Here is a 57671-nt window from a genome sequence, read left to right as displayed (position 1 = left end):
TGAATGTCGCTCAGCAGGATTATGTGCCTCAAGGTGCAAGTGTGACGATGCTGGTCTCGGAAGGTCCCATCGTGGAGATCCCCGAGGAATCATTGGATGAATCTCCTGGCCCTTTGCCCGATAATGTGGTCATGCAACTCGACAAAAGCCATATTACTGTGCACACCTATCCTGAATTTCACCCCAGTGAAGGCATCAGTACCTTCCGTGCGGACATCGATGTCTCCACCTGCGGTGAGATCTCTCCGCTCAAGGCACTGAATTATCTGATCCACTCGTTCGATACGGACATTATGACGATGGATTACCGGGTACGTGGATTCACGCGGGATACGAGCGGACGCAAGCTGTTCATTGACCATGAGATCGGCTCGATTCAGAATTATATTCCGGATGAGATCAAGAGCAGCTTCGACATGATTGACGTCAACGTCTATCAAGAGAACATTTTCCATACCAAATGTAAACTGAGGGAATTTGATCTGGATAATTATCTGTTCGGATACACCAAGGATAAGCTGAGCAAGAAGGAACAACAGGAGATCACCGAATGGTTGAAGCTGGAGATGGATGAGATCTATTACGGCAAAAACATCAATCGTCCCTCTTAAGAGGTTGTTCAACGATGTATTCATAAGGCAAGATTTAAGACAAGCTATCATGAAGGTAAGGTCCTTCTTTTCAGAGGAACCTGCGTCATGTGCTTGTCTTTTTCTTTGATAACGTTGACAGTGTGCAACTTTATTTTTTATTATAGGAGTAACTGTATCATTTTGCAGTGAAGGAGACTGAGCCCGTGATCGAAACAAATACGACAAGACGTAACGAATCACTGTTACAGGCGCTGACTGCTCAGCACAATGCAATCACCAACAACATCGCCAATGCAGACACGCCTAACTACAAAAAGAAAACGGTAGAGTTTCAGGAAGAGCTTAGACGGATCGTGGAGAATGGCAAAACAGATCAGCTCTCCATGAAGCGGACTCATGAAAAACACTTCCCTATCAGTGATCCCCATTCTTCCATCGTACAGTACCGAATTGTCGAGAACAACGAAACAGCCATGAACAATAACAACAATAACGTTGACATTGACAAGGAAATGGCGAACCTCTCGGAGAATCAGCTTATGTATAACTACATGGTTGATCGGGTTAGTGGACACTACAAAAAAATGAAAAATTTACTGAATGATTTGAAATAAAGTATGTACAGCAGCCCGCGATGGCTGCTTTTTTTTATCTCTTTTTCCCTGAGCCCCCCTTGTTTGATACCATTTTTCGGTATCCTCTGCTGTTCGTAGTATAATGGGGAGAAGCGAATGATTTCATCATGAACAAAAGAGGTGCAACATGGCTCCACGTCATTTAAATGGTTTTCAAGGTTCCAAAGTGAGGCTCGCGGCACCATGCCCGGAAGATTGCATGCGTCTCTCCCGCTTCACAGACGATTACGAATATTTGCGCAATATGGATACCGATATCGCTATTCCGTTAACGCCGGATGAGACAGGTTCCTCCTCTGTCCGCCGAGACAACGGTTTTGAATTTGCGTTACGTACACTGGAGGGTAACCGTTTCATTGGCTTCACCGCGCTCTACCGGATTGAATGGAACAATCGGTCGGCTCGTCTGGCGATTGGCATCGGCGAAGAAAATGATCGAGGTAAGGGATACGGCAGCGATGCTCTGGCTCTGATTCTTCGGTATGGCTTCCACGAATTGAATCTGAACCGGATTGCGCTGGAAGTCATCGAATACAACGAAGCCGCTCGGCGCGCGTACCAGAAGGCTGGATTTAAGGAAGAGGGTCGCCAGCGTTCTGCAGTTCTGCGAGATGGCAGGCATTATGACCTGATCTCCATGAGCATCCTTGCGGAAGAATGGTCGGCCCAAACACATCTTCCATTGTCGTTCCAATCAACTCGTTCTGTTGAATCAGGGAAAATGGCAGTGGATGGTCTCTTGCAGCGTCATGCGAACGAACAAGCTGCGTTGTCCATATCGGGGTTAAGTTCAGATCCAGTAGGCGAATCTGAAATTTCGCCCCGCATCGGCGTAGGCGCGGTCATCCTGAATGAACGGGGCGAAGTGCTTCTGGCCTGGCGGAATCGTCAGCCCGAACAGCACACCTGGAGTATTCCTGGCGGGAAAGTCGACCCCTATGAATCATTGGAAGCCGCTGTTATCCGTGAAATTAAGGAAGAAGTGGATCTGGATATCGCCATCGACAGTCTGCTCTGCACGGCGGAGACGATCCAGCCGCAGCAGAAGGAACACTGGATATCCGTTCTCTATTCCACCAAGGTGATTGGCGGCCATGCTCGTAATCTGGAAGAAGACGGAGCCATTGGTGAGATCGGATGGTTCCCGCTCTATGATCTGCCCTCTCCACTCGCCGTTTTTGCCGTACCTGGCCTGGAAGCTGTGAAGAAACTATATAAGGACTCCCTGTAATTCAAATATTCCATCCGATGGAGGTATTCGCTATGAATCACGCAGAACAGATGAATCATCTATTCCAGGCTGCACAGGAAGGCCACGTTGAGAAACTGAAGTCACTGCTTGATACTCACCCGGAACTCGCTAATTCTGAAAATCAGGATGGGTTGACTCCGTTGGGATATGCCTCTCATTTTGGACAAGCAGGAGCAGTACGTGTTCTTCTTGAGCATGGAGCCGATGTTAACGCCCTTTCTCATTCCAAGATTTCCTTTATCCCGTCCAATACTGCACTGCATGCCGCACTTGCCGGAGAACGTTCACCAGAAGTTATCCAACTTTTACTCGAACATGGGGCGTCCACAAGTATTTTGGACAGTGATGGACAATATGCACTGCACTCGGCAGCATTTCATACGGATCACATCGAACTTATCGAGATGTTACTTCAGAATGGAGCTGATCCAAACGTGCTAAACTCAGCGGGCCAAACCGCACTGGACATTGCACTAAAACGTGGTAACACGTCTACAGCTTCCTGCCTGCGATCAGCCGTTTCAGCTCAGTAGCAATAATGATCAGATAAGCATGGGCAATAGATGAATAACCGCCAGAACTCTTTTTGGAGTACAAAAAGAAGGTCTGACGGTTATTTGTTGTTCGTTTACATCGCAATATATCTTTTTTTCAGAATATAAGAACCGTTTGACGCTTTACACGGTCTAATACTCAACATATCCATGAAAGGAGGAGCCATGTGACCCCTACCCAGCTCACCATCGCCGCACAAAAAGGGGATGTCGAGGCTTTTGCAGCCTTAATGGAATTGCATCAGAGCCGGCTGTACCGTATCGCCTATGCCTATTTGCACAATGAAGGTGATGCGCTCGAAGCGATTCAGGAATCAACCTTCAGGGCATTCCGTAAACTCAAAAAATTAAAAGAGCCCTCCTACTTCGGCACTTGGCTCATCCGCATTCTGCTCAACTACTGTGCGGACGAACGCAAGCGAAAGAGTCGGTTCAGTCCCGTCACCAAGATTAAAGAATCCAGCAGTTGGGATCGTCCTGCAGACCCCGATCTTGCTGCCGCCGTATCCACCCTTGACCGGGATTGCAAACAGATTATTATTCTGAGTTATTTCGAAGGTTTTTCTTTAACTGAAGTTGCCGATATTCTCGACATCCCGACCGGAACCGTAAAATCCCGATTACATCGGGCACTCGGACAACTCCGTGATCAACTTGAAACGAAAGGAGATGCATCCTCATGACGGATGAACAAAAATCATTCGATGCATTGGAAGAACGGCTGAATGGTCGCAAGACGGAATACGAAACAATGCCTATACCGGATGCTGCGACATCTCAGGCTGTGCAAGCTGGAATTCGTCAGGCGACCCGCAAGCGCAAGTCCCGGCTGCGCTGGTATATGAGTTCCATCTCGGCAGCTGCCCTCATCCTGCTATTTACCGGATGTATCCGCGTCTCTCCCGCCTTTGCATCCTTCGTGGAGCAATTGCCTGGTATGGAGGGGGTTGTAAGCATGATTCGTCAGGACAAAGGATTGATGATGGCAATCGATCAGTCTCTCTTACAGAAGGTCGGTGTCACCGATGAGCATGATGGTGCTTCCGTGACCGTTGAAGGCATTATCACAGACGAGTCACGTATGGTCATTTTTTACACGATGAAAGGCATGAAAGATCTGGAGAAGGGTAGATATGATATCGATTTGCTTGATAGAGATGGAAAACAACTGCCTGTTGCGTTTAGCTATTCCTCTCCTAATCCGGATTCAGAAAGTGGCGTTTACGAGGACAAAATCGATGTCTCATTCACAGAATCTTTACCGCCACAAGAGCTGACCGTTGTATTTAAGAAACGAGGTAAGGAGCCGAATAATAAGTGGAAGGTTACCTTCCCCGTGGATCACAGCTTAACAAAAGGCATGAAAAAAAACATTCCTGTAAACCAAACTATGACCGTGGACGGGCAGCGTATTTATGTAAAACAGGCCGTTCTGCATCCCACTCGCCTTGTACTTGATATCGAATATGATCGGAACAACACCAAAAAAATCTTCGGCATTCGTGATCTGCACTTGGTAGATGAGCAAGGCCGAGCATGGCGAACAGATTCATCTTCTATCTCAGGCTCTGGAAGTTCTGTCTTTTTCGAAAGCATGTACTTTTCCACTCCGAAAAAACTGACGCTCCAAGGGTCTGGCCTTTCAACAGTGGATAAGGATGAACTGGTTATCAGCATCGATCCCTCTTCAGGTGAAATACAAGGCGGCCCATCGAGTTTGAAATTGCTGCAAAGCACGGTCCAGGGCAAAAATCTGATCCTCGAGTTTTCAATTGCAGATGCTCAAAATGCTACTTCAGGGCTATCATTTACCAATATTGAGGACAGTAAAGGAAACCCTTTCGACATTAATGAAGTAAGCTGGAGCCCTTCCGTCTTTGAAGCAAGAGTTGTCATTAAAAATGGAGCCGCAGCCAAAGGAAATCTGACAATGGAAATATTCTCTTACCCTGATCAAATTCATGCACCGTTCTCTATTGAAATTCCTGTGACTCCCTAAAGAAAATGTAACAGCCATAATTGCAAGCCACACGACGTAGTCATGCACTATAATGAAAATATTAAACAACTACATTAAATCGATATGTTCACAGGAAAGGGTGTTTCCACAATGAATAATCGTTCTATCCGTTATCCACAGCCACTCTCGCAAGGGGGTATTGTCGGTGTGGCAGCACCATCCAGCGGTGTAGGCGAATCCCTGCACCATTATCTTGAAGAGAGTAAACGAAACATGGAGCGCCTGGGCTTTGTCGTACAAGAAAGCCCTTCGCTCCGTCACAACACCAAATGTGTGAGTGCCTCCAAAGAGGATCGCGCCGAAGAGTTGAATGCTTTTTTCCGTGACCCTAGTATTCAGGCCATCATTCCTCCTTGGGGTGGGGAGTTCCTCATGGATATCCTCCCCCTGCTGGATTGGGAAGCTTTGAAAACATTGCCGCCCAAATGGGTCATGGGATATTCGGATATCAGCACCTTCCTGTTCGCCTATACCCTGCTCACTGGAACAGCATCAGCACATGGCACCAATTATGTGGATCTAAGATCAAACGCCCTCGATCCCGTGACTGCGCGCTGGATTGATGTGTTACAGACCAAATACGGCGGACAGATCACACAATCATCTTCCACACATTACCAATCTGAATGGAAACCGGATCTACCTGGATTCAATTTGGATACACCTTCGCGCTGGAAACAGCTCGGGCAACCGGAGGATATAGACACCTCGGTATCGTTCTCCGGTCGGCTGATCGGCGGCTGCATGGATACGATCTCCAGTCTGATTGGCACGCCGTATGCACCTGTTTCATCCTATCTGGAGCAATACTGTGCAGTCGAAGGTACCATCTGGTATCTGGAGAGCTGTGAGATGAACGCGGGGGATATCTACCGTCATCTGTGGCAGATGAAACAGGCTGGCTGGTTTGCAGGTGTGAAAGGTTTCATGTTCGGCCGACCTGCCGGTTATTCTGATACAGCGGATTTCAATTTCACCGATGCCCTATCCTCTGCGCTTGGGGATCTGGATGTCCCTGTACTGTACGATGTGGATCTTGGTCATCTTCCGCCTCAGTTAACCTTTGTGAATGGAGCACTGGGCAAAGTGGCTTATGAAAATGGACGCGGGAGCCTTGAGATGGCGTTCGTGTAATCACCTTTTGTAGGCAGATGCATACCTTGAAGTAAGAACTTATTTTGAGGAAGGGTTGTGCATCATGTCTGAATCCACATCCACGCCGTCCACGCGTGTCGTGTATCAAGCCAATCAACCGATGCTTCAATCCGTGCAAAGTGTTCGGAATATGCTTCATCATACAGCCCGGCAGCATGTAGGCAAGAAGGTACAAGTGCAGAATATCGATGGGCAGGTATGGGAAGGCGTCATTATAAGTGCAGACCGGGGAATTCTGTATCTCCAGGTTACCCCGATGCATGGATACCCTGAGCCACGTGCCTTGTTTGGACCGACGATTTTGCCGCTTGTGCTGTATGAATTGTTGGTTATTACACTGTTGATGTAGCTGGTAACATGCCATGATATCCGAACCCGCTTCAAGAAGCTTCGCTCCTGTGACCTTCAGGTCTTAGGAACGAAGCTTTTTTAATCGTTTGGTGATAGTGCGGTATGATTCCTTGCGAGCGTGTGAAATATGATACAATAGTGTCGGCACCACGCCTTATCTCATATGAAACGGAGCTTGATCCGGTTGGAATACATACGTCATGATTCATCACCTGTATCGCAGACCGAGACGGGTATGATTGGCAACACCCCTACTGAACAATCCCGCGTGATTGCAATCTGTCTGCTCGCAGGCAAAATCATGCTGCAAAGCGGTGGTGAGACCTACCGTGTGGAAGATACGATGAAACGTATGGCCGCAGCGCTAGGTTTACCCCATTCGCACAGTTATGTTGTGCCAACAGGTATCTTCTTCTCTGTCGATGCAACTGAACCCGCCAAGCTGATTCGCATCTCTGAGCGTACGACAGATCTGGACAAGGTGTCCGAAGTGAACGCGGTCTCCCGACGCATCGGACAAGGGGAACTATCCGTTCAGGAAGCCCATGACCTGTTGGTACAGATTGAAGGCAAGCCCTCCTCCTATTCAACAGTTGTGCAGCTTGGAGCTGCTGCGTTATCCAGTGGTTGTTTTACTATTATGTTCGGTGGGGGTTGGAGCGACTTTCTTCCGGCGTTAATCTGCGGTGGCATAGGTTATGCAGCCGTTATTGCCTTTCACCGGTTGGTACGGGTCAAATTCTTTGCCGAGCTTACGGCGTCCTTCGTTATTGGCTTGCTCGCTTTTTTCCTGGTCTACATGGGAGCAGGACATGAACGGGACAAAATCATTATTGGTTCGGTTATGCCACTCGTACCGGGATTGTTAATTACCAATGCAGTACGCGATCTGATGGCCGGGCATCTGGTGTCCGGATTATCCAAGGGAGCCGAGGCCTTTCTGACTGCCTTTGCCATAGGTACCGGTATTGCGGTTGTATTTTCACTTTTTATGTAAGACGGAGGAATGCAGGATATGCTCCATTTTATTGAACAAGCCTTGACCAGCTTTGTCGCTTCAGCCGCCTTCGGGATCATCTTCAACGCACCACGGCGCATGCTGCTCCACGGTGGATTTGTCGGCATGATCGGCTGGATTATCTATGTCGTGCTCGAATATGCAGCAGATGCGGTTCCTGCTACACTTGCAGCGACTATAGCCGTAGGGGTCATCAGCCAGTTATTCTCTCGCATGTTTCGTGCCCCTGTCATCATCTTCAGCGTCGCAGGCATCATTCCTCTGGTTCCTGGTGGACTGGCGTATAATGCGATGCGAAGTTTTGTGCAAAATGACTACAGTGCAGCCATGGAGATGGCCGCCAAAGCACTCATGTTATCCGGCGCCATTGCCGTAGGCCTGGTGTTATCCGAGGTATTAAACCAGATGATACGCCGAATTCCCGCCTCAATTCGGGAAAAACCATCGAAATAATCGTTCTTTTCACATATTCAGCACACGTAAGGCCCGTTAGTATACAGGATGAGCTCTTGTATACTAACGGGCCTTACGTATCACTATCCTATAGAGCACTATAGTTCAGTGAGACAATCAAAGCAGTCTATTTACTTCACAAACGTATTCTTCACACGTACCGACTTTAGGAAATACGGGATAAAGATACAACATGTCAGAAGTGATCGTACGATCAACTGAAAAGCCGGAGTTGCATCAAGCGCATGCTGTTCTCTTGGGATTTCATTTCGCGCAATCAGAATCCACGTCACGATGCTTATGATAACATTCATCAGATACATCACCATCATCATGCGTGGAAACTGTCTCTTCCGTTTATATAAAAGAATGAGATTCACGATAACGATCATCAATAGAATGGTACTGCTTATGAAACCAAACCACAGGAGTGGACGGATCATCTCCGTGTAAATCTGAGGATCGACACCACGGCCTACTTCCCACCTGGCAGGGTCCATGATGACATTCACCTGCGATACATCCGAGATGAGAAACACCAGCGCAAGCCAAAGACTGATCTGGATTAAAATGAGCCAGCCGCCTAATCCGGAGATGCCAGGCAGCTCTCCATCCGAATTCATGTGTCTCATGTGTCGTCTATTGTTCATTTCATCCTCCTCATACCGAATGTTAAACTTCTCCAGTAATAACCGCTTGTGCCTAAGTTCCACTTCGTTGCCTGGCCTCAAATAAATTCTGATCCGGGTATACCTTAGCATAATCTGCTGGCTATGCATTTCCTTCCCCAATTCCTTACCTGTTCAAAGTATACCACCGAGGGATGAAACTGCGAAAATCATCATGATCTTCACGTACACGTTCGATCTTGGTCATCATCTCATGTGTCTGTTCCGGCTTGACCTGCTGAATCCACACCACAGAAGACACCAGCGCCATAGCCGTATACAGTGAATACAATCTCCAGAATAACTCATCCGGTTCATTGCCATCGAAATAGCCCTGAATCTGACCCATGGAATACGGAATACTGATCTCTGAAGCAAACAAACCCAACTTCAAAAATTCATGAATGGAATCACCTTGATCATAGCGATTAAAATCAATCACTCCTGCGAGCTTATCCTGATTCACGATCAGATTGCTCGGGTGAAAGTCATCATGCTGAAATCCATCTGGACGATTTTTCATCCAACCGAGATGGTCTTCAATAAACGTTAGAATAGCATGATCCTTGTTCATCACGATTGGGCACTGTTTATACCGCTCAACATAACGTTGATGCTTCGTGCTCTTGCGTATGTACCATGATTCGATCTGTTCCTCCATCGGCAACTGGTGAATCAGCTTTAACTGCGCTCCTGCTTCCAAGCCAACCACCCACTGCTGCTGTTCATTCAACTGAGGCAGTCTCTCAGAAGCATCTTCGCCTTCAATGTAGCTAAGAATCATATAACCGTGCTTCTCATCCAATCTACCAGTGCCCAACGTTGCTGGACACAGTACGCCTAATTGTTGCATGCTCTGCAAACATCGATATTCCCTTTGCTTCATCCATTCCTCAGCAACATCATACACCCTCACCAGCACATGCCCTTGGCCAGGGACAAACATTTTGAATTTAACATCTGCTGAATACCCCTTCATAACAGGTTCAATCCGCGTGGCCTGACCAAGTTCAGGAATCTGTTTTAACCTGTCAATCAACGTATTGTCCATCGATGCATTCCATGTATCGTGTTGTTCCACGTCCCGAATCCTCCGTTGTGTCACGTGTAGCGTGTAGTTTCGTCGTTCTATTCTCACTTTAGTGCTCAGTATATCCTGTAACACTCTTATATGTATTCTATCCATACCTATCATTACCATATGTCCCGTAGTGAATAAAATCTTCCTATTTAAAAAGCACGGATTTGGGTTCTTTGCCTGTCAGGCTTAACATCGTATACAATTGTCCCCTGTGATGATACACATGGCCCATAATCTCAAGCAACCACTCCAGCCGACTATAGGAAGCCCCCCAGTATGAATCCGTCACATGCAGCAATTCTTCGGTATTAAACTGCCTGTAGCGTTGGTACAGATACATCTGGTTATCAATCAGAGCCTGCTTGATCTGACTGAGTGAATGAACCTGATTTTCTGCATAGAATAGAGCCATCTCTTCTTCCGATGCACCTTCCGAAATATAAACATCCGCTCTACAGATCACAGACAGATGGGATAGCAGTTCCCCAACAGGCCGTTTGCCCTCAATTGGAGTCAAAGCCAAATCTTCTTCTGACAGCTGATCACATATATCAATTAATGATGTTACTGCCACATCAATATGTTTGAACGCAGATTGAATCAACAAGTACACTTCCTTTTTATCCCATTATACAGAACACATGATCGGTTATCAACCAAAATATCCCTCCCTAATATATAAACAAGCTACATACCAAATCTAACAATCTACGAACAAAAAAGTCCTTCCTCCTTCTTACAGACGGGATTCAGGACATTTTGTTGCTTATTTGATTTCAAATCTTCGCTCAACTGGAGTATAACGAACAATACGTTTGCTTGAATCGTCCAGCCTCCAGGTCAGACTTGCGAATGAAAAATTGCAATTCCCCGCAATCCCACCATTGGAAACCGATGGCGTCATGTGTATCTATCTTCAACAGCAGCAACGTATCGGATAGTTCCTGCCATGTCCGATCCTCATCACCGCCGTAATGCGAGGTGAGCTTCTTCTCACATTCCTGCTCGTTATAACCATACTCTTCTCCCAGCACGATCTGTAACAAGGCCCGGTGCTCGGCATCCGGATGCTGCCCATCAGGGTATCCAAACATCCCACCCCAATTCAGTGTACTTGGATGATTCCAGTTCGACTCGAATTCAAGGTATCGGTCATACAGATCTATTTCCGCCTCGGTCTCATCGGTCTCAGGCTGCGAAGGCGAGAGCTCGTTCAGCGCGTTGGCGTCTATATAAGCATATGTAGGAAACTCAAGATTAGGCAGCACAGTCACCGAATGTGCAACAAAAGGAGCTCCATCCAGCGCGGTATTACCTTCTGGCTCTCGCCTTATCAGGTTATGAGAACTCGGCTCAAAGATCACACGATGCTCAATGGGACAAGCAGATTCATCCTTACCAACGAAAAAGTATAACATGCCCCGTTCAGGCAAAGTCCCGCGTCCATCATTCGGCGTGTATGGTGATAAATCCACCAGGTTCAACTGGGCCAGGAAAGTCATTGGAACTCCTTCTTGTGTTACCGGCCACTCCATGCGACTTGGTAAATCCGGATGTCCACCTACACGTGAATTCCCTGTTCTGCGATATTCGTCCAATGTGGATACATCGAGGCGAATACCCCAGCGGCTTGAAGATAACAACAGATCGGCAGCGACTCCCAAACCATATTCCTCAAGTGTTTTACGAGCTTTTCTGGTCAGACGTTCACATTGTTCTGGCTTAATCATATAGATCCTCCCCTTCAGGCAATACACCTATGCTGAGACATATTCAGGTTCACCCCTGTATATTCTTCCGTCCTGACGTCTTTCCCTGCTTCTACATAAATTGAACTTAAGAATATTTTACACTTACCACTCCGATGACAAAACAACCTTCCGATCGCTGTGATCCCCAGAATTTTTTAGATTCACCTTTGCAAAGGTAAAAATCCGGGGATAAAGGCGAAGTGTATGCTTCCGAAGTAGCATTCTTGCAGAAAGCTTTTAACTCCGCTTCTTCAGGTTCTTTCTGTCCTCTACATTCTCGTGTAGATGTGTCGTTCCATTTATATAGAAAAAAGAGACTGACATTCCTTGTCAGTCTACTTCCTTATCCTTTATTCCATTTCAACGAATTGGATCAGAGGACTTTTCCTGGTAAGCAAGCATATGCTCCTCACCATCCAGGAATTCATGAGCCTGATGGGCTGCCATCACACCATGATAGCTGATATCCAGACCCAGATCTTCCTCTTCCTCAGTCGAACGAACAGGTACAATTTTGCCAATCAGCTTCAAACCGATCCAGGTCATGGCGAATCCCCAGATGACCAGGGCTGTAAGGCCAAGTGCCTGAACTCCCAGCAACCTCCAGCCGCCGCCCATGAATAATCCACCATCCGTGGCGAATAGACCTACAGCAATCGTTCCCCACATACCAGATGCAGCATGCACCGGGAACGCACCGACCGGATCATCAATCTGCCGACGGTCCAGCCAGTTGGTGGCAGCCATCATTAATAAACCGGATACCGCCCCAATGAATATGGCAGCTACATCGCCAACAAATGCACAGCCTGCTGTAATGCCGACCAGCCCTGCAAGCGAACCGTTAATGACCGATGGTGCATCCGAACGATTGAAGCGGAATAGCGTATACAACAGCGTAACCGCACCACCTGAAGCCGCGGATAACATCGTAACAATAGCAATGTGACCAATTCTTACATCCGTTGCGCTCAGCGTACTGCCGGCATTAAAGCCAAACCAGCCAAACCATAGTAGAAATGCACCTACAGATGCCAGTGGCAGATTGCTCGGAAGTGCAATAGCACTTACGCCAAGCGGCGTGTACTTCCCTTTACGCGGACCAATGATAATCGCAGCAGCCAGTGCCGAGAATCCCCCGAGTGCATGGATGACAGCAGAACCGGCGAAGTCCTGCATCCCCAGCTGACTAAGCCAGCCACCGCCCCATGCCCAGTGTCCACCAATCGGATAGATGATCGCCGTCATCAATATGATATACAGAAGATAGGCACGGAAGTTGATGCGCTCTGCCACTGCTCCTGAGACGATGGAAATTACGGCAATGGTAAAGGCAGCCTGGAACAACCAGAATGTCTCCAGCGATACCGGTACGTCCAGGTGAGACAAATCCCCATTCAGGAAAAATCCCGTTACTCCCGCAAAACCGCCAACGTCCGAACCATACATCAGTCCAAAACCGATAGCATAGAACAATAACGTTCCAATCGTAATGTCAGCAAAAACCTTCATAATAATGTTCACACTATTTTTATAACGTACAAAGCCAGCCTCAAGCAGGGCGAATCCACCCTCCATCAATAAAATCATGGCTGCACTCAGTACGACCCAGACCGTATCAATCCCGGTGCTTAACGTCTCCAAAGTCATGCTTGTACATCCTCCGTTTCACTAAGCTGTCTGAGCTCACGGATTGTATCGGGCGCAAGCTCGATCTCGTCCCGCTCAATGCTGTCCGGATGCTTAATTCGTTCTGCGATCTGATTCAATTCACGTATGCGTCTGCGAATCTGTTCCATCTTGCGAAAACGTTCCTTCACCTGAACCATATATTCCACTGCCTGATGGTGGGATGCAGGGCGTCCCGCAAACCACTTGCGTACGGTTGATAACGATTGATAAGCGACTTCTTCCGCTCGACGCTTTTGTTCGAACTGTTCGATCTTCTGCTTGAGCGTTTCGATCTCATTTTCTTTTTTGACCTTCAGCCGTTCGATAAGGTACAATAAATCGGACGATGATATTTGCAATGCTGTATGGTGATACACCTCGTCGATTACTAACATATCATGTCAGGACTCCTTACATATCAAGTTACTTGTTACCGATTATAGTTTGCCGGGGTCTGTCCGTCAATCTTTTTTTGGAGATGTTACCGTTTGAACATGATCGTTCGTGGAGAACGGCTTATTTTATTTCAACCAAACTGCACCTAACAAGGTTAATTGCTATAGTTATTCGTATTCAGTCATTCAATTGTCCATGCTTATAGAATAAGCATCCACATTTTGGGTAATGGACATAGACAGACTACCATCATCATAGAACCCACATAAGGAGAGGTTTGCACGATGTTTACTCGTAATGACGATATACGTAACCAAATCTGGGAAAGTGTCTCGGGACTTGAAGAAGACCAATTGAACCGGAAACCTTCACCTGAACAATGGAGTATCATGCAAGTACTGCGTCATCTGAATCTGATGGAACATGTAATCGGGCAGCAAGCCCGCCTTGCACTCGAGAAGGAACAGACCGTGTCTGTGGACAAAAAGCCGTATGAATTAACACTGGACCGTAGCCGCTCCGTCGAAGCACCACCCCATCTTCAGCCGCCAGCAGCGCCTGAAGCACTCGCAGATGTACGGAGTGATCTGGACGAATCCCACCAAGCGCTAAACAACTTTGCATCGGATCATGACCCTGACCTTCTGCGCAGCAAGTCCTTTCCTCATCCCGTATTCGGTGAGATGGATCTTACACAATGGATTGACTTCGCAAGTTATCATGAGGAGCGCACTTGGGACAGATTCAGAGCATTAAGCATCAGTTTGGCGTATAAACGTCTTCACATACCGGAGCAATATATTTGAACAACAAAAAACCTCCAATCCTAAAATTTAGGTTGGAGGTTTCAACGTTCCAATATAGTGTTGATACATTCAGACATCCCCATGCTCATATCACAAATAAGCAGAGCACTTATATTTTTTTGCCCAAAATCGCCAGATCTCTATTCACACCATCCAGCACAGCCACTTCGGGATAATATCCCCACTGCTCAAAACCATGCTTGCGCAATAACCCCAGACTCGGTTCGTTATGTCCAAAGACAAATCCGAGAATCGTCGTAATGCCCAGCGCTGGACATGCCGCAAATACGGTATTGAGCAAACGTCCACCCGCCCCAATTCCTCGGCATTGTTGATCCACGTATACACTAACTTCCACCGTTCCATTATACGCAGGGCGTCCATAGAACGAGCTGAGACTCGCCCAAGCTACAACTTGTCCCGCGTGCTTCATCACCCAGAGCGGACGATGATCCGGCGAATGCTCCTCAAACCACGGAACACGTTGCTCCACCGTCACAGGCTCCAGATCCGCTGTGACCATACGGCTCTCGATGGTAGAGTTATATATCTCCACTATTCTTGGCAAGTCCTTCAGGCGCGCATATTCAATCTGCACATCTTCCAACTTCATCGCTATTCCTCCATCATTCCAGATCGAACCTCTAATTATAGAAGATATTATAACGGAGAAGAGAAGTTTTCGTCACCTCTAACATTCTGACAGAGAATTACTCTGCCAGTCCCTGAATTGTGTTCCCACGCGTTAACTGCTGGCTCTGGTCTGCCCAACGAATGTTGATTGAGCGAGATGTGAACAGATCCGGGCCGTCCGATACCTGGAAATGCAGATGAGCTTCGCTGGAGTTTCCCGAATTACCAAGCTCACCGATGAGGTCTCCCTGCTTGAGCTTATCTCCTTTTTGGACCGCAACACTGCCTTCCTTAATATGTCCTGTGATGCTGTACTCCCCATTTCCATGGTCGATCACCACATAGTTACCCGCTGGTTCTTCCGGATTCATGACCCCCGGTACGTTGTCCGGAATGTCGTTCTTGATGTCAACGACAGTACCATCGGCAGCTGCATAGAGCGGTTCACCAAAAGCATAGTAGTTTTCATTTGACGTTGCATCACCTTGATAACTGGATTTATCTTTCGTCCGGACGATGTCTAGTGCATACCGCTGCGTTTCGTGCTCATAATGATAGTTCGACAAGGCATCATTGCCTCCCCAAAATACGTACCATTCCCCCTTCATCGGGAATTGAAATTCGGTTTTGGTGATTTTGGCATCCGTGTCTTCATGAGCTTGCAGTGGTTGAATCAGCAGACCTTCGATCTGATTTTCGTCGGAAAAATAGGCCCGAATCCCTTTCGTTCCTGTCTGATCCTTCCAGGCAACTTCGGATAATTGATTCATTTCGGCGTTTACCACTTGCTCCCACGATTCAACACCCTCCAGAAAAGGATCGGCGGTCGTTTTAAACTGCTCAAGCGTTAACGTTTCCTTCAATTCGGGAGAAAACTGACTATAGATCGCATCCTTTGAACCGTTCATCAACGTATCTATGAAATTGTCCGGTGTAACTATCGTGCTCCCCTCCGCACTTGAGTTCTGCTCCTGATTGGAGTTCTCACTTGCTTCATTATTGGACGTCTGTTCGGCTGACTGCTGCTCCGCCTGGTCGGAAGTAATCGAGTTGCCATTGCCGCAAGCAGACAATATCACGCAAGCTCCAAGGGTAATCGCAAGCACCTTCCAGTCCTTTCTATGCTGTAATTTCGAATATGTGTTTTGTTCTGAGTTCAGATGACCTTTCCTGTTCATTCTCAACATCCCTTCTACTGATCGTTATACTTTCCAGTTAAGTGTACAGAATGAGTCTTATCCTTCGTCTAACCCCAACTTACATGTAGTTAAACTCGCCATGCCTTCTGACGCTGCATAATTAAGATTCCGTTAAGATAGCTCGTTTACGCTATATAGCCCTCTTGGATGGTATGATTAACATTAAACACAAAGGAAGTATCAGGAGGTCATTTGTAAACTATGGATCACGTCTCATTACTGCTTGTGGATGATGAACAGGCTATTCTGCATATGCTCAAAACCGTGCTGCTCAAAGAGCAGTTTCTCGATATTGACACCGTTACAACAGGCGAAGCTGCCCTTGAAGCCTGCAACAACAAGACGTATCATTGCATCGTGCTCGACATCATGCTTCCTGGCAAAAGCGGACTGGAAATCTGTCCTTTCCTACGGCAGGTCACCGATGCTCCTATCCTGTTTCTGACGGCCAAAACAACGGATTATGACAAATTAACCGGGTTCGCCGTCGGTGGCGACGATTATGTTGCCAAACCCTTTAATCCTCTCGAAGTCGTTGCTCGAATTAAATCATTACTGAAGCGTTATTTACCTACAAAAACAGCAGAGATCTCGGACCACGTCTCATCTAACGTAAACACGTCATCTTCCAGTATCCCGGAGGGTGTGTACGACTTTGGACGATTCCAGGTATTAGAATGGGCTGGTGAGCTTCGAGTTGAAGGAGAATCCGTATCCTGTCCGGCACTTGTGTTTCAACTGCTGCTCTTTTTCTGCAAGCATCCCAATCGCATATTCACCAAATCAGATCTATATGAGCGGGTATGGGGCTCTGAAGCCATTAGTGATGACAATACCGTGATGGTCCATATTCACCGCATTCGGGAGCGCATTGAAGCCGATCCTTCCAATCCAGTGTTTCTTGTTAACGTCCGGGGTCTGGGATACAAACTGATTCAGCCGGAACATGTGTCACGCCCATGAGTATTCGTCGCAGGTTAATGACCCGGTTTATCGGGATGCTTGCTGGTGCAGTCGTTCTTATCATCCTGTTTGGGTCTGTAGCCACTTACTGGGTCGTGCAAAAGGTAAATGAAGTGAATCTGGTAGATGATTTTGCTACCAACGGTCTGGACCAATTAATTAATACAGCAGAGATCATGCCGGATAATACCATCCGATATGACCCCGAATTGCTGAAACAAGTGGATAAAAATAAAGGCTGGCTCCAGGTTCTGGATGAACAAGGTTACGCCATTGATGCATATCACACCCCGGCCGATGTTCCTACTCACTATAAGCCAGGAGAATTGATTGCATACTGGGAAAGCCAAAAGCCATTCCCTTATCAGATTGTCATGCTGATCCGGGAGAAGAACGGAAAGGATTTTACCTTGTTATATGGTGAGCGCAACCCGGCAAGGGTCCTAATAAATCAAATTCGTTCGGATCGAGGTCCCACCAGTGGAAAATTCGCTCTTCAACCTGAGCAACAGGAAGCCATTCGTGCCGCCAATGCCTATCTTCAAGTATTGGACCCGTCAGGACGTGAAATCTCCTCCTTCAACAAACCAGCCATGGACGTACCGACCGAATACACCGTTCAGGAACTCGTTCTGCAAGTTCGCTATCCGAGTCGATTCGGCCTGTCTGTTGCAACGTGGTACGACGAACAGAATGAAACCACTTGGCTGATTAGCATTCCTGGTGACCCATCCGCCACCGGGAATCAGAACCCCTACAGTTTTATTCTGGAACCGGCATTGGTTATATTGATCGTGAGCATCATCATTCTGCTCATCTTGCTCGCCTTCTGGTATGCCAACCGCTTCGGCTCGCCCATGCTGCATATGCTCCAATGGTTACAGCGTCTGGAGCGAGGGCATTACGAGGAACCCATCGGAACGTTAGGAGTACCTCGCAGCCAGCGTCGTAACGGAAAATGGAAACGGAAATATCACGTGTATGCTGAGGTGCTCCGCTCCATGCAAGCCTTGTCTCACACGTTGAAACAAGATGAAGAACTTCGGAAACAGACCGATTCACTACGCGAGGAATGGATTGCTGGCATAACACATGATCTTAAGACGCCCCTATCCTCCATTCAGGGATACGCCCATATGCTTGAGGCGGACAAATATAGCTGGACCGAGGAAGAAGTCAGGGAATTCGCAGGCATAATGCTCGATAAATCCATGTATATGGACAGGCTTGTCAACGACCTTGCCATGACCTATCGATTACGCAGTGGAGGATATCAACCTGTGGTGGAAGAAACTGACGTAAATACGTTGCTTCGTGATCTGATTCAGCGCGCTGAACGGAATCCGGTATATGGGGAAGGTCGTATTATCTTCCAAGCTTCCGAAGTGCCAGTATATGGCCTTGTGCATATTCCGTCATTTGAACGAATCGTGGATAATCTGACCGCCAACGCCCTTCTTCATAATCCACTGGAGTCCACCCTGGTCGTTAGTGTTCATTCAGGTAAGCAAGCAGATCAATTCAGCATTCATTTCGCCGATAATGGACGAGGTATGGACTCCGAGACGGTATGGAAGTTATTTGAACGATACTATCGAGGTACAGATACAGGTACATCGGATGTTGGATCAGGTCTGGGCATGGCGGTAACCAAAGGTTTGATCGAAGCCATGAAAGGTCGTATTGAGGTACAGTCCACGCCTGGTGAAGGAACACTCATTCGCTTAATATGGGATGAGCCGTCCCAAACCAATTAAAATGTTCCACTTGACCTTTCCATTTTCAGTCTATATAATCGACACTCAATAACACCTGTTCCAATATATTGATATTGAATGCAACACATTTCAGGATAACTTTAATGAGTTGATCTAACATATTTGGCGATGACCAGAGACATGATTTCGTTTGCGTGCTGCCCAGAGAGAGAGGGGATTGGTGAAACCTTCTTCAGCGAACGGACCGGAATTACCCCTCTGCAGCCGTGACCTCGAACCTCAGCATTTCGAACTTCCCTCGGATGTTTGGCATGCTGCCAGTAGAGTTCACCGCCTGATCCCCGATAACGGATTCCAATGAGGGTTATGATGTTTCCTGTTCACGGCGGCTGGCCGAGAGCAGGGTGCACCATAACCAAAATTAGGGTGGAACCACGAGCCAAGCGCACTCGTCCCTTTTCCGGGACGGGTGTTTTTTGCGCTTTCATTTTAAGAAATGGAGAGTGGTTCACATGAGCAAACAAGAAAACAGTAAATCAGCAAGCAACAAATCAAGTAACGAAATAAACAGCCAAGCAAATGATCTGCAACCATCCAGTCATTCCATTGAGGTCCGTCTGCAAGGCGGCGCGGTACGTTCTTACGAAGCAGGCATCACTGTAGGGGCAGTCGCCTCATCCATCAGCGCAAGTCTTGGGAAACAGGCTATCGGCGGTATTGTAGATGGTCAAAATGTCGATCTCGATTGGGTGCTCAAGCAAGATTGCCAACTTGTCATCGTTACTTTGGACAGTGCGGAAGGTCTGTATCGTTATCGTCACAGCGCAGCACATGTGCTGGCACAGGCGCTCAAACGTATCTACGGTGCAGAACAAGTAAAACTGGGCATCGGCCCCGTCATTGAAGATGGATTCTATTACGATGTCGATCTGGAGCACGCCCTTTCCATCAGTGATCTGGCCGCCATTGAGCGGGAAATGAACAAAATCATTCAGGAGAATCATAAGATCAGTCGCCGGGTCGTTAACCGGGAAGAAGCCCTTCGGATCTTCGGAGAAATCCAGGACCTCTACAAGCTTGAACTCATTCAGGATTTGCCAGAGGACGCCGAACTTTCGATCTATGATCAAGGAGAGTTCTTCGATCTGTGCCGCGGTCCCCATCTTCCATCCACTGGTCGGATCAAGGCGTTCAAGCTCTTGAATGTAGCTGGTGCGTACTGGCGGGGGAACTCGGATAATAAGATGCTGCAACGCATCTACGGCACTGCTTTTCCGAACAAAGCCCAGCTGGATGAACATCTGCACATGCTCGAAGAAGCGAAAAAACGGGATCACCGTAAACTCGGCAAAGAGCTTGAACTGTTCATGTTCTCCGAAGAAGCTCCCGGCATGCCCTTCTATCTGCCCAAGGGCATGACTGTTCGCACTGAACTGGAGCAGTTCTCCCGTGAGCTGCAATTGCAAGAGGGATATCAGGAAGTCCGGACTCCTCTCATGATGAACAACCGGTTGTGGGAGCAATCCGGCCACTGGGAGCATTACAAGGACAACATGTATTTTTCGGAAGTGGACGATGCCACTTTTGCACTGAAACCGATGAACTGCCCCGGGCACATGCTGATCTTCAAAAATACACTCCATTCCTATCGCGAATTACCGATTCGCATGATGGAATTCGGTCAGGTTCACCGTCATGAATTCTCAGGTGCCCTGAACGGCATGATGCGTGTGCGGACATTCTGCCAGGATGATGCCCATCTCTACGTCATGCCAGAGCAGATCGAGGACGAGATCAATCAGGCGATCTCACTGATCGGACGTATGTACGATATCTTTGGTTTCGAATATAAGATTGAATTGTCCACTCGTCCGGAAGATTCCATGGGATCTGAGGAACTGTGGGATCAGGCGGAACGCGCATTGCAAAATGTTCTGGATCGTCGGGGCGTGCAGTATCGCATTAACGAAGGGGACGGTGCCTTTTATGGACCAAAAATTGACTTTCATATCCTTGATGCGCTGAAGCGTAGCTGGCAGTGCGGAACAATCCAGCTTGATTTTCAAATGCCGGAGAAGTTCGACCTCACTTACATTGGCGAAGATAGCCTGAAACACCGTCCTGTCGTGATCCATCGTGCCATCTATGGTTCCATCGATCGTTTCATCGGCATCCTGACTGAGCACTATGCAGGAGCGTTCCCACTCTGGCTCGCACCTGTGCAAGTGAAGCTGCTGCCTGTATCAGATCATTACGCAGACTACGCACTCCAAGTACAGAGCCAGCTCCGAGCTGCGGGCATTCGAGTAGAAACAGATTTGCGCAGCGAGAAGCTCGGGTACAAAATCCGTGAAGCCCAGATGGAAAAAGTACCTTATTCCCTCGTACTTGGAGAGAATGAAAAAAATGCCTCATCCGCCTCTGTCCGTGCATACGGTCAGGGAGATCAAGGCATCCAACGTATTGAAGCTGTTATTGAAATGATCCAACAGGCGGTGAAAGCTAAAATCTGATCCACATCCGCGTCACAACTTCTCGTCAGGCTTCAGTCCAACCTGTTCTTCGCTCCATGTCCAGAAGCGCTCAGCTGAAGCATCATCAACGGCATGTGCCTTCAGCTGCTGCTCTTTCTGTTGATAGAAGTAACGCCCGGTGATCCCGACAACTTCAGGGCTTGTGGCCAGATAGACAGCCGTTCGCGCCCCTTCTTTAGGGGACAGAAAGAATGGAAGCTTACCTGCAAACGCCATAATGCGTGTGCCAAATCCGGTATTGCGATCTACACCAATACTCGTTCCCACCGCACCAGGGTGTAGACAGTTCACTGTGACAGACGTACCTGACAGTTTGCGTGCCAGTGCACGAGTGAACAGCACGTTCGCCAGTTTGGATTGAGCATAGCTTTTGATCGGATTATAACCTTTGTGCAGATGTGGATCTTCGAAGTGAATCTTACCGGCTTTGTACGCACCTGACGACACGTTCACAATCCGCCCCTGCTTCGCAGCTTTCAGAGGTTCAATCAAAAGTAAGGTCAACAGGAAGTGCCCCAGATGGTTAATGCCGATACTCTGTTCGAACCCGTCTGAGGTTTCCTTCCGCTTGACCATCACCACCCCCGCATTATTAACCAAAACGTCAAGGCTGTCATGGCGCTCGCGGAATGTTCGGGCAAACTGGCGTATGCTTTCGAGTGAACCGAGGTCACACAACATCAATTCAATCGCAGAAGAGCCGGACTGACGCACAGCTTCCTGAAGAGCCTCCTGTCCGCGCTTCTCACTGCGGCATGCCATAATTACGCGATATCCTTGCCTTGCAAGTTCAATGGTGGTTGCCAACCCCATACCTGAGTTAGCTCCTGTTACAATTGCTGTCTGATTGGACATGAGGGTACTTCCCTTCTGAACCTGAGGTTCCGAAATTAGAGGCGCGACGACGGACAATATGAGATAATGATAGGATCACATCTCGGTTTCCATGGGAGGACAAGTATGCTGACCAAAGAAGATTTTAAAAAAGTTAAAAAACAAGCCAAACTTGAAATCGCACTACTCGAACAGGAATATCAGGAAATCTTGCAGAACGTTGACTCTACGCTGTATGAAAAATACGGTATTTTGGACAAAGAAGAAACATGTGAGCTCACCCGAAAACGCAAAAACCGAAGATATGCTTCACTCGTCATCGAACTATGCGCCATTACTGAACAAATGTTACATCAACTGTACAGAGACGTATATCAGAAAAAGTTTAATTCGACCCAGCTGATGAAAACTCCTGCCTACCGTGCACGCTCCAACATGGAGATTATTCAGGCCGAACTGAGTAAAGAGTTCATTGCTCTGGAATCCGAAAAGGAACACTTCGCTGAAGCCCTTAGCCTGGTGTTTCAGACGAGGAACAAACTTGTTCATGATAATTTCTCATTTGTCACCATCATTAAAGATGGCAGTAATGAAGAAGAAACGTTCGAAGCGCTGCTCCATACCGTTAAAAAATATAGAAAACACTTGAAATATAATCGCCCTGAATAACAACAATCATTTCTAAAAAATATAAGGAGGTGTACCGGACTACGGTCCGAATAACCATGAACCATCCAACAACTTCGATTACTGTGCTACATCTTCAGATTCCTACGCCTTCTGGGAACAGTCCCATATTCCCCGTCATGCTTCGTGATGTAGATGGCGTTACCCTGGTGGATACAGGCATGATTGGACAATTCGCTGAACTTCAATCCGCATTGGAACAAGAGGGCGTACAGCTCTCGGACGTCAAACGTGTGATTATTACTCATCAGGACATCGATCATATCGGTAACTTGGGTGCTCTTCTGGATGCCATCCCTGATCTGGAAATCTGGGCACATGCCGATGAGATTCCATATCTAACCGGTGAGAAACCTTTGATCAAATTCACGCCTGAACGTCGTGCTCTGCTGCCCGCGCCCGTTTTGGCACTGGCAGACCAACTGCTCTTGCAGCTACCTGAAGTGAACATTAGTAGAACTCTGGCAGACGGAGACTTGTTGCCCCTTCAAGGTGGTACACAGGTCATTCATACACCGGGACATACGCCAGGTCATATCTGCCTGTATTTCGGAGAGCAGCAGTTCCTTCTTGCTGCCGATGAACTTCGTGTGGTTGATGATGAACTGGTTGGCCCTGCGCCACCCGCGACACCGGACATGCCTGAAGCGCTGCGAAGCCTGAAGAAACTGACAGACCTCAAACTCAATAAGGTTCTCTGTTATCACGGTGGAGAGTACATGAATGACCCGGCTCAGCGAATTGCCACTCTTGCAGAGAGCGCAGAGTAAGTAAAAAACGCAGACTTGTGAGTGTTTGGAACGACAACAGATCCTGTTAAAGCTTCTTATCTTGGTGTGGTATTGTGCGATATAGCTCATTCAAGATTAGAATGACATCTACATTAAAATCAAGGAGCTGTCCCAAATGTCATGAACTTGACGGGACAGCTCCTTTGATTATTTACCATGTACATTCCTATTGTATATGGCATGTGCAAGGCATCTACTATTGCGCACGGTGTGTAAGCAGTATCTTCTAGTGCACCACGGCATGTGCACAGTATCTTTCCCCTGCCCGTTTTGCAAAGCCATTCACCGAAAAATCCGCAGCGTAAGTGTCCACCTTATTTACTGAGTTCCACCTCTAATGAATTGAGCACACTCTAAACGTAATAGTTGTTTCCTAACGAATCTTAGACACCCTATATGCAGTATTTTTAGCATCATAGTTTCCTAACGAACTCCAGACACCTTATTTACCGATTTCGTTGGTTTTTCCGCAGGTTTCGAGTGAATTCTGGCGATATAACGTGGCTGAGGTTCGTTACGTTATTCATAGACATCTAAACCTCTATATAAGGTGTGTCAGGTTCGTTAGAAAAATTATAGAGAGCGATTCAGTGCTTTTACAGCGAGACAATTCGGTTCGACGCGTGCTTCAACACTGATTCATCTCCTCTGACTCCCAACTCAACTCTCCGGAGTAAGCACAATTAGCTTGTCATCCCCATCACGTGGCGATCCCCGTCCATCCCGATTGTTCGTAAGCACGTACAACTTTCCGTCCTCACCCGCACTCACATTGCGAATCCGGCCCCACTCCTCTTCGAAGATGGGTTCCACCTGCTCTACCTGTGTACCATCTTCCGAAAGAGTGACCTTCAGCAACTGCTCTCCACGCAGATTCGCAGCAATCAGTGATCCGGCCCATGGTCCTTCCTCGACAAAAGCTACACCGGACGGAGCCCAGGTGTCATTCCCACTATGTGCAAGCGGAGCCTGATATGTGCCGTTGTCATCGTCGTCTCCTTCCACCTCGGGCCAGCCATAATTCTCACCGGCTACAATCCGGTTAATCTCATCGTGATTCCGCTGCCCATGCTCGGTAGAATATAGATAGCCGTTGTCCGGGTTCCAGGCAAGTCCTTGTGCGTTACGGTGTCCCATACTGTATACAGGAGAATTCGGCCATGGGTTGTCAGCAGGGATCGATCCATCGAGACCAATCCGCAATATTTTACCCCCAAGGCTATCTTCGTTCTGGGACAGTTCCGGTTCATACCGCTCACCTGTCGTGATATAGAGCAACTTGTCCGGGCCAATCTTGATCCGCCCACCATTATGATTCGTTCCGCCTGGAATGTTACCAAGCAGCTCTTGATCTATGACCGCTTTGCCATCATTCACCTTGAGACGTAACACCCGATTCGCAATGTCATCGCCTTCCAGATAGGAGTGGTATGCATACAGATAACCGTTCTCCTCGAAGTCCGGATCCGCTGCCAGGCCCAACAGACCTCCTTCACCTTCTTCATTAAAGGGGGCTGAGAATTCAATCAGTGGTTCAGGGGCAAGTTTGCCATCCTCAATGACCCGAATCGCACCAGGGCGTTCAGTTACAAACATCCGACCATCAGGCACACTCACAATCTCCCATGGTGCATTCAGTCCTTCAACGAGAACGGACGCCTGATACGGAATAACCGCCTCCCCCTGCGCTCCACTATCGCTTCCACTTACAGTGTCATTGCCTCCATTGGCTGTCTGTCCCTGACCTGCTCCCTGACCCTGAGACGTCTGCTCTGTTCCTCCTGTAGAGGGATCACCTGAAGAGCATGACGCAGTTAACAATGCCACACTTAATAAAGAAGCATATAGTGGAACGGTTACTCGATTATTCATGATTACATCTCCCTTCGCATATCGTTCTTTTGTATAAAATAAGTAAGTCAAGCTTCAACGTATTGTTAATGGATTGCTCTCTATAGTTGTGGTGTTATTATTCATCGGTAAAGCGGTTTCGCCCTGTATTACCCTTCACACCAGCCGCTTAAACCGGGATTCAAGGTATTCCGAGGACATGAAATCACCGCAGTTTGGAATTCCATCATAATCTTTTATAATAGAAGGATAGTATGAATGGAAAGGTGGACAACTACACTTATGAATCAAAACCCTTTATCTCGTCTTGAAGCCGGTCTGTCCGGGCAAGGATTGGACGCCATGCTCATTACAGATCCGAAACATATCTACTATTTGACTGGATTTGCAAGCAATCCGCATGAACGTTTCCTTGGTCTGGTTCTGGCACGCGGAGAAGAACCTTTGTTAATCGTTCCTGCACTCGATGCTGAAGCTGCCGCTGCTGCTTCCTCGGTATCTAATATTGCCACTCACACGGATACGGATAATCCATACGCTTTGTTTGATCGTTATCAGGGGCGCTTGGGCCGAGTAGGTCTCGAAAAAGAGTACGTGACGGTCGCACGTTATGAGCAGTTGACCGCCGCACTGGGTGCTGCCAGCTTTGAAGATGTTGGCCCCCTGCTTCGCACATTACGTGTGAAAAAAACACCTGATGAGGTAGCCCGCATTCGCCATGCTATTTATCTGATCGAAGAAACACTGCGTCAAGGCCTCTCTCACGTTCGTACAGGCGTAACCGAGATCGAGCTTGTTGCCGAGATGGAGTATCAGATGAAGAAACTGGGCGCTGATGGCCCATCCTTTGACACCATGGTGCTCACGGGACCCAAAACAGGTCTGCCACACGGTACACCGGGTGAACGGAAACTGCAACATGGTGACCTGTTGATGTTCGACATGGGTGTCTATGCCGGCGGATATGCCTCGGATATCACGCGTACATTCGCTTTTGGTGACATCTCACCTGAACTCAAAACCATCTATAACACCGTGCTCGCAGCGAACGAAGCTGCCATCCAAGTGGTGAAACCAGGCATTACCTGTGCGGAAGTGGATCGTGCAGCACGTCAGGTGACGGAAGTAGCGGGATACGGCGAACGCTTCATGCACAGAGTAGGCCATGGATTGGGTATCGACGTGCATGAGTATCCTTCTCTACATGGAGAAAATATGGACATCCTGAATGAAGGTACCGTATTCACGATTGAACCGGGCATATATACCGCAGCAGGCGGCGTCCGTATCGAAGATGATGTCATCGTGACCGAGACGGGTGTGGAAGTTCTGACAACATATCCAAAAGAACTGCAAATCCTTACCGACTAATGTAATTGGATCTATGTCAAAAACAGCCCATATACATCAATACTTAGCCGATATTGTGCATCATGAACTAAACTGCACGAAACTGTGCTGAACTGTATCTTCAAAATAATATACTCCTTTCGCGTACGCCTCAGGCCTGTATACAGAAAAAGTAGCAAGTACACACGCGAACGCAAAAATCCCGCAATTCCATGAATATCATGGGTTGCGGGATTGTAATTAATACGAAGCATATCCTAAATTACTCCGTCTGCATTCTACGTAACCTTATTCCTGGCTCACTCATTTACCATTAACCAAACTCATGCGTGATATCCTGCCAAGACTCCAGCTGTGGCAGCTGTTGCTTCCCCCAGTAATCCAGAACACATTGAATAATCCCGGTTGGATCTGTTGTGCTGCAGCTGTAATGCCGGAAACCGTCCTCGCCTTCCTGCAAGCGAATCTCCGCCACCATTTGCCCTGGTTCCTCAAGCGCAGCAGCCTGCATATACATACTTCCCTCCACCAGCTCCGAAGGTTTAAGTACTACGTATTCATGCAATTCCAGATTGGAGATCAACTCCACCAATAACGAGGCATTAATACTATCATTCTCGTAGGTTGTGCCATTGCTTTCCAGTGTATAACGCAGTGTAGAGTACATGTTCGATTCCCCTTTGGTTGAAGTCATCGTTGGCTAATGATACACGCTCATAACGACAGGTCGTTAATATTATAACTTTTTCATGAAAATGTAAAAAGGATTTTTCTTGTATCGGGTCTGTTTTCTATGAAAAAAACCCTTGCAGAGTCCGAATTACAATTGACTGTGCAAAGGGTGATTTTAAGTGATACTCTTTGAATATTGCCTAAGCCTCATCCTTAAACTTAAAGCTGCGTGCCGCATACAGAAACGGCGTTCCAACCGCAGTTAATACAAATTTAATAATATACGTCGTCAGGAAGATTTCCAGCCAAACATCCCAAGGGTAGATGAACGCAAATGCGATCGTGCAGAACACCAGTGTATCCACGAATGAACTGATGATCGAACTACCGTTGGTGCGTATCCACAACTGATTGCGTCCTGGGGCTACCTTGCGCAGCCAAGAGTATAATCGTACATCCAAGAACTGACTGATGAAGTAAGCCGTCAGACTTCCGAGTGCCAGACGTGGCAGCAGACCGAACAGCTTCGCCATGGATTCCTGTGCAAAGTCCGTTGGTGCCGGGTCAAAAAACAACACCATCTGCATCAGAACCGTTGTCATAATGAGCGTGAAAAATCCGAACCATACAGCTTTGCGTGCCTCACCTGGTCCATATTTCTCATTGAGCAGATCACTGGTCAGATACATGCTGACATACATCGTGTTACCAAGCGTCAGCACAATTCCCATGATATCTATCGTTTTGGTCACCTGAATGTTGGCTATAACCGTAGCCACACCAATCCAGGCATAGAGACCTTTTTTACCGAACAAGCGGTAACACAACAGGAAAAATCCATAAGTTACGAGAACAAAAACTGCTCCCCACCCTAAGTTAAACATAAATACATACACTGCCTTCCTAGTTTTGATTACGCGGGATGGTTACGAACCGCGGTTTGGCTCAGGGCCAAAACATGAATACTCTATCACATTTCTCGTCCCATGAACAGAACTAAATAACTCCAAGTGTGCCTGAGTGACTACGATCCCGCCTATATTCCTCCCGTGTCCCTCTCGACCATACGATTGTTTTGTACTTTCTTGCCTGACTCCGTATATCGAAAAAGAAGACTGCTTCATCACCGTGTACAACATAATTTGATTGCCACAAAAAAAACCGCCCTCCGGATTCTTCCGAAGGACGGCTTTTCTCACTTGATTTGTAGACGGCTCTAGCTATCTTAATGTGAGCTTCTATCTAATCCATTCTGTATTAAGCCTGAGCCGCAGAATCCAGCTCACGGCTCTGATCGTTAAACGTGTCATGATCGTTTTCCTTCAAAATTCTGCTCGTCACGAGTCCTGATGTCATCGACCCGTTCACGTTAAGCGCTGTACGACCCATGTCGATCAGCGGCTCCACGGAAATGAGCAGTCCAACCAGAGCCACAGGCAGATTCATGGTGGACAATACGATCAGGGAAGCGAAGGTTGCCCCGCCGCCAACGCCAGCCACACCAAACGAACTGATCATGACTACGAGGATCAAAGTCACAATGAAGTCCCAGCTCAGCGGGTCGATGCCGACCGTCGGAGCAATCATCACCGCCAGCATGGCCGGATAGATCCCGGCGCAGCCGTTTTGCCCAATCGTAGCCCCAAAGCTTGCAGACAGGTTCGCAATACCGTCCGATACGCCCAGTTTCTTCGTCTGTGTCTCCACATTCAGCGGAATCGATGCTGCACTTGAACGGGAGGTAAAGGCAAATACCAGTGTTGGCAGAACCTTTTTCACATACGTAATCGGGTTGAACCCGGACAGCGAGATAATGATCAGGTGAATAATAAACATCACGATGAGGGCCACGTAAGACGCAATGACGAATTTGATGAGCTTTAATATCTCTTCCGCATTGGTTGTCGCCGTTACCTTTGTAATCAGTGCTAGAATCCCGTAAGGCGTAAGCCTCAGCACCAGCGTAACAATTCGCATAACCACCGCATATACCGCATTAACCATACCGCGGAACGTCTCCGCCTGCTGAGGTTTTTTGCGATCCAGTCCAAGTACGGCTACACCGATGAACGCGGAGAAGATAACCACCGCCAGTGTGGATGTACGACGTTCTCCTGTCATATCTGCAAATGGATTCGAAGGAATGAATTCCAGCACTTGCTGCGGGATTGTCTGATCCTTCACATCAACAAGCCGTTCCTCCACCTTCTGAATCTGCGCATTCTCCCGGTCTCCTCCTTGAATCTCAATGGAAGTCAGGTTAAAGCCAAGGCTCGTTACAATGCTGACACCTGCGGCAATCGCTGTGGTGATCAACAGAATGGCAATAATGGAAACACTCATCTTGCCGAGATTTTGCTTGCCCTTCAGATTCATAATGGCTGAGATGATCGACACCATGATTAATGGGATCACGACCATTTGTAACAAACGAACATATCCTGAACCGACCAGATTGAACCAATCGACTGATTTTGTAACTACATCAGAGCCTGATGTGTACACCAATTGAAGAATAACCCCGTAAACAATCCCCAGTCCCAGACCCGCAAATACGCGTTTCGTAAAGGAGATATGCTTTTTCTGCATCCAGTAGAGGATGCCAAGTAAAACAAGCATAACCACTACATTCAATATGACTAGAAAAGTATCCATTTCTTTAAATCCTCCTCAGGCATGTGTGTAACCGGAACATATCCGGTTTTCTCTTCTATCTTTTGTACTTCCGACAAAGACATTTTACAATATAACATATAACAAACTATTCTGGTAGGTATTAATTGATATTATGTAATATGCATGTAATAGATTCATGTATTTCTGAAAAAAATACACCAAATCGTGAAAATTGTTCTATTCAACCTCCGGTTAATTTTGTAATATAGGTATATCCGCTTATTCCCAAGTTTTCTCAATGTATAATTTAGGTCTTTCTTCATTGGTAGATAGGTCTTATGATTACGGAAAAGCGACAATGTTAATGAACTTGACGTGAAAGGATGATCATATGTTTCGTAATCGCACCGTTGCCGGTAAAATCAGAGGCACCTTGTTCCTCGTTCTGCTGGTTGCTTCCCTGTTGTTCAGTATCAGTTTCTACGCCGTTTCGATGAATATTATTCAAAGCTACGTGCTCCCGCAGTTTGACAAAGTCCTAAACACGTCCATTCAGGATATATACAAAAATACTTCAGCATCCAAAATTCTACAGGTACAGAGTGGCGGAGCTGGTTCTGAAGGTGCTGCCATGACCGTGGAATCGTATCTGGCAGATAAAGCAAAAGAACATAATCTGGATGCTGCTTATGTTGTTGCTATTCAAGATGGCTCAGCCAAAGTGGTTGTGGCCAACTCTTCCTCAGGCATGAAAGCCCAGGATGAGATTAGTGTAGAACCCGCAATGAATGCAGCTATTGAGAACAAAGAAATGGTAATCAGTGAGGTCTACTCCGATTCTTTTGGTGTACATAAAGCAGCCTTTATTCCCATTGCAGGAAGTAACATGATTATGGCTGTGAGCATGGATGCCCAGTTCATTCAAGATAAGATTACCCAGATTTTCTGGTTGTGTCTGGGGATTACAGCATTAGTGTTTGTGCTCGGCTGGCTTATCTCCACTAGTATGATCAAAAGAGTTACCAAACCAATCATCAAGCTCGTCCAACATAGCAAACAAATATCCCAAGGTGATCTGACCGCTAGACTAGAGATCAAAGGTAAAGATGAAATTGCCCAGCTTGCCGCTAGCTTCCAGACGATGACGCATAACCTGAAAGAAATGATTAGCCGTGCCTTGTCCACGTCCAATGAAGTTGTATCAGGCTCCAATGACCTGCTTCAGCGGGTTGAATCGATGTCCGGTATGGTTCGAAACTCCAGCCGCTCCGCAGAAGATGCAGAAAAAGGCAGCATCAGCATTGCGTCAAGTGCATCCGAGAACGCCAGAGCTATGGAAGAAATTACGCAAGGTATCATGCATATTGCTTCTTCTTCCGCTGAAGTGTCTGACCAGATTAGTGAAGCAGCCAACGAGGCAGTTAACGGTAACCGACTGGCTCAGAATGCCATTGAGCAGATGGAGCGTGTAGGCCAGACAGCAAGCGAATCGTTGCGTTATGTGGAAACCATGAATGAACGTTCGGTAGCCATCGGCACCATTGTTGCTTCCATTTTTGAGATCACCAAACAGATTAACATGCTGTCACTCAACGCCTCCATTGAAGCAGCACGTGCCGGAGAGCATGGCCGCGGATTCGCTGTTGTTGCTGGAGAAGTTCGCAAACTTGCCGAGCAATCCAAGACAGCCACCGAAGAAATTTCGGATTATCTGGGTACCATTCGTGAAGACGCTGAACGTTCGGTTGACGCCATGAACCGCGTAACCCAGGAGATTGGTTCAGGCACCACTGTTGTTCAACAGGCAGGTTCAGCGTTCCAACAACTGAATGAATTGATCCAAAACGTCAATCTGACGATCCAGACCGTCTCTGCTTCTACACAACAAGTATCTGCTGGTGCTGAAGAAGTGAGTGCATCCGTAGAAGAAACGGCACAGATTACGACCAAATCCCGTGAGAGCATGTTACAGATTGCTTCAACAGCAGATCTTCAGCTCAGCGAGATGGATTCCCATTCGAATACAGTTCGTCATCTGCATGAACAAGCTGTAGAGCTTCAATCCGCAATGAAAAATTTCAAAATAAACTAACAGGTTAACCATTAACCTATCATCACCTGTTTTAAACCTCATATAATCATAGGATATACAATACCCCCATGCCGCTAACATTCCGTTTCTAGAGAACGGGTTGTCAGACATGGGGGTATTCTTGTTTTACTCTGGTGCTTGAACACCCATAATCTCATACACACGCTTCATATCCAATGACGAACGCAACGATTCGGCTACCCGATCGAACTCCATTTCCTTACGTTCATGCTCATTATATGTCTCCTGAAGCGGAGGCAATCCTTTTCCTGCGCGTAAGGCATTCAGCCATGAACGTCGGAATAGATCACTTTCAAACAAACCATGCAGATAGGTCCCCCACACACTGCCATCCACTGTGCCCCAGCCTTCATGGAATGCTTCACCACCTGGATGGGAGATTTCAAATAGTGCGGTTACACGTTCAGGCTCATGGCACTCCGTAACGCCCATATGAATCTCATATCCGTTAATGGGTAATGGAGATACCTCCACATCTGGTTCACCATACAGCCGAATCGGATTCTGAGGTTGTACTCTTCCGGAAGCCCTGACTGTCTGCTTTTCCTGAAGAAACGTTGTGGATAAAGGAAGCCAGCCCAGTCCCGTCGCTTCCTGGATCTGATTCGCCTCCACAGCAAACGGGTCCTTCAAATGTCGTCCAAGCATCTGGTATCCGCCACATATCCCAACGAGTTGAACGTTCTCACGTTCGGTCTGGCTGGCAATCGCTTGCTCCAGTCCTGACTCACGCAGAAACGCCAGATCCCCTATCGTATCCTTCGTACCAGGTAGAAGAATGGCATCCGGACTACCCAATTCCTCTGGCGAGGTCACGTAACGCACATTCACATCCGGTTCACGGGAAAGTGCGTCAAAGTCTGTGAAGTTGGAAATTCTCGGATATCGGATCACTGCCAGATCCAGATCTGTCTTGCCGGATTTCCCATGACGCATGGAGTCCAGCACGACGGAATCCTCCGCTTCAATCTGAATATCTCTTATGTAAGGTAATACCCCCAATACTGGAATGCCTGTCCGTTCTTCAAGCCAGTCGAGTCCCGGCTGTAACAGAGACAGATCGCCGCGAAACTTGTTGATGATAAAACCTTTCACTCGCTCGACCTCATGTGGTTCTAGCAGCTCCAGTGTACCGACAATAGAAGCAAATACGCCGCCCCGATCAATATCGGAGATCAGAATCACCGGTGCATCCGCCCAACCTGCCAGATTCATGTTCACGATATCCCGGTCCTTCAGGTTAATCTCCGCAGGACTGCCTGCTCCTTCCATCAGTACCACATCGTATGTGTCCCGCAGCCGATTCAGCGCATCCATCACCGTCTGCTTCGCTTCAGGCAGGAACTTCTGCCGGTAATCTGATGCACTCATCTGGGCAAAAGGTACACCGTGTACCACGATCTGCGAATGCATATCGCGCACAGGCTTGATCAGAATCGGATTCATATCCGTCGTCGCTTCAATACCGCAGGCTTCAGCCTGAGCTCCTTGGGCCCGGCCAATCTCCTTGCCGTCTTCTGTGACGTAGGAATTCAGTGCCATGTTCTGTGACTTGAACGGGGCTGGCTTGAAGCCATCCTGCTTGAATATACGGCACAGCGCCGTTGTAATCACGCTTTTCCCCACATCCGATGCCGTCCCTTGCAGCATAAGTACTGCCGCCGGTTGTTGTACAGGCGTATCTTCCATGCACCATCACCTCAGTCTCCTGTTATGTCTCACCTTACTTATTCCGTACGTTTTTCACAGCCAAAAGAGTCCCTGAAGCACGCTCAACACCGTGAGCAAAACCGCTTCCAGCAGCTCATTCATCGCTCCGTACGTGTCTCCTGTAAGTCCGCCCAGCCTTTCACTGATGCGTGCAGCAACGAATTTACCAATGATGTAACACGCAAAAGGTACAACAATGACAGCAGACACAGGATACAACCACCATGGCAAAGTTCCCAGGCTACTCATCATGGCATCTGCGATGCCTATATCCGGCCGAAATATCCATACAGCAGCAAACGTAATTACACCTGCAAGAAGGGTCAGCCCGACCGCAGAGCTGCGCGCACGCTGGACTTCCCTCCGCTCACCCAATCCTTTGAATAAGACGGCAAGTCCGTCATCTCCACGTGCATTCGGCCAGGCTGAGATGGCATACACCATGAACCAGCGACTCCAGATCATGGGCAGGATCAACAGCGCACCATACATCCAGTTACCACGTGCGATAAAATCTGCGATCAAGGCTGCTTTCATCATCAGCAGCAGGACGCAGGCGATCACGCCCATCGCCCCTACACGGCTGTCCTTCATGATTTCCAGCATCCGCTCACGGGTACGATAGCTGAGCAGTCCATCCGCCGTATCCATCCAGCCATCCAGATGAAGGCCTCCAGTGAGCCACACCCATAATGTTAAGGTTATTACGGCAGCGGGAAAGGCGGGAAGTACCGCACCAGTTAAAGCACCTGCGAGCCAAACGCATAGTCCAATCGCTGCACCCACCAGCGGATAATACACGACACTTTCCCGCAGTAGCGGCGGGACGAAGTCAATCTGCGTTTTTACCGGAAATCGGGATAAAAATTGAAAAGCGGCCGCAGCCGCATGTTTACGTTGATGAGTGCGATCTGTCATAAACGATACTCCTTGCTTTTCAGCTCAATCGCAATGCCTACAGTCACCAGGAACACTTCACGGCATATGGCAGCGATTCGCTGATTCAATATGCCTGCCAGATCCCGATATTTTCTGCCAAGCGCATACTCTGGTACAATACCATCGCCCACTTCATTCGTAACAAGCACAAGCAGACCCGGGTAGGACCTGATTGCTTCTACCAGTGTATCCATGTGATCTTGCAAAACCTGCTCATCTTCGTGTTCATGTGCAAGCAAAACATTGGTCAACCAGAGCGTCAGACAATCGACCAGAATTGTCGGTGCAGAAGTACCCGTATGGTCTTCTCCCATGCGTGTAATGAGTGCCGGTAATGCGAGCGGTTCCTCCAAGGTGTGCCATAGATAACCTGATGCCTCGCGCTGATTCTGGTGCAGACTTATACGCTCGCGCATCTCATCATCATATGCCTGAGCCGTAGCCACATACCAAGCCTCTGAGGAACGCTGCATACAGAGACGCTCGGCAAATGAACTTTTACCACTACGCGCCCCACCCGTCACCAACACACTCATAGCGATACCTCTCCTTGAACCGTCGAAGCACCTGTAACATCAGTGTCCGCTACATCACCCTTGCGTGCACCCGCGTCGGCATCCGAAGCCTTATTCGTTCCATCGGATACTCCTGCACTTGCAAAAGTCGCCATCTCGTTCAAAAGTAGACAGGCTGCATCAATCAGATGAAGACTGAGCACACCTCCGGTTCCTTCGCCCAGTCGCATATCCAGATCCAGCATTGGTTTCAGCTCGAGTTCGCGAAGCAGGGTTGCATGTCCACTTTCATGCGAGGTATGAGAAGCAATCATATAGGCTGTGCTCACGGGAGCAAGCTGTCTTGCAATCAAGGCAGCAGCAGTGGAGATGAATCCATCCACGACAACAGGACATCCGTTTGCAGCTGCAGCAAGAATGACACCGGTCAGTCCGGCAATCTCCAGGCCACCCACCTTGCAAAGTACGTCCAGTGCATCTTCCCTATTCGGGGAATTCACACGAAGCGCCTGGCTAACCACGGCGGCTTTCCGCTGCAATCCCGCATCATCAATACCCGTTCCTCGCCCAACCGCTGAAGCTGGTGCGATCCCGGTTAATGCACACATCACCGCTGCACTTGCGGTTGTATTGCCGATCCCCATTTCCCCGGTAACGAACAATTGTGTTCCCTTTCCCACCTCTGCCGATACGACGTCAACCCCTGCAAGAATGGCTTGAATCGCTTCGTCGCGAGTCATTGCGGCACCCTTTGCCATGTTGGCCGTACCTTTACGAACTTTACGGGAAAGCAAGTCAGGATGTTCCAGATCGGCATTAACCCCGATATCCACACAGATTACATCGGCTCCGGCGTGGCGGGCAAGCACATTAACTGCAGCCCCTCCAGCCAGGAAATTAAGGACCATCTGCGGCGTTACCTCGGCTGGGAAAGCACTGATACCTTCCGCCACCACGCCGTGATCTGCGGCCATGACAATGACGGCTCTGCGATCCAAATGTGGACGAGCCTTGCCAGTGATTCCTGCAAGACGAATAACCAGCTGTTCCAGCTTCCCCAGACTGCCGGGTGGTTTCGTCAATGCATCCACATGTGCGGAGGCTTCCGCCGCAACTTCTTCATTAGGACCCACGATCCGACCCAGTAACTGTTCCAACACCTGTTCATTATTCATACAGCCAGCACTTCCTTCTTCAAAATATGGGTTGCCCCGCTTCATTCATTCCTTCTCCCGCCGCAGCAAGAGCTGAGGTATTCCATTATCAGGATGAATCACCATCGCAGGTTTCACGCGAAAGATGTCCTGAATAATCTCCTCGGTCATCAAGGTGTGGGGCGTTCCATTCCCCACCACTTTGCCTTCTCGCAGCGCCAGAATGTGATCGCAGAACTGCGCAGCCAGATTCAGATCATGCAGCACAGCCACAATCGTAATTCGGTTCTTTTGCCGCCACGTCGATAATAACTCCATAAATTGCAATTGATATTTGATATCCAGAAACGTAGTGGGTTCATCCAGCAATAATAACCTGGGCTCTTGAGCCATGACCTTGGCAAGTGCCACCCGCTGACGCTGTCCTCCACTAAGTGCATCCAATGGCCTTTCAGCCATATCCGTCAGTCCCAGCTCCTCCAGTACCCGGTCAACCACAGCCGCTCCATCTGCTGATTCTCGCCCAAGCCAATTCTGGTATGGATAACGCCCCATCTCCACAACATCCCTCACAGGATAGGAAATTGCAGGCAAACCATCCTGTTGTAACACAGCGATCATGCGTGACAGATCTTTCCGACTGTAAGAGGCAATATCCCGGCCATCAATATGTATACTGCCTGCGCTTGACTGTTCCGTACCGGCAAGGAGCTGGAGCAGGGTAGACTTGCCACTGCCGTTTGGACCGACGACACCCCACCAGTCCCCCTCCGTAACCTGCCAGTCTACCGCGTCCAGGGCTTGATGACTGCCATACAATTTACCTGCCTCACTAACCGCGATCAGAGCTTCGCCCAAACCAGCACTCATGGCATCATCCCCTTCCGCAGTTTCTTATTCCGGTGTAGCAGATAAGCGAAGAATGGTGCACCTACAAATGCCGTCACCACACCGAGCGGAATTTCGGTCGGTGCCAGTAAAGATCGAGCAATTGTGTCTGCCCAGACCATGAAGATGGCGCCGCCAATAGCAGACAGTGGGACCAGCAATCGATAGTCAGGTCCCACAAGCAGTCGAAGAATATGCGGGATTACCAGTCCTACGAAGCCAATAACGCCGGATACGGAGACCGCTCCTGCGGTAAGCAGTGTTCCCACAGCAAGCACGGACAGCTTCAGCCGATCGACGCCAACCCCGATATGCGCAGCTTGACGTTCGCCGAGCGCCAGAACATTCAAGGAACGTGCCCGGCTCCAGAGAAAGATCAGCCCTAGCAGAAAATACGGGAAAAGGATGGCCGTATACGACCACCCACGCAGAGCCAGACTTCCCATCGTCCAGTATATAATTTCATTAATGGTCTGTTTCGACATCGTCGACAGGAAGGATACCACCGCTCCCAAGAAACTTTGCATCACTACACCAGCCAGAATCAGGCTATGCGTTGGTATTTTGCGTCCTTCACGAGCCAGGGACATGACGAACCATAATGTTAATACACCCGTCAAAAACGCTACCAGTGGCAACGTCCAGATTCCGATCAGTGCATACTGCAATCCGAAGAATATCAGAAAGGCTGCACCCACCGAAGCACCGGATGATACGCCCAGGGTGAACGGGTCTGCCAGCGGGTTCCGAAGAACCCCCTGGAATCCCGCACCGGCAATCGCCAGCGATGCGCCCACGAGCACGGCAAGCAGTACACGCGGGAATCTGACTTTCCATATAATCTGTTCGGCTGCTGCACTCCAGTCGGGTGTGATCCAGTCTCCCACCCATGGCAAGTGATGAAGCAGAATACCTGCAATGTCACGAATAGGCAAGGAAACCGAACCGATACCCGTGCAGATGAGCACGGTTAACACAAGCAGCGCGATTCCTGCCGATGCGTACACGGCCAGTTTTTTACTCATTGGAACAGGTCAGGATAGATCGCTTTGGCTACTTCTTTCAGTCCTTCGGTTACACGAGGTCCTGGACGACTGAGCAGATTGGCATCAAGGCCAATGACTGCATCGTTCTTCACAGCCGTGATTTGATCCCAGCCACTGCGAGCTTTAATGATCTGATCCAGCGTTTTGGAGTTTTCATCAATGACATCATTTGCATACAGAATCACATCCGGGTTCGAGGCAATCACATTTTCTTCGTTGATCTGGTACCAGCCTTCTTTGTCCGAAGCAATATTGGTTCCTCCGGCTACCGTGATCAGTTCGTCCATAAACTCACCTTTACCTACCGACCAACCTGGGGAGAATTCAACATATACATTTTTCTTCTCTTCCGGCTTAACTGCACTCACGGCTTCAGTTACATCTGTTACATCCTGTTTCATCTGTGTGATGATCTCTTGAGCTTTTTCTTGATGATCCGTGATTTTACCGAATGTTTCGATATTGTTCATTACATCATCGATGGATTTTGGATCGGTTTTGAAAATGGTAATGCCCAGATCACGCAGTTTCTTCACTGCATCTTCGCTCATCGAGATACCTGTGAATACGATATCAGCTTCAGCCGCAATGATAGACTCTTCGTTGGGTTTGGATATGCCACCCATCTTCGCTTTGGTCGTTGCAGCTTCAGGGTAATCATCATAGTCGGATACCCCTACAATCTGCTCGTCCAATCCAAGTGCGAATAACGTTTCGGTCTCAGCTGGAGACACGGATACAATTTTGGCTGGTGCCTTGTCAAATGTGAACGACTCACCTGTTGCATCGGTAATTGTAAGTGGATATTGTGTTTTGAGATCTGTCTGCGCCTGTCCTTGGGACTGCTCCTGTGCTGGCTGCTGTGAGGTACCTGTGCCCTCGTTCGTTGTTGCATTGCCACATCCGGCCAAAGCCAGTGCGAGTGCCGCTGCACTCAGCAGTGACGCTACGCTTTTCCAATTCTTGAAATTCATTCTGTTATTCTCCCCTTCTCTATTTGTGCTATTTTCTTGCATCGTGCTAAACTTTTACTACCCTTGCCTTGGTGTTCCTCTACAAGTTAAACCCATCAATTTTACACAAGGCCACTCCGATTGCAGTACCATCTTCCGATCGCTGTTATCCCCAGATTTTTTGATTCCCTTTTCGAAAGGGAAAATCCGGTGATAAGCGTATGCTTCCGATATAGCTTTCTTGTAGAAAGCTTTAAGCGGACACTTCGTTTCTTCAGATCGGTTCTGCACTCTTCGTTAACGTGTAAAAGTTCGGTTCATCTTACATGAACAATAAAAAATCCCCAATCCTTACGTCTAGGATTAGGGATGACGTCTCGCATATGGCGATCTGTACATGTCCAACGTATTGTTGTGCATGCACATAGAACTGCCCGAAACGCTGTCCTTTCCTCGAAGGAACACCGGTTTGAACGTCCAGGGCAGGTAACCTGACTTACAGGAATTGTTCCTGATTTACAGTGGCGGGACCGTGCCGGACTTGCACCGGCTTCCCTATTTCACCCGTATGCCATCCATGACTATATTGAGCCATGAACCATTACTGCACGCACGCGGGACCCTTGGTCGCTGATATGGTTTAACCATTCAAGTGAGCAATCTGCATTCATATGCAGGCATTATTGCCTGTCACACGAAACTACAGTGCTGTCACACTTCTGTTGTGATTATAGGTTATATTGCACATCCTTACAACCCGATTCCCGGAAAAGCCACCCTCGTGCCAACCCACTGATCTCCATGTTGTTCCAGCCGTACCTGTATCGCTTGCCCCGGAATCACCTGCGTATCCCAGAATCCCAGATCGGCAATGAGACGAGATAATGCATACCGGATTACACCACCGTGGGTTACAACAATAATGGTGGGCACTTCACCCTCAAGAGAGAGCATGGACGGAGAATACGACCATATGCACTCCTGCAGAAATGAATCGATGCGCGCAGTAAATGCCTGCCATGACTCCCCTTCGGGCGGGGTGACGTCCTGTGGAGCATCGATCCAATCCCGGTACTGTGGGTTGTCCTTGAGTTGATCGTACGTCAATCCTTCCCATTGACCAAAATCAACCTCTCGCAGGCGCGGGTCCAGCTTGACCTGCTCCAATGGACAAGGCCTGATCTGTGCAAGCGTCTGCTGACAACGGAGCAGATCACTGCAATATACCGTATCCCATGAGACGTTGCTTAATTGCTCGCGTAGCGAAGCCAGTTCTCTTTCTGCATCAGGCAGCAAAGCGATATCGGTATGCCCCAGATATTTTTTTTCCATATTCCACGCGGTTGTGCCATGACGTATAAACAGAATATTTTTTCGCTGCTGTGATCCATTCTGCTCTACAGTTACTTCCATAACAAAGTACCTCCAGCAAGCCATATTCCCAGCGTCACCAATGTACACAGAACTACAAAGGAACCCGCCGACCAGAACATGAGACGTGTCGTTCGCACAATATCCTCTGCTGCCATAGGACGTGTTGCCTCACCCATATAGGCACGAAAAGAAGCTACGCCATGATACACGTTGTGTCCCCCGAGTCTGATCCCCAGTGCTCCGGCCACCGCCGATTCGGGAAAACCACTATTCGGACTTGGATGCAATCTGGCATCCCGGGTCACCATATGTGCTGCGCCTTTGGCATCCAGTTTCATGACCCATGCACCCACGATCAGCAGGATGGCGGTGAGCCGTGCGGGAATCCAGTTTGCCCAATCATCCAGACGGGCGGAAGCCCAGCCGAGATGTAGATACTTCTCATTTTTATAACCAACCATGGAATCCAATGTATTCACGGCACGATAGGCCATCGCAAGTGGCGCGCCACCAATTAACGCATAGAACAAAGGGGACACGATGGCGTCCACAATATTCTCGGCTACCGTCTCCACCGTTCCTCGCACGACCTCCGGTTCATCCAGATGAGCTGTGTCACGTCCAACAATCATACCAAGTGAACGTCTTGCAGCAGGCCAATCCTTCTGAATCAGATGGCGATACACCTCCATGCCTGCATCCTTCAAGCCTTTAGAAGCAATCGTAGTCGCAATAAGCACGATTTCAGCCACTACCGCTACGACAGGATGAATGAGACCCAGCACATATACGAATGCCCAAGTGATTATAAACGCCCCACCCGCAATCAGCAGTGGAAATAATAGACCAGTTCTCTTCAGCCCGGAATCCGTGCTCACACGGGAACGAATGCTACGCTCTAGCGCAGAGATCGCTTTCCCCATGCCGATCACCGGATGTGGAATCCAGCGTGGATCACCGATGCATCGATCAAGTATGTATGCCCCTATCATAATCCAGGCACCCGCCATTCCCGTCCAGAACGGCCAGGAGACCAGTTGTTCAATCTGAAATGTCATTACACTCTGTTCCTTTCTTTCCACTGCTGTCCGGCTTGCAGGCTTTCCGTGATCGTGTCATAGACCAACCTGCCAATGGCCGCACCAACAACCGTCGCCGTTCCTGCGTAAGCAATTAGCGGCTTGTGCTCGTCCACCTGACTCACCGCAAGTACAATAGCATCCGTTGTCGTCCCAGTGGCCAGCAGCCCGTTCTCCGAGTCCGCAACACCGAAATCAGCCAGCGCCGCCGCTTTGGCTTCCACCGCAGTCTGGACGGCATTCACCATGGCTCCAGATGTCATGCGTCCGTTCAACCATAACATGACGTTAATCGTGCCCGGGACGTAAGGTTTCATGATTTGAGATTGGGTTGTTGATTTTAAAGGTCTTACAGCAACAGTCTCGTTTCCCTCCGTATCAAATACGGTTCTTACGGAACCTGCCCGCGCAGCATTGGACACCCCGGCTGTTGTACAACACAGAATTCCGAATTCCTCACTGGCGTATTCCTGAATGGAGGTATGCTCCAGTCTAACCGCAGTCAACAGTCCCGCACATTGATCAAGCTGCTCCTGCCATTCATTCAGAGAACGTTCGATATCGCGAGGAGGATCATCACAGCGATAATGCCGATCCACATAGATGTTAAATATCCGATCCAGTTCGAGCATCCCGCCGCCATACACCGCACTGGAAAGCGCACTTGCAACAGAAGGACTTGCAGCTCTGATATGTTGATCGTGTGCAGTAATCTTCAGTCCGGGCCACGAAAAGGAACGATATTCGTTCTCGTCCGCCTGTGCATTCTTGTAGTAATTATAAAACGCCAGTGTCATCGCACGTTCCCCCTGCTCCGATCATATATCGCTTGTGGTGTGGCTGCTCCATTATACTTCCTAACACTTCGAGTAAGCGCTCGTTGGCCTCTGCGTCCTTTACTGCCAAGCGAACATGTCGCTCACCAAGTCCTGGATACATGGCACAGCTACGGATCAGAATCCCACGCTTACCCAAAGCCGCCTGCATGGATGCCGCTGTCCAGGGCTCAGGCAGTTGGATCAGAATAAAATTGGCTTCTCCCGGCGTTACCACACAACCATACGAATCCAAGCCTTTCGTTAAACGCACGCGTTCCCGTGCGATCTGTGCCAGCGTGTCCTGTTCGAACCGTTCTCCGCTGCGCAGACAGGCTTCACCTGCAATCAACGCCAATCCATTCACACTCCAGGTCACTTGTTTCTCCGTCATGGCACGAATCCATTCTGGACGCCCCAAGGCGTACCCCAGACGCAGACCCGGAATGGCATAAAACTTCGTCATCGATCGGATGATGATCACCTGTGGATATTCGTCCAATCTGGGTGCAAGGGATTGTCGCCTTGATTCAGGTATGAAATCCATAAACGCCTCATCGATGACCAGGACAGTACCTGTTTTCTCTGCTTTGCGGGCAAGACGATGTAATACCTCCACCGGATACTGTACGCCATTCGGATTGTTCGGCTGACCGAGGAACAGCAGGTCTACCTGTTCCATTAGTCGTTCAATGTCCTCAGGTTCAGCACGCCACTCCAGCTCTTCTCGTCCCTCCACATGCTGGACTTCCGCACCGAATTGTCGCGCTAAAGAACGATATTCCGAAAATCCGGGTTCTACTGTGCCGACCTTCTGCGGAGCAAGTCCGAGCAAGATCAGCGCCATGCTTTCGGCAGCGCCATTGCCCACCGAAATATGGCTCTGTGGCACACCTAAACGTTTACTCAGTAATGATTTGAACTCACGATGACCCGGATCAGGATAACGAAGAACCGACTGCAATCCTTGCTCCAAAGCCTCCAAGACTTCCATTGGTGGGCCCAATGGATTGATATTTGCGCTAAAATCAAGAAAATCTGCAGCGCTCCCCCCAAACCGGGATGCGGCCGTCTCCACGTCTCCGCCATGTCCGAAAACTTCGATATATCCGGTCATTCTTCCGTCACCCTTTCTACATGTCCTTTTTATTATGGATGGCGTGGGAGGTACGGGTCAATCCCGTTTTAGGTGTGTTCCTTCCAATCCCGGCAAACTTGTCCTAATTCCTTTGTGTCCCATCCACAATTCGTTTACAATAGAGAAGGAATTTCAGTCTGTACAGCATCACTACATAAGGGATCTCAATCCCTCACATATATTAATGGAGGAATGACCATGCTGTTTGTTGATAACCAGGGCATTACAGATCCGTCTGTAAACCTCGCGATTGAGGAGTATATTCTGAAGCATCTGCCGATGGAGGATGACAGCTACCTGCTGTTCTACATCAATCGCCCGTCCATTATTATCGGAAAGCACCAGAATACCATTGAAGAGATCAATATCGAATATGTTCAGGATAACGGTGTGCAGGTTGTCCGTCGTCTCTCGGGAGGCGGAGCGGTATATCACGATCTCGGCAACCTGAATTTCAGTTTTATTACAGCCGATGACGGTCAATCCTTCCACAACTTCCGCAAGTTCACCCAGCCTGTGGTTGAAGCCTTGCAGGAACTTGGGGTTAATGCCGAACTAACCGGGCGTAACGATCTGCAAGTGGGAGAAAAGAAAATTTCGGGCAATGCCCAATTCTCCACCCGCGGACGCATGTTCAGTCACGGCACATTGATGTTCAACCTGAATCTGGATCATGTACAGGCATCCCTGAACGTGAATCCCGAGAAATTCAAATCCAAAAGTACCAAATCCGTGCGCAGCCGGGTCGCCAATATTCGTGACCTGATCGATAGTAACCTGACGATTGAGCAATTCCGCGATGAGCTGTTGCGTCACATTTTCCGGATGGAGCCACAGGATGTCCCGCAATATACACTCACAGAGAAAGACTGGGACAAAATCAAGGAAATCTCTGCCGAGCGTTATAGCAACTGGGACTGGAACTATGGTCTATCTCCAGAAAGCAATGTGAAGCATACCCGCAAATTCCCTGTCGGCATTATTGACCTGCGCATGAACATCAAGGATGGACGAATTGAAGATATCAAAATCTTCGGCGACTTCTTCGGCGTAGGCGATGTGGCGGATATCGAAGATATGCTGCGCGGCAAGCGTTATGAGGAATCCGAGGTTCGGACTGCACTTGAGGGCCTGGATGTAAAACACTACTTCGGCAACCTGGAGCTGGAAGACTTTATCGGCCTTGTTTTCCTGGAGGAGTAGGTTTTAGATGTAAGCATAGTTTTAGAATGAAGTCTAACTTTACACGTTAACGGAGAAGACAGAATTCATCGGGAGAAGCGAAGCGTTCGCTTAAAGCTTTTTGAAAAAAAGCTACATCGGAAGCATACGCTTATCAACGGATTTCCCCCTTGGGGGAATGGAATCAAAAAAATCCGGGGATAACAGCGATCGAAAGATGAATCTGTATTCGGAGTGGCCTCGTGTAAAACTTATTTTTTCGTTCGTTAGTATAGATACAGATAAAAAGGAGAGAAACTTATATGACCTACAAATTAATTGCAATCGATATTGATGACACTCTGATCAACGACAATAAGGAAGTAACCCCTGCTACGCAGACTGCATTGGAACAAGCCGTTGCCCATGGTGTAACTGTAACGCTGGCGACTGGACGTGCTTATGCTTCTGCACAAGCGCTTGCTCGTCAAACTGGTCTTAACGTACCGATCATTACGTATCAAGGTGCTTTGGTGAAAAACTTGCTGGACGAAAAAGTACTCTATGAGCGTTACGTTCCACAGGAGGCTTCCCGCAAACTGTACGACTATTGCTTGGAGAATAATCTCCACCTTCAAACGTATATCGATGACAAACTGTATGCTCGTGAAGAAAACGACAAACTGCGTGATTATGCCAAATTGAACGGCACACAATATTACATCGAATCTGATTTCATCAAAGTAATTGAACAACAAACACCGAAACTGCTCATCATCGATGAGCCGGACTACTTGGATAAGGTTGCCGTTGACCTGCGTGAATTGCTTGGTCCACAAGTGCATATCACGAAGTCCAAACCTTACTTCCTGGAGATCATGCACAATGAAGGAACTAAAGGCCACGCCCTTACATTCCTCGCAGACCATTTTGGTCACCAATTGAGCGAGTGCATTGCCATTGGCGACTCTTGGAATGACCATGAGATGCTGGAAGTTGCAGGACTTGGTGTAGCGATGGGCAATGCAATCCCTGCTCTTAAAGAGCTGGCTGATTACATTACGGCGAGCAATAACGAAGATGGCGTAAAAGAGGTTATCGAGAAGTTTGTATTGAACGCAGAGTAAGGTTCAAGCGAAGCACTTTTTGCACAAAATGTGTTTTGATTAAAACACAAAAAACAAACAGCCCTGCACAACGATAACTCCTTGTGCAGGGCTGTTCTTATTTTCAAACCAATCTTATTGTCACTTAATTACGAATCTGAAATAAGTAAGACTTATTTACTCTTATCCCCATACTTTTCATCGAATTCACCATTTCGTCCCTAATAGCCGCAATCGCAAATTATTTCACCACAGTTTTGGAAGTCTGAACCAGTGGATTTGTGCGCCCACCTCGTTTTATCCACCCCATCACTTTTTCGTTCATCGCCAGCAAACCTGTAACGACCAGTGCCACACCGATCCATGTAATCCCGCTGACATGTTCATTATAGACAACAGCACCCAGACCAACCGCAATCGGCGGGGAAATGTACAGCCAGGTCGCCGGGAACAGCGGATTCGTGCGAGACATGATCCAGTAGAACAGGCTGTGACCTACCATTGAACCAACTACCGTCAAATAAATCACGGATGAGACAGCAGGTACCCAATCCAGAGCGGATATATTCCAGGATTCTGTCACCGCTGAGAGCAAGGTTAACAATAGTCCTCCATACATCATCTGTACTGCGTTAATCGCTACGGGGTTTGCTTCTTTGAACTGATTGATAACCTTCTTGGAGTATAGTGCGCCTGCTGAATAACACACTTCTCCCACCAGAACGGCAATACAGCCCCATAGCCATAGTGGACTTCCACCAATGGACACACCCGGCAGAACGACAAGCACCACTCCAGCAAAGCCGATCAGACATCCCATAATCATGCGTGCAGATGTTTTTTGTCGCAACAAAGCTGTCTGCATCAGCATAATCATAAGTGGACCTGTGGCTGACAAAATCGCACCAACGCCCGAACTCACATATTGTTCAGCCCAATATAAGGTCGCAAATGTACCAAACGTCAGTCCTGCACCTGTAATGAGCATTTCTTTACGCCATAGCAGGGAAATATTGACCTTTCCCTTCATCCACATCCATGTAAACATCAAAGCCCCTGCAATGATAAAACGGAGTCCAGCGGACAGAAAAGGCGGCATGCCTGCTTCCACTCCAATTTTGATTGCCAGAAACGTTGTTCCAAAAATAAGACACATTACGGTAAATGCGATCCCAACCATGCTAGCCCCTCCTTCATCTGTTCTCCATCATATAGCACTGTCTACAGAACAGAATGAACAAAACAGAACAGATATTTTCCGTTTACTGTTACAATAGAATTCAAAAGGAGCGTGAGCCGGGTGGGCAAAACCATGATGATGACAGATAACAGCCTGAAACTATATGAGCAAGTAATCCATTATCTCGTCGTGCGTATAGAAGCGGGAGAGTGGGCTGAACATGAAAAACTGCCATCTGTACGAAGCCTGTCCGAGCTACTCGGCGTACATCGCTTGACCGTTTTCAAAGCCTATCAGGAGTTAAAGGAACGTGGAAATGTGTATGTAAAGGATAAGTCTGGCTATTATGTTAGTCCAGCGACCCCATTCTCTGTAACGGATCAGGCGGATGATCCTGCTGTGTCTGCTTGGCTGCATTGGGATTCACTAGCGCGGGTACAGTCTCTAGAAGCAGAATACCAATTTTCCAAATCGTTAATTGATCCCTCTCTGCTGCCCAACCGGTATTGGGGAGAACTGATGCGTGATCTGCTGGATCAATATCCCCGTTTGCTCGGAACGTATTCCACGATTCAGGGAGATCTGGAATTGCGAAGTGCGCTGGCAATCCATCTAACGAAAAAAGAACGCTTCTATCTCTCCGCAGACGAGGTGTTAATTACATCAGGTGCCCAGCAAGCGATCGATATCATCTCGCGGACGCTGGTCAAACCCGGAGATCGGGTGTTGATGGAACGGCCTACTTATGGACCGGCAATGGAGATTTTCCGCAAGCAGGGTGCTCGTCTGATCTTTACGGATATTCACTCGGAAGGTTATGATCTGGAGCAGATTGAGCATCTGATGAAATCGGAGAAACCACGCTTATTCTACACGACGCCAACTTTTCATAATCCAACCGGCGTTAACGTTCCAGTAGAACAGCGCAAGCAGTTACCGGAACTTGCAGAACAGTATGGTTGTTTTCTGCTTGAAGACGATAGTACCTATGATATCTATTTTAAGGAGAAACCTCCTGCACCCATTTTCACCTACGACACCACTGGACACACCTTGTACATTCGCAGTTACAGCAAGTATGTTGCACCCGGGCTAAGGATTGCAGCCATCATATGCCGCCAGCGATTCATGCCAGGACTACAGGCTGTAAAATCACTGACAGATAACGGATCGCCCCTTCTGAACCAGAAGCTTTTTCTCCGTTATTTTCAGTCAGAACGCATGCATCAGCATCTATCCAAGCTGCGGACCGCCATCCAGCTACGTATGGAAGTAATGGAACAGTGTCTGACGGAAACGGACTGGACGTGGACCCGGCCTGAGGGCGGACTCAACTTTTGGGCGGAGCTTCCTGAGGGCGTGGATACCGGAAGACTGCTTCACCGATGCATGGAGCAATCCGTTGCCTTTGTACCCGGAACTGTATTCGATTCTTCGGATGATTCTGCTAGCCGCAAGCTGCGTTTGTCCTTCTCTTATGCGCATGAGCAGCAGATCCGGGAAGGGATGAGCAGGCTCATTACGCTTGCGAAAGAAATGTAACGTTTGGATTCCCTGGAACTGACGTCACTCCGAAGAATATCAAGTGCAATTGTCCTCTCACCCTGCTACATCAAAAAAAGTCGCCTTGTGGCGACTTTACTTTTGGTGTTCTTACTCTTTACCTGCAACCCGCTCTGTGCTCAAAGGTCTTTTCTTGCAAACAAGCGAATGGTAATGAGATAGGACACAAAAAACAAACCTATAATGCCTACGGAAACCAATGTCATTGTCGTCGTGGTAATTATGCCGTTCTCGTTGGCCATATTCATGAGGTACGCAACGGGTTGCGCCAAAATAATCATGCAGACCATGAATATCGCATTGATGATGCCAGCACCTTTTTTGCTAAGTCCGTAGAAAAGAGGCATGTATATGGAAACCAACGCAAGCACCATGCCTATGGAAATGACAATATCCCTAAGTGAATAATTCGGCTTGTTCAGTTCAGGATAATTCAGGTTCACAAGCTGGTGAATTCCGTACGACGCGAGCACCCCGAATAGCGCATAGACTATGGCAGACAGGTACTTTGCTTTTACAATCTGTTTGCGGCTAACGGGGAGCGTGACCAGAAAATTATGATTATGGTTCTTGATATCAATCATGGTTGCCATAATAATGGAACCAAATGCAGTATAGATGCCCACAAAATACATTGACAGTTCACTCTTCGGTATGAATGCGAGACTGAATACCACCAGGTATAATGCAATAATCCATAGTGAACTTTTCAGTACAATGAAGTCTTTACGAAGTAGGTTAAGCATATTTGCGTCCTCCCTTCGCCGTAAAATAAATGAGGTCTTCCAACGTAGGTCTTTGTATAAGAGCAAGCCTGCCAAATAACTGTTCGGCCTCTGCCTTATGATCCGACAAGGCTTCAAAACCAACGGCTGTCTCGCGTATTCCGATGAAATGTTTCCGAATGTCGGAATCAAGAAGACCCATATCCCCTTTTACAATCGTATACCTTTCCAGCACATCATCTTTTGCCTCGTTGAACACCAGTTTCCCTTGATGAATAAACGTAATATAGTCTGCAATCCGTTCCAGATCCGTCGTAATATGCGTCGAGAAAATAATGCTCCTTGTTTCGTCCTGTATCATATCTGCAAGCAGATCGAGCAGTTCCCGCCTAAACACAGGATCAAGTCCAGATGTCGGTTCATCCATAATCAGCAGATCCGCTTCATGCGACAAAGCTACGGCGAGAGAATACTTGATTTTCATGCCTTTGGACAGATCCTGGATTTTCTTTTTGGGAGACAGTTCGAACTGATCCAAGTAGTCATTGAACGCTTTATTGTCCCATTTGGTGTAAAAAGGAGCGATCATTTGTGTCATCTCACGGATCGTTAGATGCTCATAGTAAAAACATTCATCGGACACAATGCCAAGGCGTTGCTTGATATCAACTTCCTGATTGGGCATCTGGCTGCCCAATGTCTTGAGGCTCCCCTTATCGGGATGGATCAGACCCGTGATCATTTTGATCAAAGTACTCTTTCCCGCCCCATTCGGACCAATAAGTCCCGTGATATACCCTTTTTTCACATCCAGAGATACATTATCTACTTTAAATAAGGGATACGTTTTGGTTACATTACGTAATTCGATCGCGTTCATTATGCTTATTCCTCCTCAACCAACAATGTAAGATGATGGATTACATCCTGTGAACTCATGCCCAGTTCTCTGCTCTCACGAATCACTTCGAGCATCTTCTCTTCCAATTGTTTCATCCGCCGCTCTCGAATAAAGTCCTGATTGGCCCCGGATACAAAGCTCCCTTTGCCTACAACTGAATCGATCAGCTTCTCCTTCTCCAGCTCTTCATAGACACGTTTAGTTGTAATGACACTGACTTGCAGATCCTTGGCGAGCTGCCGAATGGAGGGGAGACTATCTCCAGCAACCAATTCTCCGCTCAAGATGCTCTGTCTGATCTGAGTTAAAATCTGCATATAGATCGGATCGCTCGAAGCGTTCGATATTAAAATGTTAATCTTTCCTCACCCCATTGATGTTAAATAATTTTCGGTAGGTATAGTGTATATATATAATATATACACTATACCTACCGATGGTCAATCCTTATTTCACATTATTCTCATTCTGATTCGATCCATAGACACGGGTTAGCTAATCTGGACGGCAAAAAGAGGACGTCAGTTTCCTGTTCGTCCTCTTGATTAATCAAGCCCGAAAGGTCACATGACCTTCCGGGCCTATTTTATGTGCTGGATATTACCTTATCCACCAATCCATATTCGACTGCTTCAGCAGCGGTCAGGAAATAGTCTCGATCCGAGTCCTTCTCAATCCGCTCAATCGTCTGCCCTGTATGGTCCGCTAACAGCTTGTTAAGACGTTGACGGTGTTGAATGATGCGGTTAGCATGAATCAGCATATCCGACGCCTGCCCTCGTGTACCGCCATGCGGCTGATGGATCATGATCTCACTGTTCGGCAGCGCCATACGCTTGCCTTTTGTTCCACCCACCAGCAAGATCGTGCCAAAGCTCGCCGCCATCCCTGTACAGATCGTGGAGATATCCGGCTTCACGAATTGCATCGTGTCATAGATCGAGAATCCCGCAGTTACAGATCCACCAGGACTGTTAATGTACATCTGGATATCCTTCTCTGGGTCCTCCGCAGTCAAAAATAACAACTGGGCCACAATGGCATTCGCCATCTGATCCTCGATCTCCCCGGACACCATAATGATCCGGTCTTTGAGCAAACGTGAATAAATATCATAGCTCCGTTCTCCGCGAGCTGTCTGTTCCACTACATATGGCACTACATTCATGTATGTCGCCTCCTCGATTTAGGCAACCATGTTGACCGTGTACCCACCTCCATATGACATCGAGTTCATGCCAGAAGTAGAGTACCCGTACATCATTGGCTGCATGGATGGAGACGGCAAAGTCTGCTGCAAAATCGTCCCCGCCACAGCCATCGGATCATCGGTCCGGTTCAGGCACAGATCAATAATTCGGGCTGTATCTCCATTACGAAATGCCAGCAGATAGCTGCGCAGTTCCTCCCGATTGTCCTCCACTGCGCCTTCTTCATACTGTAATTCAGTGTCCGATTGTTCCAACCTGTGCCTCACTTCGGTTATGGCAGAGCGGGCCCGACTTAACGCTGCTTTCACTGCGCCCTCTGTCGTATCCAACATGTCCGCAGTCTCTGCCGCCTTATAACCCATTAATTCACGTAATACATATATCGCTCGCTGCCACGGTGGTAGCTTATCTATAAGGAGTTGAACGGCAGATTCCAATTCCTCGAATTGCCTTTCTTCCTCTATTTCGTGCAGGAGTGGCTTCAAGCTGTCCAGTTTATAGGCCATTCTTTCACGCTGGCGTAAGATATCGATCCAGCTATTGCGCGCAATACGGATCAGATAAGCTTCCCAGTTTATATCTTTATTCATCCCGGAAGTTCCAACTACACTCGACGACAATACTTTGAGACAGGTCTCCTGAACCAGATCCTCCGTGTCTGGAACTGATTTTGTCAGAGATAAACAATACGCATACAACGAACCCATCAGATCGGGTAGTACGGTATGGATGCTTTGATTCAATTGATTTTTTCTGTCGTTGCCATTGAATTCAATATCGAATTTATCTTGTTTACCATCATCATGTGGTCTGTTGATTCTGCAATCCACGGACTTCACAAAGGCCATCTTGGGGGCCCCCCTTTGCTGGTTCCTGATTGATTTTGACTTACACTATGTAAACGAAGAACCCCTTGTAAAGGATACGCTCTTCTCAATTTATTTTTGTTACGCTCGTTAAGCTGAGTTACGCCTCCGCGTCCAGATATACAGTTCCAAGCGCTACCTTCATCCCGGTAAGGGCAATCGTAATGCCTTGATCCAGATTATAATTCTGCCGTACATCGACGTCATGAGACATATGTGTAAAATAGGTATGACCTGGCTTCAGTTCCCGCAGCAGCTCCTGCGCCTCGCGCATATCGTACACGGAACGTGTCGAGAATTCCGCAAGTTCATGCACAAAGCTCGTTCCGAGCACCAGCAGATCCAGTCCATATAGTGGCTCTTTCTCTGCCTCCTTCAGATCGATGGCATCCGAACAATACGCCCAGCTATACCCTTCCCGTTCGAGTCGATACGCATAGGAATAACCGTTTTTACCGTGGCAGACCTTCCATGAATGCACCTTCCATCCTCCAAGCTGAATATCATCATCCGTTTCCAAAAAGTCCATATGACGCCCCAACCAGGGAAACTGTCCCTGAATCGTAACAATTACTTCACGTGGTGCATATAAACGCCCCTTCACACCCAGCCAGCGACACGCATCCGCCCATTCCGGCAATCCTCCAATATGGTCAAAATGCGCATGAGTGACAAGTAGCGTATGCACCATACGCAATCCCTGATCCTCCATCTGTGATCTCCAGTCTGGTCCGCAGTCAATCATGAATCCTTCGCTAGCACCATCGCCATCACCGTCAATCAGAACAGAAGAGCGTTTCCGTCTATTCTCTCCCGTAAGCCTCGCCTCTGTACATACGTCACAATCACAATACACACGTGGAACGCCCATCGCATCGCCAGTGCCCAGAAATGTTAGCTGATTCAATCCGCATTCCCCCTGAATTAATGATATGTAAATTGTAATCGTCCACCCCTGTTTTTGCAAAAAAAAGACCATCCCGCTGCAGTTCTACACTGCAATTCGGGACAGTCTGTCGTCTGACCGTTCGCCGTCAGACTTCATCTCCATGCTTCGCTCCATAGGGAGCTTGCGCTCATCCACATCTGGACGCCCCCTTATACCTGGGTCGCCCGCATGAAGAGCAGGCCATACCTTTTTCACAGGCCATGACCGACTAATCCGAGTCACATCGACATAGCGCTGGAACTACACCAGTGCCCGCAGCTTCAATGTCAGTTCCTGACCCGCAGGTACATCCTTCGAATCCGTAATGACCCAGTTCGACGCAAGCCGCTCTGCCAGCACCTTTGCCTGTTCCGGTTTCAATTGTAATCCGGTTACTACACCTTCACCTACTGTGAAGTCTTTATCCGGCTGTACCTTAAAGGCCTTTTCCAACCAGATTCCGAGTCCACCACGCGTATTAAAGGTAATCCGGTACCCATCTTTTACTGCTGCCTCCAGATTCTCACCATGCTCGTCCGCATACGAGAAAAATTCGTTATATCGGTATTCCTCTTCAGACACTGCGTCAAAAGCGGAAACATCTTTGGCTTGAATGGCTTTCAATAGTTCTTCCTCAGGCATCCCCTTACCGCGGGCCTGCTCCAGTCGAATTGCTGTACTTTGGGATAATTTGATCTCTGAACTCATCCAACTCACACCTTCCTGCACTATGTAACAATCATGATTCAGTATACCTCTATTATAACCTTTTGGCAGTAAAAAACCTCCATCTCTACTTCCATTGAAATGAAGGTTTAGTATCCATATGCTCAGTTACCTATTCGATTGCATCAGCAATACTCATATTCCCGCAAGCACCTGATACCACACGCCGCGCTTGGAGTACAACGTACTGCGAACCTCGTCCCATCCCCCTAGATAATTGATATCAAATAGTCCTTCTGGCGTTGGGAATGTGGACTCCGTCTGTGCAAATACATCCGGATCTACTGAACGAAAACCATGTTTCGCAAAAATGTGCTGTGCTTCTGGTGTACGCAGATATGCGACAAAAGCTTCTGCCAGTTCACGATTTCCATGTTTGTCGGCATATTTATTCACCACGACTGCCGGGTTCTCAATCAGGATCGTATTCTTCGGAACGACGATATCATAATCTACACCTTTGGCGATCCGGGCAAGCAATTCATTTTCATATGTGACAATTACATCACCCACTCCATACTCGAATGCGGCCATCGAAGAACGACCGCTCTTGTCCAATGATTCCACGTTGCGGTGTACCTGTTCGAGAAAAGCCTTGGCTGCGGCAGGATCTTTCTTACCCTCTTGCTCCTCCGACAGTTTCAATCCGGCACCGTAAATGGCATTAATATCCCATTGTGCGCCCCCGGATGTCTTTGGATTAGGGTAGAGTACCTTCACTCCCGGCTTGGTTAAGTCCTGAAAATCACGAATACCCAGCGGGTTGCCTGCTCTTGTGCCCAGAACAACAATCGAACGGGTGATCATGCCCTCATTAGGGGTCTGTTTCCAATCGGAGCTAACCAGATCGGCTTTGACCAGCTTGTCGATATCACTCTCCATTGCGAGCAGGGCTACATCAGCCTCGAATCCCCCAACAATGGCTCTTGCTTGTGTACCCGAAGCTTCATACGATTCCTGGAAGTTAATTGTCTGTCCAGTCTTCGCTTTCCACTCCTCCTGGAACTTGGGTAGCAACTCGCCTACAGCGTCTTTGGCTACACTATAAGCACCAATCACCAGTGTATTGGATGAATCGTTACCAGAGGGCTCGTTCTGTTCGCTTGACTCCTCCTGCTTGCTGCATCCAGCGGTCATGCAGACGAGCAGAAGCATGAGGGCAACGTATAAAAGTATGACTTTCTTCTTCCTCGTCTGCATGGGCAGCCCCTTTCTTTCACTCGTCTATATCATTACCGGCATCGGATCTTCCTTCAGTCGGTTCTCAACCACCCAACTGTTGGAATCATTGAAAAGATAGGCACGATGCACAAGGACCCGAATTGATTGGCCGATCTCCAGTGTTGTTTTCTCCAACGAACGATACGTAATTAACTTGTGACCCTGCACTTCCACCTCTACCATCCATTCACTACCGCGGAAATGAAGATGTTTGACTGTACCTTTTTCTGTAGCAGACAGCATGGTGAACTCGTTTTTCAAGCCAATCTCAATATACTCCGGTCGGATCAGCGCTCGTGTACCTTCACCCTCAACCGCATGTTCGAACCCTTTCAGCTGTGAAGCATCCTCCACAACCGTTGACTCCCCGATAAATGTAGCGACAAAAGGGGTCTGCGGGTTTTTGTAAATATCCCAAGGTGTGCCTTTCTGTTCGAGACGCCCCTGACTGATGATCATAATCTCGTCCGCCACTTCAATCGCTTCATCCTGGTCATGCGTTACAAATATCGAAGTAATCCCTACCCGTTCAATCAACTCACGCAACCATGAACGCAGTTCCTGACGGATCTTGGCATCAATGGCAGCGAACGGTTCATCCAGCAATAACAGCTGCGGCTCAGGAGCAAGTGCTCTGGCAAAAGCCACACGCTGACGCTGCCCACCAGACAGCTGATGCGGATAGCGCTGTTCGAAACCTTTTAACCCAGTCAATTCAACCAGTTCCATAACCCGATCACGGATCTGGGCTTTTGGCGTCTTCTTGACCTTGAGTCCAAAGGCGATATTCTCAAATACCGTCATATGTTTGAACAAGGCATAGTTCTGGAATACAAATCCGATGCCCCGCTCCTGTGGAGGCAGATGGTTCACGACTTTTCCGTGAAAGAGAATCTCCCCGGAACCCGGATTCTCCAGACCCGCCAGCATCCGCAGAATGGACGTCTTCCCGCCTCCGCTGGGTCCAAGCAGACCGATTAGATGGCCTTTGGCAATATCGAATGAGACATCTTTTACCGCATGAAAATCACCGAAATGTTTGTTCAAATCACGGACTTCTACATGCATATCAATGCACTTCCTTTCGCTTCTTGGCCCATTCCATCATCAGCAGCAACCCGACGGAGAAGGTGACCAGCACCAATGCCACACCATTCGCGGCAGCTACATTAAAATTCTCTACATCCTGATACACCAGCGTTGTTGCTGTCTGCGTTTTGTTCATGATATTACCGGATACAACCAGCACTGCACCGAATTCCCCGAGTGAACGCGCAACCGTCAAGACAAGACCGTACACCACTGCCCAGCGGATCGAAGGCCAGGTCACACTCCAGAACGTTCTCCAACCGTAGGCGCCCAGTGTAGATGCAGCTTCCTCTTGCTGTGAACCGAGTTCCTGCAGGACAGGCATGACCTCTCTGACCATCAGTGGAAAGGTAACAAATAACGTTGCGATCACCATACCTGGGAAGGCATAGACCACATTGAATCCAATCCCTTCAAAAAAAGCGCCCATAATGCTATTAGGTCCCAACATCAAAACAATCATCAAGCCGCCAATGACAGGAGATACGGCATAAGGCAGGTCTACGATACTGTTCAGCAGCCCCTTTACCCGATCACTCAGCCACCCAGCACGAACCAGATACAGGGCCATCATGATGCCAAACAATGTATTTAACAGGGTGACCACCAGTACAACCAGTCCGGTCATCATCAAGGCATGTAGCGCCTCAGGACGCATCAGCCCTTTCAGGAATCCACCTGCCCCGTCTTCAAATGCGCCAATAAAAATGCGTCCGAGCGGGATGATTAGCAGTACAATAAATACCGCAAACGTCAGTCCGATTAATAGTCTTCTCATCGTCTTCTCCCCCGCATCTGCACCAGATTGATCAGCCAGAGGATCAGGAAGGAGAGCGTCAGAAGTATTACGGATACAGCAGCGGCTCCTGTTGGATTATCACTTTCAATCTCCCCGTAGATAAATACGGAAGCGGTCAGTGTTCTTCCCGGAATGTTACCAGCCACCAGCACGACAGCCCCAAATTCAGCGAGTCCTCTGGAGAAAGCCAACATCCCCCCGCTGATCATGCCAGGAGCC

57 protein-coding genes and 1 riboswitch (2 of these 58 running past the window's edge) are annotated in these 57671 nt (G+C 48.1%); of the genes, 21 read left to right on the top strand and 36 right to left on the bottom strand.

Annotation, left to right across the window (positions count from 1 at the left end; all coding sequences use genetic code 11):
- From speD to WFI24_RS06690, 10 genes are all read left to right on the top strand, one after another.
- On the top strand, positions 1–611 hold the 3' portion of the coding sequence (speD, locus tag WFI24_RS06735) for an adenosylmethionine decarboxylase (protein WP_036610662.1). The gene continues 205 nt to the left of window position 1, outside the view; the window shows 611 of its 816 coding nt (coding positions 206–816); its start codon lies off the left edge, out of view; its stop codon occupies positions 609–611.
- A 185-nt stretch (positions 612–796) separates the two neighbouring features.
- Positions 797–1207, top strand: a complete 411-nt coding sequence (gene flgB, locus WFI24_RS06730; RefSeq protein WP_336759609.1) for a flagellar basal body rod protein FlgB — start codon at positions 797–799, stop codon at positions 1205–1207.
- A 148-nt stretch (positions 1208–1355) separates the two neighbouring features.
- On the top strand, positions 1356–2459 hold the full coding sequence (locus WFI24_RS06725) for a GNAT family N-acetyltransferase (protein WP_336759608.1): 1104 nt from the start codon (positions 1356–1358) through the stop codon (positions 2457–2459).
- 32 nt (positions 2460–2491) lie between these two features.
- A complete protein-coding gene (locus WFI24_RS06720) occupies positions 2492–3013 on the top strand; it encodes an ankyrin repeat domain-containing protein (protein WP_336759607.1) in 522 nt (173 codons plus the stop codon).
- Between the two features lie 188 nt (positions 3014–3201).
- A complete protein-coding gene (locus tag WFI24_RS06715) occupies positions 3202–3717 on the top strand; it encodes a sigma-70 family RNA polymerase sigma factor (protein WP_336759606.1) in 516 nt (171 codons plus the stop codon).
- Positions 3714–5033: a DUF4179 domain-containing protein gene (locus tag WFI24_RS06710; RefSeq protein ID WP_336759605.1), complete on the top strand. Its 1320-nt coding sequence runs from the start codon at positions 3714–3716 to the stop codon at positions 5031–5033. Before WFI24_RS06715 ends, WFI24_RS06710 begins: the two co-directional genes overlap by 4 nt.
- 111 nt (positions 5034–5144) lie before the next feature.
- Positions 5145–6188: a S66 family peptidase gene (locus WFI24_RS06705; protein ID WP_336759604.1), complete on the top strand. Its 1044-nt coding sequence runs from the start codon at positions 5145–5147 to the stop codon at positions 6186–6188.
- 64 nt (positions 6189–6252) lie between these two features.
- Positions 6253–6558: a hypothetical protein gene (locus WFI24_RS06700; RefSeq protein WP_047842070.1), complete on the top strand. Its 306-nt coding sequence runs from the start codon at positions 6253–6255 to the stop codon at positions 6556–6558.
- A 237-nt stretch (positions 6559–6795) separates the two neighbouring features.
- The gene (locus WFI24_RS06695; RefSeq protein WP_336759645.1) at positions 6796–7557 is read left to right on the top strand and encodes a threonine/serine exporter family protein; all 762 of its coding nucleotides are present in this window, start codon (positions 6796–6798) and stop codon (positions 7555–7557) included.
- A gap of 18 nt (positions 7558–7575) precedes the next feature.
- Complete coding sequence (locus WFI24_RS06690; RefSeq protein WP_336759603.1) at positions 7576–8031, top strand: threonine/serine exporter family protein; 456 nt, start codon at positions 7576–7578, stop codon at positions 8029–8031.
- 131 nt (positions 8032–8162) lie between these two features.
- Here WFI24_RS06690 and WFI24_RS06685 read toward each other — a convergent pair whose 3' ends face one another.
- The 6 genes from WFI24_RS06685 to WFI24_RS06660 all read right to left on the bottom strand — a co-directional run bounded on the left by WFI24_RS06685 (position 8163) and on the right by WFI24_RS06660 (position 13597).
- Positions 8163–8681 (bottom strand): DUF2569 domain-containing protein, encoded by a 519-nt coding sequence (locus WFI24_RS06685; RefSeq protein WP_336759602.1) that lies wholly within the window; start codon positions 8679–8681, stop codon positions 8163–8165.
- A 145-nt stretch (positions 8682–8826) separates the two neighbouring features.
- On the bottom strand, positions 8827–9780 hold the full coding sequence (locus WFI24_RS06680) for an aminoglycoside phosphotransferase family protein (RefSeq protein WP_336759601.1): 954 nt from the start codon (positions 9778–9780) through the stop codon (positions 8827–8829).
- A 145-nt stretch (positions 9781–9925) separates the two neighbouring features.
- Positions 9926–10393: a DinB family protein gene (locus WFI24_RS06675; protein WP_336759600.1), complete on the bottom strand. Its 468-nt coding sequence runs from the start codon at positions 10391–10393 to the stop codon at positions 9926–9928.
- A gap of 175 nt (positions 10394–10568) precedes the next feature.
- Positions 10569–11510: a YwqG family protein gene (locus tag WFI24_RS06670; protein WP_336759599.1), complete on the bottom strand. Its 942-nt coding sequence runs from the start codon at positions 11508–11510 to the stop codon at positions 10569–10571.
- 381 nt (positions 11511–11891) lie between these two features.
- Positions 11892–13181: an ammonium transporter gene (locus WFI24_RS06665; protein ID WP_336759598.1), complete on the bottom strand. Its 1290-nt coding sequence runs from the start codon at positions 13179–13181 to the stop codon at positions 11892–11894.
- Positions 13178–13597 (bottom strand): hypothetical protein, encoded by a 420-nt coding sequence (locus WFI24_RS06660; RefSeq protein ID WP_336759597.1) that lies wholly within the window; start codon positions 13595–13597, stop codon positions 13178–13180. Before WFI24_RS06660 ends, WFI24_RS06665 begins: the two co-directional genes overlap by 4 nt.
- A 285-nt stretch (positions 13598–13882) precedes the next feature.
- Between WFI24_RS06660 and WFI24_RS06655 the strand changes: the two genes are divergently transcribed.
- Complete coding sequence (locus WFI24_RS06655) at positions 13883–14404, top strand: DinB family protein (RefSeq protein ID WP_336759596.1); 522 nt, start codon at positions 13883–13885, stop codon at positions 14402–14404.
- Positions 14405–14513: 109 nt separating this feature from the next.
- Here the strand turns inward: WFI24_RS06655 and WFI24_RS06650 are convergent, their stop codons facing one another.
- Complete coding sequence (locus tag WFI24_RS06650; protein ID WP_336759595.1) at positions 14514–15017, bottom strand: GNAT family N-acetyltransferase; 504 nt, start codon at positions 15015–15017, stop codon at positions 14514–14516.
- A gap of 97 nt (positions 15018–15114) precedes the next feature.
- Positions 15115–16215, bottom strand: a complete 1101-nt coding sequence (locus WFI24_RS06645; RefSeq protein ID WP_336759594.1) for a M23 family metallopeptidase — start codon at positions 16213–16215, stop codon at positions 15115–15117.
- A 222-nt stretch (positions 16216–16437) separates the two neighbouring features.
- On the opposite strand from WFI24_RS06645, the gene WFI24_RS06640 reads away from it, so the two are divergent.
- The 3 genes from WFI24_RS06640 to thrS all read left to right on the top strand — a co-directional run bounded on the left by WFI24_RS06640 (position 16438) and on the right by thrS (position 21430).
- On the top strand, positions 16438–17199 hold the full coding sequence (locus WFI24_RS06640) for a response regulator transcription factor (protein WP_336759593.1): 762 nt from the start codon (positions 16438–16440) through the stop codon (positions 17197–17199).
- Positions 17196–18956 (top strand): sensor histidine kinase, encoded by a 1761-nt coding sequence (locus tag WFI24_RS06635; protein ID WP_336759592.1) that lies wholly within the window; start codon positions 17196–17198, stop codon positions 18954–18956. The genes WFI24_RS06640 and WFI24_RS06635 overlap by 4 nt, the downstream gene beginning before the upstream one ends.
- 473 nt (positions 18957–19429) lie before the next feature.
- Positions 19430–21430, top strand: coding sequence for a threonine--tRNA ligase (thrS, locus tag WFI24_RS06630; protein WP_336759591.1), 2001 nt, complete (start codon positions 19430–19432; stop codon positions 21428–21430).
- Between the two features lie 12 nt (positions 21431–21442).
- Here the strand turns inward: thrS and WFI24_RS06625 are convergent, their stop codons facing one another.
- Entirely contained in the window at positions 21443–22306 is an 864-nt protein-coding gene (locus WFI24_RS06625) for an SDR family oxidoreductase (protein WP_336759590.1), read from the bottom strand.
- A 105-nt stretch (positions 22307–22411) separates the two neighbouring features.
- Here WFI24_RS06625 and WFI24_RS06620 point away from each other — a divergent pair, with 105 nt between their 5' ends.
- Positions 22412–22954 carry a hypothetical protein gene (locus WFI24_RS06620; protein WP_336759589.1) on the top strand — a complete coding sequence of 181 codons (543 nt, stop codon included), beginning with the start codon at positions 22412–22414 and terminating at the stop codon, positions 22952–22954.
- 56 nt (positions 22955–23010) lie between these two features.
- Complete coding sequence (locus WFI24_RS06615; protein ID WP_336759588.1) at positions 23011–23742, top strand: MBL fold metallo-hydrolase; 732 nt, start codon at positions 23011–23013, stop codon at positions 23740–23742.
- 681 nt (positions 23743–24423) lie between these two features.
- Here the strand turns inward: WFI24_RS06615 and WFI24_RS06610 are convergent.
- Positions 24424–25635 carry a PQQ-dependent sugar dehydrogenase gene (locus WFI24_RS06610; RefSeq protein ID WP_336759587.1) on the bottom strand — a complete coding sequence of 404 codons (1212 nt, stop codon included), beginning with the start codon at positions 25633–25635 and terminating at the stop codon, positions 24424–24426.
- Positions 25636–25896: 261 nt separating this feature from the next.
- Between WFI24_RS06610 and WFI24_RS06605 the strand changes: the two genes are divergently transcribed.
- The gene (locus WFI24_RS06605) at positions 25897–26985 is read left to right on the top strand and encodes a M24 family metallopeptidase (RefSeq protein WP_336759586.1); all 1089 of its coding nucleotides are present in this window, start codon (positions 25897–25899) and stop codon (positions 26983–26985) included.
- Between the two features lie 292 nt (positions 26986–27277).
- Here WFI24_RS06605 and WFI24_RS06600 read toward each other — a convergent pair whose 3' ends face one another.
- From WFI24_RS06600 to WFI24_RS06590, 3 genes are all read right to left on the bottom strand, one after another.
- Positions 27278–27631, bottom strand: a complete 354-nt coding sequence (locus WFI24_RS06600) for a hypothetical protein (protein WP_336759585.1) — start codon at positions 27629–27631, stop codon at positions 27278–27280.
- Positions 27632–27836: 205 nt separating this feature from the next.
- Positions 27837–28520, bottom strand: coding sequence for a queuosine precursor transporter (locus tag WFI24_RS06595; protein ID WP_017689950.1), 684 nt, complete (start codon positions 28518–28520; stop codon positions 27837–27839).
- A 373-nt stretch (positions 28521–28893) separates the two neighbouring features.
- Positions 28894–30291, bottom strand: coding sequence for an L-cystine transporter (locus tag WFI24_RS06590; RefSeq protein ID WP_336759584.1), 1398 nt, complete (start codon positions 30289–30291; stop codon positions 28894–28896).
- Between the two features lie 352 nt (positions 30292–30643).
- Here WFI24_RS06590 and WFI24_RS06585 point away from each other — a divergent pair, with 352 nt between their 5' ends.
- A complete protein-coding gene (locus WFI24_RS06585; protein ID WP_336759583.1) occupies positions 30644–32344 on the top strand; it encodes a methyl-accepting chemotaxis protein in 1701 nt (566 codons plus the stop codon).
- 126 nt (positions 32345–32470) lie between these two features.
- Here WFI24_RS06585 and WFI24_RS06580 read toward each other — a convergent pair whose 3' ends face one another.
- The 11 genes from WFI24_RS06580 to cobD all read right to left on the bottom strand — a co-directional run bounded on the left by WFI24_RS06580 (position 32471) and on the right by cobD (position 43955).
- On the bottom strand, positions 32471–34054 hold the full coding sequence (locus WFI24_RS06580) for a cobyric acid synthase (RefSeq protein WP_336759582.1): 1584 nt from the start codon (positions 34052–34054) through the stop codon (positions 32471–32473).
- Between the two features lie 54 nt (positions 34055–34108).
- Entirely contained in the window at positions 34109–34993 is an 885-nt protein-coding gene (cobS, locus tag WFI24_RS06575; protein WP_336759581.1) for an adenosylcobinamide-GDP ribazoletransferase, read from the bottom strand.
- Positions 34990–35550 (bottom strand): bifunctional adenosylcobinamide kinase/adenosylcobinamide-phosphate guanylyltransferase, encoded by a 561-nt coding sequence (gene cobU / locus WFI24_RS06570; RefSeq protein WP_336759580.1) that lies wholly within the window; start codon positions 35548–35550, stop codon positions 34990–34992. Before cobU ends, cobS begins: the two co-directional genes overlap by 4 nt.
- The gene (gene cobT, locus WFI24_RS06565; protein WP_336759644.1) at positions 35547–36704 is read right to left on the bottom strand and encodes a nicotinate-nucleotide--dimethylbenzimidazole phosphoribosyltransferase; all 1158 of its coding nucleotides are present in this window, start codon (positions 36702–36704) and stop codon (positions 35547–35549) included. Before cobT ends, cobU begins: the two co-directional genes overlap by 4 nt.
- A 45-nt stretch (positions 36705–36749) precedes the next feature.
- The gene (locus tag WFI24_RS06560; protein ID WP_336759579.1) at positions 36750–37553 is read right to left on the bottom strand and encodes an ABC transporter ATP-binding protein; all 804 of its coding nucleotides are present in this window, start codon (positions 37551–37553) and stop codon (positions 36750–36752) included.
- Positions 37550–38596, bottom strand: a complete 1047-nt coding sequence (locus tag WFI24_RS06555) for a FecCD family ABC transporter permease (protein ID WP_336759578.1) — start codon at positions 38594–38596, stop codon at positions 37550–37552. Before WFI24_RS06555 ends, WFI24_RS06560 begins: the two co-directional genes overlap by 4 nt.
- Complete coding sequence (locus WFI24_RS06550; RefSeq protein ID WP_336759577.1) at positions 38593–39591, bottom strand: ABC transporter substrate-binding protein; 999 nt, start codon at positions 39589–39591, stop codon at positions 38593–38595. Before WFI24_RS06550 ends, WFI24_RS06555 begins: the two co-directional genes overlap by 4 nt.
- 443 nt (positions 39592–40034) lie before the next feature.
- Positions 40035–40181: riboswitch (cobalamin riboswitch) on the bottom strand.
- Positions 40182–40320: 139 nt separating this feature from the next.
- The gene (locus tag WFI24_RS06545; RefSeq protein ID WP_336759576.1) at positions 40321–40983 is read right to left on the bottom strand and encodes a histidine phosphatase family protein; all 663 of its coding nucleotides are present in this window, start codon (positions 40981–40983) and stop codon (positions 40321–40323) included.
- On the bottom strand, positions 40974–41954 hold the full coding sequence (cbiB, locus tag WFI24_RS06540; RefSeq protein ID WP_336759643.1) for an adenosylcobinamide-phosphate synthase CbiB: 981 nt from the start codon (positions 41952–41954) through the stop codon (positions 40974–40976). The genes WFI24_RS06545 and cbiB overlap by 10 nt, the downstream gene beginning before the upstream one ends.
- Positions 41955–42001: 47 nt before the next feature.
- Positions 42002–42820, bottom strand: a complete 819-nt coding sequence (locus WFI24_RS06535) for an adenosylcobinamide amidohydrolase (RefSeq protein ID WP_336759575.1) — start codon at positions 42818–42820, stop codon at positions 42002–42004.
- On the bottom strand, positions 42801–43955 hold the full coding sequence (gene cobD, locus WFI24_RS06530; protein ID WP_336759574.1) for a threonine-phosphate decarboxylase CobD: 1155 nt from the start codon (positions 43953–43955) through the stop codon (positions 42801–42803). Before cobD ends, WFI24_RS06535 begins: the two co-directional genes overlap by 20 nt.
- 219 nt (positions 43956–44174) lie before the next feature.
- On the opposite strand from cobD, the gene WFI24_RS06525 reads away from it, so the two are divergent.
- Both WFI24_RS06525 and WFI24_RS06520 read left to right on the top strand, forming a co-directional pair.
- On the top strand, positions 44175–45179 hold the full coding sequence (locus tag WFI24_RS06525) for a lipoate--protein ligase (protein WP_062833160.1): 1005 nt from the start codon (positions 44175–44177) through the stop codon (positions 45177–45179).
- Positions 45180–45460: 281 nt separating this feature from the next.
- A complete protein-coding gene (locus tag WFI24_RS06520) occupies positions 45461–46264 on the top strand; it encodes a Cof-type HAD-IIB family hydrolase (protein WP_145320352.1) in 804 nt (267 codons plus the stop codon).
- A gap of 220 nt (positions 46265–46484) precedes the next feature.
- On the opposite strand, the gene WFI24_RS06515 is transcribed toward WFI24_RS06520, so the two are convergent.
- Positions 46485–47423: a DMT family transporter gene (locus WFI24_RS06515; RefSeq protein ID WP_336759573.1), complete on the bottom strand. Its 939-nt coding sequence runs from the start codon at positions 47421–47423 to the stop codon at positions 46485–46487.
- Between the two features lie 120 nt (positions 47424–47543).
- Here WFI24_RS06515 and WFI24_RS06510 point away from each other — a divergent pair, with 120 nt between their 5' ends.
- Positions 47544–48965 (top strand): aminotransferase-like domain-containing protein, encoded by a 1422-nt coding sequence (locus tag WFI24_RS06510; protein WP_336759572.1) that lies wholly within the window; start codon positions 47544–47546, stop codon positions 48963–48965.
- A gap of 140 nt (positions 48966–49105) precedes the next feature.
- Here the strand turns inward: WFI24_RS06510 and WFI24_RS06505 are convergent, their stop codons facing one another.
- The 11 genes from WFI24_RS06505 to cysT form a co-directional block, all read right to left on the bottom strand.
- Complete coding sequence (locus WFI24_RS06505; RefSeq protein WP_336759571.1) at positions 49106–49732, bottom strand: ABC-2 transporter permease; 627 nt, start codon at positions 49730–49732, stop codon at positions 49106–49108.
- Positions 49725–50591: an ABC transporter ATP-binding protein gene (locus WFI24_RS06500; RefSeq protein WP_336759570.1), complete on the bottom strand. Its 867-nt coding sequence runs from the start codon at positions 50589–50591 to the stop codon at positions 49725–49727. The genes WFI24_RS06505 and WFI24_RS06500 overlap by 8 nt, the downstream gene beginning before the upstream one ends.
- Before the next feature lie 5 nt (positions 50592–50596).
- The gene (locus WFI24_RS06495) at positions 50597–50971 is read right to left on the bottom strand and encodes a GntR family transcriptional regulator (protein ID WP_036610760.1); all 375 of its coding nucleotides are present in this window, start codon (positions 50969–50971) and stop codon (positions 50597–50599) included.
- A 227-nt stretch (positions 50972–51198) separates the two neighbouring features.
- Entirely contained in the window at positions 51199–51780 is a 582-nt protein-coding gene (gene clpP / locus WFI24_RS06490) for an ATP-dependent Clp endopeptidase proteolytic subunit ClpP (protein ID WP_336759569.1), read from the bottom strand.
- 18 nt (positions 51781–51798) lie between these two features.
- Positions 51799–52671 carry an RNA polymerase sigma factor gene (locus WFI24_RS06485; protein ID WP_336759568.1) on the bottom strand — a complete coding sequence of 291 codons (873 nt, stop codon included), beginning with the start codon at positions 52669–52671 and terminating at the stop codon, positions 51799–51801.
- Between the two features lie 118 nt (positions 52672–52789).
- Positions 52790–53596 (bottom strand): MBL fold metallo-hydrolase, encoded by an 807-nt coding sequence (locus WFI24_RS06480; protein WP_336759567.1) that lies wholly within the window; start codon positions 53594–53596, stop codon positions 52790–52792.
- 282 nt (positions 53597–53878) lie between these two features.
- Complete coding sequence (locus WFI24_RS06475) at positions 53879–54325, bottom strand: hypothetical protein (protein WP_336759566.1); 447 nt, start codon at positions 54323–54325, stop codon at positions 53879–53881.
- Between the two features lie 153 nt (positions 54326–54478).
- Positions 54479–55543, bottom strand: a complete 1065-nt coding sequence (locus WFI24_RS06470) for a sulfate ABC transporter substrate-binding protein (RefSeq protein WP_336759565.1) — start codon at positions 55541–55543, stop codon at positions 54479–54481.
- A 24-nt stretch (positions 55544–55567) separates the two neighbouring features.
- Entirely contained in the window at positions 55568–56632 is a 1065-nt protein-coding gene (locus WFI24_RS06465) for a sulfate/molybdate ABC transporter ATP-binding protein (protein WP_336759564.1), read from the bottom strand.
- A 1-nt stretch (position 56633) separates the two neighbouring features.
- Positions 56634–57431, bottom strand: coding sequence for a sulfate ABC transporter permease subunit (locus WFI24_RS06460; RefSeq protein ID WP_336759563.1), 798 nt, complete (start codon positions 57429–57431; stop codon positions 56634–56636).
- Positions 57428–57671 carry the 3' portion of a sulfate ABC transporter permease subunit CysT gene (gene cysT / locus WFI24_RS06455; RefSeq protein WP_145320373.1) on the bottom strand. Its footprint extends 572 nt past the window's final position, so the window shows 244 of its 816 coding nt (coding positions 573–816); the start codon falls outside the window, past its right edge; it ends in the stop codon at positions 57428–57430. Before cysT ends, WFI24_RS06460 begins: the two co-directional genes overlap by 4 nt.

This window comes from Paenibacillus sp. USHLN196 (assembly GCF_037144955.1).
GTDB classification, from domain to species: domain Bacteria; phylum Bacillota; class Bacilli; order Paenibacillales; family Paenibacillaceae; genus Paenibacillus; species Paenibacillus xylanexedens_C.
The sequence above is the reverse complement of the archived record's forward strand: the minus strand, read 5'-3'. Positions and strand labels throughout refer to the sequence as shown.

What these genes read in the sequence shown, in the direction of transcription:
- WFI24_RS06725 (WP_336759608.1), top strand. Translation starts at nt 1,356, where the DNA reads ATGGCTCCACGTCATTTAAATGGTTTTCAAGGTTCCAAAGTGAGGCTC.
- WFI24_RS06720 (WP_336759607.1), top strand. Translation starts at nt 2,492, where the DNA reads ATGAATCACGCAGAACAGATGAATCATCTATTCCAGGCTGCACAGGAA.
- WFI24_RS06710 (WP_336759605.1), top strand. Translation starts at nt 3,714, where the DNA reads ATGACGGATGAACAAAAATCATTCGATGCATTGGAAGAACGGCTGAAT.
- WFI24_RS06705 (WP_336759604.1), top strand. Translation starts at nt 5,145, where the DNA reads ATGAATAATCGTTCTATCCGTTATCCACAGCCACTCTCGCAAGGGGGT.
- WFI24_RS06700 (WP_047842070.1), top strand. Translation starts at nt 6,253, where the DNA reads ATGTCTGAATCCACATCCACGCCGTCCACGCGTGTCGTGTATCAAGCC.
- WFI24_RS06695 (WP_336759645.1), top strand. Translation starts at nt 6,796, where the DNA reads ATGATTGGCAACACCCCTACTGAACAATCCCGCGTGATTGCAATCTGT.
- WFI24_RS06690 (WP_336759603.1), top strand. Translation starts at nt 7,576, where the DNA reads ATGCTCCATTTTATTGAACAAGCCTTGACCAGCTTTGTCGCTTCAGCC.
- WFI24_RS06685 (WP_336759602.1), bottom strand. Translation starts at nt 8,681, where the DNA reads ATGAACAATAGACGACACATGAGACACATGAATTCGGATGGAGAGCTG.
- WFI24_RS06670 (WP_336759599.1), bottom strand. Translation starts at nt 11,510, where the DNA reads ATGATTAAGCCAGAACAATGTGAACGTCTGACCAGAAAAGCTCGTAAA.
- WFI24_RS06665 (WP_336759598.1), bottom strand. Translation starts at nt 13,181, where the DNA reads ATGACTTTGGAGACGTTAAGCACCGGGATTGATACGGTCTGGGTCGTA.
- WFI24_RS06660 (WP_336759597.1), bottom strand. Translation starts at nt 13,597, where the DNA reads ATGTTAGTAATCGACGAGGTGTATCACCATACAGCATTGCAAATATCA.
- WFI24_RS06655 (WP_336759596.1), top strand. Translation starts at nt 13,883, where the DNA reads ATGTTTACTCGTAATGACGATATACGTAACCAAATCTGGGAAAGTGTC.
- WFI24_RS06650 (WP_336759595.1), bottom strand. Translation starts at nt 15,017, where the DNA reads ATGAAGTTGGAAGATGTGCAGATTGAATATGCGCGCCTGAAGGACTTG.
- WFI24_RS06645 (WP_336759594.1), bottom strand. Translation starts at nt 16,215, where the DNA reads ATGAACAGGAAAGGTCATCTGAACTCAGAACAAAACACATATTCGAAA.
- WFI24_RS06640 (WP_336759593.1), top strand. Translation starts at nt 16,438, where the DNA reads ATGGATCACGTCTCATTACTGCTTGTGGATGATGAACAGGCTATTCTG.
- WFI24_RS06635 (WP_336759592.1), top strand. Translation starts at nt 17,196, where the DNA reads ATGAGTATTCGTCGCAGGTTAATGACCCGGTTTATCGGGATGCTTGCT.
- thrS (WP_336759591.1), top strand. Translation starts at nt 19,430, where the DNA reads ATGAGCAAACAAGAAAACAGTAAATCAGCAAGCAACAAATCAAGTAAC.
- WFI24_RS06625 (WP_336759590.1), bottom strand. Translation starts at nt 22,306, where the DNA reads ATGTCCAATCAGACAGCAATTGTAACAGGAGCTAACTCAGGTATGGGG.
- WFI24_RS06620 (WP_336759589.1), top strand. Translation starts at nt 22,412, where the DNA reads ATGCTGACCAAAGAAGATTTTAAAAAAGTTAAAAAACAAGCCAAACTT.
- WFI24_RS06615 (WP_336759588.1), top strand. Translation starts at nt 23,011, where the DNA reads ATGAACCATCCAACAACTTCGATTACTGTGCTACATCTTCAGATTCCT.
- WFI24_RS06610 (WP_336759587.1), bottom strand. Translation starts at nt 25,635, where the DNA reads ATGAATAATCGAGTAACCGTTCCACTATATGCTTCTTTATTAAGTGTG.
- WFI24_RS06605 (WP_336759586.1), top strand. Translation starts at nt 25,897, where the DNA reads ATGAATCAAAACCCTTTATCTCGTCTTGAAGCCGGTCTGTCCGGGCAA.
- WFI24_RS06600 (WP_336759585.1), bottom strand. Translation starts at nt 27,631, where the DNA reads ATGTACTCTACACTGCGTTATACACTGGAAAGCAATGGCACAACCTAC.
- WFI24_RS06595 (WP_017689950.1), bottom strand. Translation starts at nt 28,520, where the DNA reads ATGTTTAACTTAGGGTGGGGAGCAGTTTTTGTTCTCGTAACTTATGGA.
- WFI24_RS06590 (WP_336759584.1), bottom strand. Translation starts at nt 30,291, where the DNA reads ATGGATACTTTTCTAGTCATATTGAATGTAGTGGTTATGCTTGTTTTA.
- WFI24_RS06585 (WP_336759583.1), top strand. Translation starts at nt 30,644, where the DNA reads ATGTTTCGTAATCGCACCGTTGCCGGTAAAATCAGAGGCACCTTGTTC.
- WFI24_RS06580 (WP_336759582.1), bottom strand. Translation starts at nt 34,054, where the DNA reads ATGGAAGATACGCCTGTACAACAACCGGCGGCAGTACTTATGCTGCAA.
- cobS (WP_336759581.1), bottom strand. Translation starts at nt 34,993, where the DNA reads ATGACAGATCGCACTCATCAACGTAAACATGCGGCTGCGGCCGCTTTT.
- cobU (WP_336759580.1), bottom strand. Translation starts at nt 35,550, where the DNA reads ATGAGTGTGTTGGTGACGGGTGGGGCGCGTAGTGGTAAAAGTTCATTT.
- cobT (WP_336759644.1), bottom strand. Translation starts at nt 36,704, where the DNA reads ATGAATAATGAACAGGTGTTGGAACAGTTACTGGGTCGGATCGTGGGT.
- WFI24_RS06560 (WP_336759579.1), bottom strand. Translation starts at nt 37,553, where the DNA reads ATGAGTGCTGGTTTGGGCGAAGCTCTGATCGCGGTTAGTGAGGCAGGT.
- WFI24_RS06555 (WP_336759578.1), bottom strand. Translation starts at nt 38,596, where the DNA reads ATGAGTAAAAAACTGGCCGTGTACGCATCGGCAGGAATCGCGCTGCTT.
- WFI24_RS06550 (WP_336759577.1), bottom strand. Translation starts at nt 39,591, where the DNA reads ATGAATTTCAAGAATTGGAAAAGCGTAGCGTCACTGCTGAGTGCAGCG.
- WFI24_RS06545 (WP_336759576.1), bottom strand. Translation starts at nt 40,983, where the DNA reads ATGGAAGTAACTGTAGAGCAGAATGGATCACAGCAGCGAAAAAATATT.
- cbiB (WP_336759643.1), bottom strand. Translation starts at nt 41,954, where the DNA reads ATGGCGGGTGCCTGGATTATGATAGGGGCATACATACTTGATCGATGC.
- WFI24_RS06535 (WP_336759575.1), bottom strand. Translation starts at nt 42,820, where the DNA reads ATGACACTGGCGTTTTATAATTACTACAAGAATGCACAGGCGGACGAG.
- cobD (WP_336759574.1), bottom strand. Translation starts at nt 43,955, where the DNA reads ATGACCGGATATATCGAAGTTTTCGGACATGGCGGAGACGTGGAGACG.
- WFI24_RS06525 (WP_062833160.1), top strand. Translation starts at nt 44,175, where the DNA reads ATGCTGTTTGTTGATAACCAGGGCATTACAGATCCGTCTGTAAACCTC.
- WFI24_RS06520 (WP_145320352.1), top strand. Translation starts at nt 45,461, where the DNA reads ATGACCTACAAATTAATTGCAATCGATATTGATGACACTCTGATCAAC.
- WFI24_RS06515 (WP_336759573.1), bottom strand. Translation starts at nt 47,423, where the DNA reads ATGGTTGGGATCGCATTTACCGTAATGTGTCTTATTTTTGGAACAACG.
- WFI24_RS06505 (WP_336759571.1), bottom strand. Translation starts at nt 49,732, where the DNA reads ATGCTTAACCTACTTCGTAAAGACTTCATTGTACTGAAAAGTTCACTA.
- WFI24_RS06500 (WP_336759570.1), bottom strand. Translation starts at nt 50,591, where the DNA reads ATGAACGCGATCGAATTACGTAATGTAACCAAAACGTATCCCTTATTT.
- clpP (WP_336759569.1), bottom strand. Translation starts at nt 51,780, where the DNA reads ATGAATGTAGTGCCATATGTAGTGGAACAGACAGCTCGCGGAGAACGG.
- WFI24_RS06485 (WP_336759568.1), bottom strand. Translation starts at nt 52,671, where the DNA reads ATGGCCTTTGTGAAGTCCGTGGATTGCAGAATCAACAGACCACATGAT.
- WFI24_RS06475 (WP_336759566.1), bottom strand. Translation starts at nt 54,325, where the DNA reads ATGAGTTCAGAGATCAAATTATCCCAAAGTACAGCAATTCGACTGGAG.
- WFI24_RS06470 (WP_336759565.1), bottom strand. Translation starts at nt 55,543, where the DNA reads ATGCAGACGAGGAAGAAGAAAGTCATACTTTTATACGTTGCCCTCATG.
- WFI24_RS06465 (WP_336759564.1), bottom strand. Translation starts at nt 56,632, where the DNA reads ATGCATGTAGAAGTCCGTGATTTGAACAAACATTTCGGTGATTTTCAT.
- WFI24_RS06460 (WP_336759563.1), bottom strand. Translation starts at nt 57,431, where the DNA reads ATGAGAAGACTATTAATCGGACTGACGTTTGCGGTATTTATTGTACTG.